Annotated in this window: 52 protein-coding genes and 1 other RNA gene (2 of these 53 cut by a window edge); 13 read left to right on the forward strand and 40 right to left on the reverse strand. The window is 61.2% G+C overall.

The window, feature by feature from the left end; all coding sequences use genetic code 11:
- Window positions 1-307: the final stretch of a LysR family transcriptional regulator gene (locus tag J3P92_RS20415; protein ID WP_420765406.1), read on the forward strand. 662 nt of this gene lie to the left of the window's left edge; the window shows 307 of its 969 coding nt (coding positions 663-969); the start codon falls outside the window, past its left edge; its stop codon occupies window positions 305-307.
- Between the two features lie 27 nt (window positions 308-334).
- On the opposite strand, the gene J3P92_RS20420 is transcribed toward J3P92_RS20415, so the two are convergent.
- The gene (locus J3P92_RS20420; RefSeq protein ID WP_420765407.1) at window positions 335-589 is read right to left on the reverse strand and encodes a hypothetical protein; all 255 of its coding nucleotides are present in this window, start codon (window positions 587-589) and stop codon (window positions 335-337) included.
- Between the two features lie 230 nt (window positions 590-819).
- On the opposite strand from J3P92_RS20420, the gene J3P92_RS20425 reads away from it, so the two are divergent.
- The 5 genes from J3P92_RS20425 (at window position 820) to J3P92_RS20445 (ending at window position 8756) form a co-directional block, all read left to right on the forward strand.
- Window positions 820-1977 (forward strand): efflux RND transporter periplasmic adaptor subunit, encoded by a 1158-nt coding sequence (locus tag J3P92_RS20425; protein ID WP_434648862.1) that lies wholly within the window; start codon window positions 820-822, stop codon window positions 1975-1977.
- The gene (locus J3P92_RS20430) at window positions 1974-5087 is read left to right on the forward strand and encodes a multidrug efflux RND transporter permease subunit (RefSeq protein ID WP_434648864.1); all 3114 of its coding nucleotides are present in this window, start codon (window positions 1974-1976) and stop codon (window positions 5085-5087) included. The genes J3P92_RS20425 and J3P92_RS20430 overlap by 4 nt, the downstream gene beginning before the upstream one ends.
- A gap of 9 nt (window positions 5088-5096) precedes the next feature.
- Entirely contained in the window at window positions 5097-5771 is a 675-nt protein-coding gene (locus J3P92_RS20435) for a heavy metal response regulator transcription factor (protein ID WP_420765410.1), read from the forward strand.
- The gene (locus tag J3P92_RS20440; protein WP_434648866.1) at window positions 5746-7125 is read left to right on the forward strand and encodes a heavy metal sensor histidine kinase; all 1380 of its coding nucleotides are present in this window, start codon (window positions 5746-5748) and stop codon (window positions 7123-7125) included. The genes J3P92_RS20435 and J3P92_RS20440 overlap by 26 nt, the downstream gene beginning before the upstream one ends.
- Window positions 7126-7271: 146 nt before the next feature.
- Window positions 7272-8756 (forward strand): GGDEF domain-containing protein, encoded by a 1485-nt coding sequence (locus J3P92_RS20445; RefSeq protein WP_434651164.1) that lies wholly within the window; start codon window positions 7272-7274, stop codon window positions 8754-8756.
- A gap of 2 nt (window positions 8757-8758) precedes the next feature.
- On the opposite strand, the gene J3P92_RS20450 is transcribed toward J3P92_RS20445, so the two are convergent.
- From J3P92_RS20450 to rsmI, 27 genes are all read right to left on the reverse strand, one after another.
- On the reverse strand, window positions 8759-12121 hold the full coding sequence (locus J3P92_RS20450; RefSeq protein WP_434648868.1) for an ImcF-related family protein: 3363 nt from the start codon (window positions 12119-12121) through the stop codon (window positions 8759-8761).
- Window positions 12108-13097, reverse strand: coding sequence for a hypothetical protein (locus J3P92_RS20455; protein ID WP_434651166.1), 990 nt, complete (start codon window positions 13095-13097; stop codon window positions 12108-12110). The genes J3P92_RS20450 and J3P92_RS20455 overlap by 14 nt, the downstream gene beginning before the upstream one ends.
- A 140-nt stretch (window positions 13098-13237) precedes the next feature.
- Window positions 13238-13501: a PAAR domain-containing protein gene (locus J3P92_RS20460; RefSeq protein WP_434560515.1), complete on the reverse strand. Its 264-nt coding sequence runs from the start codon at window positions 13499-13501 to the stop codon at window positions 13238-13240.
- Window positions 13498-15879: a T6SS phospholipase effector Tle1-like catalytic domain-containing protein gene (locus J3P92_RS20465; RefSeq protein WP_434648870.1), complete on the reverse strand. Its 2382-nt coding sequence runs from the start codon at window positions 15877-15879 to the stop codon at window positions 13498-13500. The genes J3P92_RS20460 and J3P92_RS20465 overlap by 4 nt, the downstream gene beginning before the upstream one ends.
- Window positions 15870-16373, reverse strand: coding sequence for a DUF3304 domain-containing protein (locus J3P92_RS20470; RefSeq protein ID WP_434651168.1), 504 nt, complete (start codon window positions 16371-16373; stop codon window positions 15870-15872). The genes J3P92_RS20465 and J3P92_RS20470 overlap by 10 nt, the downstream gene beginning before the upstream one ends.
- 38 nt (window positions 16374-16411) lie before the next feature.
- Window positions 16412-16870, reverse strand: a complete 459-nt coding sequence (locus J3P92_RS20475) for a DUF3304 domain-containing protein (RefSeq protein WP_434651170.1) — start codon at window positions 16868-16870, stop codon at window positions 16412-16414.
- 86 nt (window positions 16871-16956) lie between these two features.
- Window positions 16957-17463 (reverse strand): DUF3304 domain-containing protein, encoded by a 507-nt coding sequence (locus tag J3P92_RS20480; protein WP_434611657.1) that lies wholly within the window; start codon window positions 17461-17463, stop codon window positions 16957-16959.
- A gap of 134 nt (window positions 17464-17597) precedes the next feature.
- Window positions 17598-18347, reverse strand: coding sequence for a DUF4123 domain-containing protein (locus J3P92_RS20485; protein WP_434648872.1), 750 nt, complete (start codon window positions 18345-18347; stop codon window positions 17598-17600).
- Window positions 18348-18363: 16 nt separating this feature from the next.
- Entirely contained in the window at window positions 18364-20754 is a 2391-nt protein-coding gene (locus J3P92_RS20490) for a type VI secretion system Vgr family protein (protein ID WP_434648874.1), read from the reverse strand.
- Window positions 20755-21106: 352 nt separating this feature from the next.
- Window positions 21107-22018: a UDP-3-O-acyl-N-acetylglucosamine deacetylase gene (gene lpxC, locus J3P92_RS20495; RefSeq protein ID WP_095106092.1), complete on the reverse strand. Its 912-nt coding sequence runs from the start codon at window positions 22016-22018 to the stop codon at window positions 21107-21109.
- Window positions 22019-22130: 112 nt separating this feature from the next.
- Complete coding sequence (gene ftsZ, locus J3P92_RS20500; RefSeq protein WP_420765420.1) at window positions 22131-23324, reverse strand: cell division protein FtsZ; 1194 nt, start codon at window positions 23322-23324, stop codon at window positions 22131-22133.
- Window positions 23325-23421: 97 nt separating this feature from the next.
- On the reverse strand, window positions 23422-24681 hold the full coding sequence (gene ftsA / locus J3P92_RS20505) for a cell division protein FtsA (RefSeq protein WP_003205342.1): 1260 nt from the start codon (window positions 24679-24681) through the stop codon (window positions 23422-23424).
- 15 nt (window positions 24682-24696) lie between these two features.
- On the reverse strand, window positions 24697-25563 hold the full coding sequence (locus J3P92_RS20510; protein WP_042729561.1) for a cell division protein FtsQ/DivIB: 867 nt from the start codon (window positions 25561-25563) through the stop codon (window positions 24697-24699).
- Between the two features lie 3 nt (window positions 25564-25566).
- The gene (locus J3P92_RS20515) at window positions 25567-26532 is read right to left on the reverse strand and encodes a D-alanine--D-alanine ligase (RefSeq protein ID WP_420765421.1); all 966 of its coding nucleotides are present in this window, start codon (window positions 26530-26532) and stop codon (window positions 25567-25569) included.
- A complete protein-coding gene (gene murC / locus J3P92_RS20520) occupies window positions 26529-27989 on the reverse strand; it encodes a UDP-N-acetylmuramate--L-alanine ligase (protein WP_420765422.1) in 1461 nt (486 codons plus the stop codon). Before murC ends, J3P92_RS20515 begins: the two co-directional genes overlap by 4 nt.
- Window positions 27982-29052 (reverse strand): undecaprenyldiphospho-muramoylpentapeptide beta-N-acetylglucosaminyltransferase, encoded by a 1071-nt coding sequence (gene murG / locus J3P92_RS20525; RefSeq protein ID WP_420765423.1) that lies wholly within the window; start codon window positions 29050-29052, stop codon window positions 27982-27984. The genes murC and murG overlap by 8 nt, the downstream gene beginning before the upstream one ends.
- On the reverse strand, window positions 29042-30259 hold the full coding sequence (gene ftsW, locus J3P92_RS20530; protein ID WP_420765424.1) for a putative lipid II flippase FtsW: 1218 nt from the start codon (window positions 30257-30259) through the stop codon (window positions 29042-29044). The genes murG and ftsW overlap by 11 nt, the downstream gene beginning before the upstream one ends.
- On the reverse strand, window positions 30256-31602 hold the full coding sequence (murD, locus tag J3P92_RS20535; RefSeq protein WP_434648876.1) for a UDP-N-acetylmuramoyl-L-alanine--D-glutamate ligase: 1347 nt from the start codon (window positions 31600-31602) through the stop codon (window positions 30256-30258). The genes ftsW and murD overlap by 4 nt, the downstream gene beginning before the upstream one ends.
- 5 nt (window positions 31603-31607) lie before the next feature.
- Window positions 31608-32690 (reverse strand): phospho-N-acetylmuramoyl-pentapeptide-transferase, encoded by a 1083-nt coding sequence (gene mraY, locus J3P92_RS20540; RefSeq protein ID WP_053124966.1) that lies wholly within the window; start codon window positions 32688-32690, stop codon window positions 31608-31610.
- The gene (locus J3P92_RS20545; protein WP_434648877.1) at window positions 32690-34057 is read right to left on the reverse strand and encodes a UDP-N-acetylmuramoyl-tripeptide--D-alanyl-D-alanine ligase; all 1368 of its coding nucleotides are present in this window, start codon (window positions 34055-34057) and stop codon (window positions 32690-32692) included. Before J3P92_RS20545 ends, mraY begins: the two co-directional genes overlap by 1 nt.
- Entirely contained in the window at window positions 34050-35513 is a 1464-nt protein-coding gene (locus J3P92_RS20550) for a UDP-N-acetylmuramoyl-L-alanyl-D-glutamate--2,6-diaminopimelate ligase (protein WP_434648879.1), read from the reverse strand. Before J3P92_RS20550 ends, J3P92_RS20545 begins: the two co-directional genes overlap by 8 nt.
- On the reverse strand, window positions 35513-37252 hold the full coding sequence (locus J3P92_RS20555) for a peptidoglycan D,D-transpeptidase FtsI family protein (RefSeq protein ID WP_420765650.1): 1740 nt from the start codon (window positions 37250-37252) through the stop codon (window positions 35513-35515). The genes J3P92_RS20550 and J3P92_RS20555 overlap by 1 nt, the downstream gene beginning before the upstream one ends.
- Entirely contained in the window at window positions 37252-37545 is a 294-nt protein-coding gene (ftsL, locus tag J3P92_RS20560) for a cell division protein FtsL (RefSeq protein WP_003178214.1), read from the reverse strand. Before ftsL ends, J3P92_RS20555 begins: the two co-directional genes overlap by 1 nt.
- Complete coding sequence (gene rsmH / locus J3P92_RS20565) at window positions 37542-38489, reverse strand: 16S rRNA (cytosine(1402)-N(4))-methyltransferase RsmH (RefSeq protein WP_420765428.1); 948 nt, start codon at window positions 38487-38489, stop codon at window positions 37542-37544. The genes ftsL and rsmH overlap by 4 nt, the downstream gene beginning before the upstream one ends.
- The gene (gene mraZ, locus J3P92_RS20570; RefSeq protein ID WP_003205355.1) at window positions 38486-38941 is read right to left on the reverse strand and encodes a division/cell wall cluster transcriptional repressor MraZ; all 456 of its coding nucleotides are present in this window, start codon (window positions 38939-38941) and stop codon (window positions 38486-38488) included. The genes rsmH and mraZ overlap by 4 nt, the downstream gene beginning before the upstream one ends.
- A 309-nt stretch (window positions 38942-39250) precedes the next feature.
- Window positions 39251-39604: RNase P RNA component class A (gene rnpB, locus J3P92_RS20575), an RNA gene on the reverse strand.
- 74 nt (window positions 39605-39678) lie between these two features.
- The gene (rsmI, locus tag J3P92_RS20580; protein ID WP_420765429.1) at window positions 39679-40551 is read right to left on the reverse strand and encodes a 16S rRNA (cytidine(1402)-2'-O)-methyltransferase; all 873 of its coding nucleotides are present in this window, start codon (window positions 40549-40551) and stop codon (window positions 39679-39681) included.
- 345 nt (window positions 40552-40896) lie between these two features.
- Between rsmI and J3P92_RS20585 the strand changes: the two genes are divergently transcribed.
- From J3P92_RS20585 to J3P92_RS20600, 4 genes are all read left to right on the forward strand, one after another.
- Window positions 40897-42708, forward strand: coding sequence for a penicillin-binding protein activator (locus J3P92_RS20585; protein WP_434560529.1), 1812 nt, complete (start codon window positions 40897-40899; stop codon window positions 42706-42708).
- Complete coding sequence (locus J3P92_RS20590) at window positions 42708-43070, forward strand: YraN family protein (protein WP_434648881.1); 363 nt, start codon at window positions 42708-42710, stop codon at window positions 43068-43070. Before J3P92_RS20585 ends, J3P92_RS20590 begins: the two co-directional genes overlap by 1 nt.
- 101 nt (window positions 43071-43171) lie before the next feature.
- Window positions 43172-43765 carry a phosphoheptose isomerase gene (locus tag J3P92_RS20595; RefSeq protein ID WP_007928463.1) on the forward strand — a complete coding sequence of 198 codons (594 nt, stop codon included), beginning with the start codon at window positions 43172-43174 and terminating at the stop codon, window positions 43763-43765.
- The gene (locus J3P92_RS20600) at window positions 43762-44340 is read left to right on the forward strand and encodes a BON domain-containing protein (protein ID WP_030139689.1); all 579 of its coding nucleotides are present in this window, start codon (window positions 43762-43764) and stop codon (window positions 44338-44340) included. Before J3P92_RS20595 ends, J3P92_RS20600 begins: the two co-directional genes overlap by 4 nt.
- Window positions 44341-44527: 187 nt before the next feature.
- Here the strand turns inward: J3P92_RS20600 and J3P92_RS20605 are convergent, their stop codons facing one another.
- The 7 genes from J3P92_RS20605 to rplM form a co-directional block, all read right to left on the reverse strand.
- On the reverse strand, window positions 44528-44941 hold the full coding sequence (locus J3P92_RS20605; protein ID WP_434560531.1) for a ClpXP protease specificity-enhancing factor: 414 nt from the start codon (window positions 44939-44941) through the stop codon (window positions 44528-44530).
- A 16-nt stretch (window positions 44942-44957) separates the two neighbouring features.
- Complete coding sequence (locus J3P92_RS20610) at window positions 44958-45575, reverse strand: glutathione S-transferase N-terminal domain-containing protein (RefSeq protein WP_420765432.1); 618 nt, start codon at window positions 45573-45575, stop codon at window positions 44958-44960.
- 152 nt (window positions 45576-45727) lie between these two features.
- A complete protein-coding gene (locus tag J3P92_RS20615; RefSeq protein ID WP_420765433.1) occupies window positions 45728-46510 on the reverse strand; it encodes a cytochrome c1 in 783 nt (260 codons plus the stop codon).
- Window positions 46510-47721 (reverse strand): cytochrome b, encoded by a 1212-nt coding sequence (locus tag J3P92_RS20620; RefSeq protein WP_305496655.1) that lies wholly within the window; start codon window positions 47719-47721, stop codon window positions 46510-46512. Before J3P92_RS20620 ends, J3P92_RS20615 begins: the two co-directional genes overlap by 1 nt.
- Window positions 47721-48314, reverse strand: coding sequence for a ubiquinol-cytochrome c reductase iron-sulfur subunit (gene petA, locus J3P92_RS20625; RefSeq protein WP_305496657.1), 594 nt, complete (start codon window positions 48312-48314; stop codon window positions 47721-47723). The genes J3P92_RS20620 and petA overlap by 1 nt, the downstream gene beginning before the upstream one ends.
- A 256-nt stretch (window positions 48315-48570) precedes the next feature.
- Complete coding sequence (gene rpsI, locus J3P92_RS20630; RefSeq protein ID WP_003228056.1) at window positions 48571-48963, reverse strand: 30S ribosomal protein S9; 393 nt, start codon at window positions 48961-48963, stop codon at window positions 48571-48573.
- Between the two features lie 14 nt (window positions 48964-48977).
- Window positions 48978-49406 (reverse strand): 50S ribosomal protein L13, encoded by a 429-nt coding sequence (rplM, locus tag J3P92_RS20635; protein WP_003205365.1) that lies wholly within the window; start codon window positions 49404-49406, stop codon window positions 48978-48980.
- Between the two features lie 245 nt (window positions 49407-49651).
- On the opposite strand from rplM, the gene J3P92_RS20640 reads away from it, so the two are divergent.
- Window positions 49652-50692, forward strand: a complete 1041-nt coding sequence (locus J3P92_RS20640) for an NADP(H)-dependent aldo-keto reductase (RefSeq protein ID WP_420765434.1) — start codon at window positions 49652-49654, stop codon at window positions 50690-50692.
- 132 nt (window positions 50693-50824) lie between these two features.
- Here the strand turns inward: J3P92_RS20640 and J3P92_RS20645 are convergent, their stop codons facing one another.
- Window positions 50825-51961, reverse strand: coding sequence for an acyl-CoA dehydrogenase family protein (locus tag J3P92_RS20645; RefSeq protein ID WP_434648883.1), 1137 nt, complete (start codon window positions 51959-51961; stop codon window positions 50825-50827).
- Window positions 51962-52204: 243 nt separating this feature from the next.
- On the opposite strand from J3P92_RS20645, the gene J3P92_RS20650 reads away from it, so the two are divergent.
- Entirely contained in the window at window positions 52205-53101 is an 897-nt protein-coding gene (locus J3P92_RS20650; RefSeq protein ID WP_434651172.1) for a GlxA family transcriptional regulator, read from the forward strand.
- Window positions 53102-53280: 179 nt separating this feature from the next.
- On the opposite strand, the gene zapE is transcribed toward J3P92_RS20650, so the two are convergent.
- The 3 genes from zapE to J3P92_RS20665 all read right to left on the reverse strand — a co-directional run bounded on the left by zapE (window position 53281) and on the right by J3P92_RS20665 (window position 56486).
- Window positions 53281-54375: a cell division protein ZapE gene (zapE, locus tag J3P92_RS20655; RefSeq protein WP_420765436.1), complete on the reverse strand. Its 1095-nt coding sequence runs from the start codon at window positions 54373-54375 to the stop codon at window positions 53281-53283.
- Window positions 54376-54476: 101 nt separating this feature from the next.
- A complete protein-coding gene (locus tag J3P92_RS20660) occupies window positions 54477-55832 on the reverse strand; it encodes a tryptophan--tRNA ligase (protein WP_434648884.1) in 1356 nt (451 codons plus the stop codon).
- Window positions 55833-55856: 24 nt separating this feature from the next.
- On the reverse strand, window positions 55857-56486 hold the full coding sequence (locus J3P92_RS20665) for an alpha/beta hydrolase (protein ID WP_420765438.1): 630 nt from the start codon (window positions 56484-56486) through the stop codon (window positions 55857-55859).
- 147 nt (window positions 56487-56633) lie between these two features.
- On the opposite strand from J3P92_RS20665, the gene J3P92_RS20670 reads away from it, so the two are divergent.
- On the forward strand, window positions 56634-57071 hold the full coding sequence (locus J3P92_RS20670) for a YhcB family protein (RefSeq protein WP_420765439.1): 438 nt from the start codon (window positions 56634-56636) through the stop codon (window positions 57069-57071).
- Window positions 57072-57314: 243 nt separating this feature from the next.
- Here the strand turns inward: J3P92_RS20670 and J3P92_RS20675 are convergent, their stop codons facing one another.
- Window positions 57315-57671: the 3' portion of an aspartate aminotransferase family protein gene (locus tag J3P92_RS20675; protein WP_434560537.1), read on the reverse strand. Its footprint extends 1029 nt past the window's final position; 357 of the gene's 1386 nt are visible here — the last part of the coding sequence; the start codon falls outside the window, past its right edge; it ends in the stop codon at window positions 57315-57317.

The following is a 57671-nucleotide window of genomic DNA, read 5'->3' on the forward strand; positions in this document are numbered from 1 at the left end:
CCTGGTGAATTCCGCCGATGCCATGAAAACCGCCATCACCAGCGGCATGGGCGTGGGTGTACTGCCGGTGTACGCCGCCATCGAGGGTCTGCGCAACGGCACGCTGGTGCGGGTCATGCCCAACTACCGTTCCCAGGAACTGAACCTCTACGCCATCTACCCATCGCGCCAGTACCTGGATGCGAAGATCAAGACGTGGGTCGAGTACCTGAGGGGATCGTTGCCGGAGATTCTGGCGGCGCACCAGGCCGAATTGACGGCTTATGAATTGAGTGGAAGCCTGACGGGGCCACGGGTCGCGAACTGAATCCGCGACCGGCGCCGGGGGACAATATCAGCGTTTGCCCATCGAGCGACGCGTACCGGGAGGCGCGGCGCCGGGGGTCTTGGTATGGCCGTTCTTTGCGCCATTCTTGTACCAAGGCTGTTGCCCGGCCCCCTTGGCGGCCGCCAGTTCGCCGGGCTTGAAGGGAAACTTGAACGCCGGGATCGCCGGTTTTTCTTCAGCGCTGGAAACATCGCTGTCCGTCTGGGCAGACGGTTCGCCTTGCAAGCGTTCGTCCGCGGACGATGGTGTCGGGGAAGTCATGTAAGGCTCCGGGCGGGTATGCCGGGCTCGCTAGGTGAGCCGCGAAACGCAGCAGTATACCCGCCCGGAATCGCGGTGCCACGAAGCAGATTCCATGGCGGCGTTCCGTCCGACGGAAAACCGGGACGAAACTGACAGCCCTGACAGCTAGCCGTCACCTTCCTGACCGCCTCGCAACGCTATATAAGACAGATAGAAATCCCACCGTCCCGAACCGGCTCTTCGCATCCATGCACATTCAGAAAAAAACCGTCCTGCTCGTCGCGCTGTTGGTCGCCTTGGGCGCACTGGTCCTGTGGTTCTCGATGAAACCCGCCGCCACCAAACCTAGTGCTGCCAGCGCCGTACCGGTAAAGGTCGTGAGCGTGGTGGAAAAGGACGTGCCGCGCTTTGCCAGTGGGATCGGCACGGTGTTGTCGCTGCACAGCGTGGTGATCCGTCCGCAGGTCGACGGCATCCTTACCAAGCTGCTGGTCAAGGAAGGACAATTGGTCAAGAAAGGCGATCTGCTGGCAACCATCGACGACCGTTCCATCCGCGCCAGCCTCGACCAGGCCCGCGCCCAACTCGGTGAAAGCCAGGCACAACTGGCGGTGGCCCAGGTCAACCTCAAGCGCTACAAAGTGCTGAGTGTCGATGATGGCGTATCCAGGCAGACCTACGACCAGCAACAGGCGCTGGTCAACCAACTCAAGGCCACCGCCCAGGGTAACCAGGCGGCCATCGACTCGGCGCAGGTGCAACTGTCCTACACCCAAATCCGCTCGCCGGTGACTGGCCGTGTCGGCATTCGCAATGTGGATGAAGGCAATTTCCTGCGCACCAGCGACACCGAAGGGTTGTTCACCGTGACCCAGATCGACCCGATCGCCGTGGAGTTTTCCCTCCCGCAACAGATGCTCCCGACGCTGCAGCGACTGATCGCTGCCCCGGACCAGGCACTGGTCAAGGCCTACATCGGCGCCGACGGGGCCACCGGGCAATTGCTCGGCGAAGGACGACTCAGCCTCATCGACAACCAGGTCAATACCAGCACCGGAACCCTGCGGGCCAAGGCCGAATTCAATAACGCCGCACAACGGTTGTGGCCGGGGCAGTTGGTCACGCTGAAAATCCAGACCGCCGTCGACAAGGGTGCGCTGGTGGTGCCGCCGACCGTCGTCCAGCGTGGGCTGGAGCAACCTTTCGTCTACCGGGTCAACGGCGACAAGGTGGAGAGCGTGCCGGTTGAAATGGTTTACCAGGACAGCGACATGCACATCATCAACGGCGTGAACGCGGGTGACCAACTGGTGAGCGACGGCCAGTCACGGCTCAAGCCAGGCGCCAGCGTCCAGGTGATCGGGGACCCGCCCTCCGTGGCGAAGACCGGGCAGGCGCAACCATGAAGGGGCGTGGTTCGGTATCGGCGTGGTGCATCGACCATCCCATCGCCACGGTGCTGTTGACGTTCGCCCTGGTGCTGCTGGGGCTCATCGCCTTTCCTCGCTTGCCTGTCGCGCCCTTGCCCGAAGCGGAATTCCCGACCATCCAGGTCAATGCGCAACTGCCCGGTGCCAGCCCCGAGACCATGGCTTCGTCGGTGGCGACCCCGCTGGAGGTGCAATTCAGCGCCATCCCCGGCATTACCCAAATGACCTCCAGCAGCGCGTTGGGCTCGACCAACCTGACCCTGCAATTCAGTCTCGACAAGAGCATCGACACCGCCGCCCAGGAAGTCCAGGCCGCCATCAACACCGCCGCTGGCAAGCTGCCCAACGACATGCCGAACCTGCCGACCTGGCGCAAGGTCAACCCGGCGGACAGCCCGGTGCTGATTTACAGCATCAGCTCCAACCTGATGCCCGGCACCGAACTGAGTGACTACGTCGAGACCCTGCTCGCCCGCCAGATCAGCCAGATCGATGGCGTCGGGCAAATCTACATCACCGGCCAGCAGCGCCCGGCGATCCGGGTCCAGGCCTCGGCCGACCGACTCGCGGCCATCGGCCTGACCTTGGCCGACGTTCGCCTATCCCTCCAGCAGGCCAGCCTCAACCTGGCCAAGGGTGCGCTGTACGGCGAGTCGAGCATCTCTACGCTGTCCACGAACGATCAGTTGTTCAAGCCCGAGGAATACGGTGAGCTGATCGTGGCCTACCGGGACGGGGCGCCGGTTCATCTCAACGACATCGCCAAAGTCGTCAACGGTTCGGAAAATGCCTACGTCCAGGCCTGGTCCGAGGATCAGCCCGGGGTCAACCTGGTCATCTTCCGCCAACCGGGGGCGAACATCGTCGAGACCGTCGACCGCATCCAGGCGGCGCTACCCACCCTGGAGGCCATGCTCCCCGCCGCAGTGCAGGTCAAGGTCATGATCGATCGCACCCAGACCATCCGCGCCTCGTTGCATGAAGTGGAAATCACCCTGCTGATCGCGGTGCTGCTGGTGGTGGCGGTGATGGCGCTGTTCCTGCGCCAGCTCTCGGCGACCCTGATCGTCTCGGCGGTGCTCGGGGTGTCGTTGATCGCCAGTTTCGCCCTGATGTACGTGATGGGCTTCAGCCTGAACAACCTGACCCTGGTGGCGATTGTCATCTCGGTGGGATTCGTGGTGGACGATGCCATCGTGGTGGTGGAGAACATCCACCGGCACCTGGAAGCCGGCGAGGGCATGCGCGAGGCGGCCATCAAGGGCGCCGGGGAAATCGGCTTCACCGTGGTGTCCATCAGCTTCTCGCTGGTGGCGGCATTCATTCCGCTCTTGTTCATGGGCGGCGTGGTCGGGCGCCTGTTCAAAGAGTTTGCCTTGACGGCTACCTCGACCATCCTGATTTCGGTGGTGGTGTCCTTGACCCTGGCGCCGACCCTGGCCGCCTTGTTCATGCGCGCGCCAAAGCACCCCGCTCACGCCCAACCGGGCTTCGGCGAACGCCTGCTGGGCTGGTATGAACGAGGCCTGCGCCGGGCCCTGGCTCACCAGAAGCTGATGATCGGTGTGTTCGGCCTGACCCTGGCGCTGGCGGTGGTGGGCTACGTGTTCATCCCCAAGGGCTTCTTTCCGGTACAGGACACGGGCCTGGTGCTCGGCACCAGCGAAGCCGCCGCCGACATCTCATTCCCGGACATGGTGGCCAAGCACAAGGCCCTGGCCGAGATCGTTGCCGCCGACCCGGCGGTGCAGACCTTCTCTCACTCCGTCGGTGTCTCGGGCAACAACCAGACCATCGCCAACGGCCGTTTCTGGATCGCCCTGAAGCCTCGGGGCCAGCGCGATGTATCAGCCAGCGGCTTCATCGATCGGATCCGACCCAAGTTGCTGAAGATTCCCGGCGTGGTGCTGTACCTGCGGGCCGGGCAGGACATCAACCTCAGCTCCGGCCCCAGTCGCGCCCAGTATCAGTACGTGCTCAAGAGCAACGACGGGCCGACCCTCAACGCCTGGACGCAGAAACTCACCGACAAGCTACGCAGCATTCCGGCGTTCCGCGACATTTCCAATGACCTGCAGCTGGGCGGCAGCATCACCCACATCAACATCGACCGCAGTGCAGCGGCGCGCTTCGGCCTCACCGCCACGGATGTCGACCAGGCGCTGTATGACGCGTTCGGCCAGCGGCAGATCAACGAGTTCCAGACCGAGACCAACCAGTACAACGTGATTCTCGAACTCGACACACAACAGCGTGGCAAGGCCGAAAGCCTGGCGTATTTCTACCTGCGCTCGCCCCTGACCGGGGAGATGGTGCCGCTCTCCGCCCTCGCCCGCTTCGACGCTCCCACCAACGGCCCGTTGTCGATTGCCCACGATGGCATGTTCCCGGCCGCCAACCTGTCGTTCAACCTGGCACCAGGCGTGGCATTGGGTGATGCGGTGCGGCTGCTCGACCAGGCCAAGAACGAAATCGGCATGCCTGCGGCCATCACCGGCAATTTCCAGGGTGCGGCCCAAGCCTTCCAGAGTTCGCTGAAAAGCCAGCCATGGCTGATCCTCGCCGCCCTGGTGGCCGTCTATATCATCCTCGGCGTGCTCTACGAGAGTTTCGTGCATCCGTTGACCATTATCTCCACGCTGCCCTCGGCCGGCCTTGGCGCGCTGATCATGCTTTGGCTGCTGGGTCAGGATTTCTCGATCATGGCGTTGATTGGGCTGGTGCTGCTGATCGGGATCGTCAAGAAGAACGGGATCCTGATGATCGACTTCGCCATCGACGCCCAGCGAAACGGCGGGATGACGCCCCAGGATGCGATCTTCCAGGCCTGTATCACACGGTTCCGCCCCATCATCATGACCACCCTCGCCGCGCTGCTCGGTGCGCTGCCGCTGATGCTCGGCTATGGCGCCGGCGCAGAGCTGCGCCAGCCGTTGGGCATTGCCGTGGTCGGTGGCTTGCTGGTGAGCCAGGCGCTGACGTTGTTCACCACACCGGTCATATACTTGTGGCTTGAACGACTGTTACATCGACCCGCCCCTCGAAACGGCCCTGCGCCGACGGCGGCGCTGGCGAATACAGACTGAGGCCGGGCCATGCGCGTTCTGATCATCGAAGACGAAGAAAAAACCGCCGACTACCTGCACCGCGGCCTGACCGAACAAGGCTACATCGTGGACGTGGCGCGCGATGGCGTCGAAGGGCTGCACCTGGCCCTGGAAAGCGATTACGCAGTGATCGTGCTCGACGTCATGCTGCCAGGCCTGGACGGTTTTGGCGTGCTGCGTGCGCTGCGCGCCCGCAAGCAGACACCGGTCATCATGCTCACCGCCCGCGAACGGGTCGAGGACCGTATCAAGGGCCTGCGCGACGGGGCCGACGATTACTTGGGCAAACCGTTTTCCTTCCTCGAACTGGTGGCGCGCCTGCAAGCGCTGACCCGCCGCAGCAGCGCCCACGAGCCGGTGCAGGTGAGCATCGCCGATTTGTGGATCGACCTGATCAGCCGCAAGGCTACCCGGGCCGGGCAGCGCCTGGACCTCACCGCCAAGGAGTTTTCGCTGCTCAGCGTCCTCGCCCGTCGCCAGGGCGAAATCCTTTCGAAGACCGCCATTGCCGAGATGGTCTGGGACATCAACTTCGACAGCGACGCCAACGTCGTGGAAGTTGCGATCAAGCGCCTGCGGGCCAAGCTGGACGGTCCTTTCGAGCACAAGCTTCTGCACACCATCCGTGGGATGGGGTATGTGCTGGAGAATCGAGGTGAGTAACAGCATCGCGCTGCGCCTGAGCGGGCTCTTCACGCTGGTGGCGGCGCTGGTGTTCCTGTTGATTGGCGGTGCCCTGTACCAGCAGGTCGACAAAGGCCTGGGCCTGCTGCCGGAAGCGGAGCTCGACGCCCGCTACAGCGTGCTTGAATCCACCGTGGGTCGTTATGGCACACCCGAGCATTGGGTGAAGATCAACAACAAGCTGCGGTTACTGGGGGAGGAAGACAAGCGCATCCATTTCTGGATCGTCAGCGGCGACCCGCGCTTTGAATATGGCAACCCCGATCCTCGGATTCGCGCCGTCGCCCAGGGCCCCTTGGGCAAGCATGACCTGATGTTGCCCGACCGGCACTATCCAATGAAAGTCCTGGTGAGTCAGTTCCCCGCCAAGGACCAGCGCCCTCCCCTGCGATTCATGATCGGCATCGATACCGAGACGTTCTACCAGACCCAACACCACCTGCTGGTGGCCCTGGTGAGCCTGGCCTGTATCGGTGTGCTGCTGGCCTCGTTGCTGGGTTATTGGGTGGCGCGCATCGGGCTCAAGCCGCTCATCAAGTTATCGGACGAAGCCCAACGCCTGGCGCCACCGCGCCTTTGCGGGCGGCTGCGATTGTCTCCATTGCCACCGGAGCTCGGCCAGTTCGTCAGCTCGTTCAACGCCACTCTCGACCGGGTCGAGCAGGCTTACTCCCGGCTGGAATCATTCAACGCCGACGTTGCCCATGAACTGCGTTCGCCGTTGACCAACCTGATCGGCCAGACGCAAGTGGCGCTGACCCGGGGGCGCTCGGCGGAGCATTACTTCGAAGTGCTGCAATCGAACCTCGAAGAGCTGGAACGCTTGCGCTCCATCATCAACGACATGCTGTTCCTGGCCAGTGCTGACCAGGGCAGCAAGGCCACCAAGCTGATCACGACCTCCCTGGCCGACGAAGTGGCAACCACCCTCGACTACCTGGACTTCATCCTGGAAGACGCCCAGGTCGAGGTTCACGTCAGTGGCGACGCCCAGGCCACCATCGAAATCGCCCACCTGCGAAGGGCCTTGATCAACCTGCTCAGCAACGCCGTCCAGCACACCGCGCCCGGCCAGGTGATCGCCGTGCGCATCGAAGCCATCGGCGATCAGATCACCCTCGCCGTCACCAACCCCGGCGCGCCCATCGATGGAGAGCACTTGCCGCGCCTGTTCGAGCGCTTCTATCGCGTCGACGCCTCCCGCAGCAACAGCGGCGCCAACCATGGTTTGGGCCTGGCCATCGTCAAGGCCATTGCGCTGATGCATGGCGGCGACGTTTTCGTACACAGCGAGCGGGGCGCAAACACCTTCGGGATCCGTTTGCCGGCTTGAAATAAGCCACGATGTGGATTGCTCAATTCCGGTGTCACAAGCACAATCTTGCAAAAGGCCAGCATTGTTTGATGCCAGTCATCCGCAGCTGTGGATGAGCAGCCTATGGGAAGGATCCCAGCCATATGACAATGCAGATCGGAATCATGAGCGCGAGCACTGCAACACCCGCCAATATCCCACTTCCAATACGTTCGGAACGGGTACTCGTCTTGGCCAGCTCGCTGGCTGTGATTGCCATCCTGAGTATCGTGACGTTCCTGCTGATCCGTGAACACGCCAGCGCCCAGCAGGCCGCGATCCGTGCGGCGAGCAACATCGTGCAACTGATCGACGCCGACGTGCTGCGCAATGTCGAACTCTATGACTTGTCATTGCAAGGTCTTGTCGCTGCCGCAAAGCGCGACGACCTGAATGAAGTATCACCCACGATTCGTCATCTCGCCCTCTTCGACCGCGCCACCGCCGCGCCTTATAAAGGCGACATATTGCTGCTCGACAAGCGTGGTGATGTGATCGCCGATTCCGCCTCGATCCAGCCACGCAAAGGTAATTACGCCGACCGGGAGTATTTCCAGTCTCATCTCCAGGATCCACGCCCGGGCATGATGATCAGCCGGCCCTTCCGCGCCCGTAGCGAACCCCACGACTGGCGCATCAGCTTCAGTTATCGCTTGAACGACGAACGTGGCGAGTTCATGGGCGTGGCCGAAGCCGCGATGCGCTTGAATTACTTCAACCAACTGTTCAAGAGCCTGAACATCGGTCACGGCGGGACGGTCAACCTGGTCAGCCGCGACGGTATCCTGCTGGCACAAGAACCGCAGTTGGCCGAAGACGTCATCGGCAAGGATTTCAGCAAACGGCCAAACTTCGTACGCATCCTGCGCGAAGGCGACGGCAGCTTCACAGGCCTATCCAGCGTTGACCAGACCCAGCGTCTGTATACCTTTTCCCAGGTGGGTGACTTGCCGCTGATCGTGGTGGTCGCGCTCTCTTCCCAAGAAGTCTTCGCCTCGTGGCAACGCACGGCGCTTCTGGTCAGTGGCGCCACTGGCGCGCTGTGCATCAGCCTGCTCTGGCTCACCTGGCTGCTGCGCCGGGAATTGAAACGCCGCCGCAACGCCGAATGGGAGTTGGCCCAGTTGGCGTCTGTCGATCCGCTGACCGGCCTGGCCAATCGTCGAACCCTGGACCACATGCTCCAACTGGAATGGCTGCGCGCCCAACGCTCCGGCCAGCCGTTGTCAGTCCTGATGATCGACGCGGATCACTTCAAGACATTCAACGATCGCCTCGGCCATCAACGCGGTGACGAGGCGTTGCGAAGCCTGGCTCAGTTGATTGGCGAGCATGTCCGTCGCCCCGCCGACCTGGCGGCGCGTTACGGTGGCGAGGAATTCTCGGTGGTACTGCCGGAAACCACGACGGCCGGGGCATTCACGACGGCGCAGAACATTCGCGAGGCCGTGGAACAGATGCCTGGCGAGATGCCCATGACTGTCAGTATCGGCATCGCCACCTGGGTCCTGGGGCCTTACAGCGAGTTGGAAGAATTGCTGTTCGCCGCCGACAAGGCGCTTTACCAGGCCAAGGCCAGCGGACGCAATCGGGTCGTCTGCGCGATGTAGATCTATCCTTCCGCTGGCCCGCCCTCAGCCAAAAATATCCGCCCCGGCAACGTAAACCCTCGCAACTTCAGAAGCGCCATCGGTCCGGCATCCAGTTCGGTGCGCAGGTGCCACGTCAGGCCCAGGCCATCGGGCGCCTTGAGCACCATGCGGTAGCGGCTGTCGCCATCGTCCAGCGCGGTGAACGTGGCCTGTTCCAGCAAGCGGATCAGCCCCCAGGCGCCGGCGTAGTCGGCGAACAACCGTTCGCCGGTGTGGACGCTGGTCCACGTCAGGCTGACGCCGGGGTAGTCGCTGCGTCCCGGCCAGCCGAAGCGCTGCCACCGCTCCTTCTGGTTGAAGTAGTGGTGTTTCTCTCCGTTGAGGATGAAGGTGGTTTGCACCACATCGCGCACGCCTTTGCCGCTCAGTTCAAAACTCAAGCCCAGGCCGCCGTCGGTGTAGAGCACGTCGGCCAGATCGCTCAGTTGATTGACCGCCTCCAGGAATTGGGGATTGACGCGCAAACCGCGACCGTGGCGGGGATCGGCCACCCAGCGGTTGCCTTCCTTGCGCAACACGCCGCTCAACTGGCTGTGGAGAAAACGTTCGATGCGCCCCGTGTCGGCGCGGATCATTTGCCCCAGCATCGGCAACGAAGCGTCGCTGGCCGTCGCGGCGAAGGGATAACGCCCGGTAAAGGCCGCGTTCCAATGCTCGACGATCGAACGCCGCCATTGGCTGTTGAGGCCCGCCGCCGACGGTTGCAGCACTCGCTGCCAGGCCTGTTCCAGCGGTTGCACGAACAGCGTTTCGCCCACGCCGGCCCATTGCGCACCGAGGCTGGCGGCCATCAGACGGCCATAGGACTGGGTATCGGTGAGGTCGATGCCCCGGCCCTGGAACACCGTCTGCGCCAGGGCCTGGGTCATTTCCATGGGGTCGCTGGCCGTGTTGATCTGTTGCAGTTTCAGGCGCACGCGGGTCACTTGGGTGAGGTAGGCCTGGAGGCTCAAATGGTCAGCGCCACCCTTGCCCAGCAAGGCCAACAACGGGCCGAACGTCGGAACCAGCGGGCCGCTCGGCAGGTCGGCCAGCGGGTCTATGGGCGGGGCCTTGTCCGGGCCGATGAGCTTGTGCGCGGACCTCATCAGCGAGTCCCCCAGGGCCGGGACGCGGTTGCCCGCTTGCCCTTGATAGGCCAGGGTATTGATCAACGCGAGCAACGGCGATTGGCGCACGTCGCTCATCAGCGTCAACTGGTCGATGACCTGTTCCAGGCTTTTGGGTTGATTGCCCCGCAGGCTGTTGAGAAACACCAGCCAGGCGCCCGCGTAGTCCTTGAAATAGCGTTCGGTCAGGCGCGCCTTGAGCTCGCCGGGCGTCAAGCGCACATCGATGTCACCGGGGCGATCACTGAGCACCCAATCGATTTCTTCGCGGCGCGCCTGGGTGATGTCATCGATGGCCTGGCGCACCTGGCCCTCCCAGGCCTGGCGCGTGAACACTCCCGGCACGCTGGCCTTGCTGGAAAACAACCCGGCGGCTTCGGTGTCGCCCACCATCTGTTGCAGGCCCAGGGCTGGATAGTGCGGGGTGGCGTCGTCCAGCACCCGTTGATACAGGCTGGCCTCGGCGTTGCGTTGGCCCAATTGGTCGAGCAGCACCTGGCGCACCTGCGCCACCAACCGCGGGTCGGCCTCGATGCGCCAATCCGGGTGCGCGGCCAGTTGCTCGGCGTAGAACTGCCACAGGTTCGGTGCGAGGGTCTGCCAGAGCCCTGGCGAAATTCCGTCACGCGTGGGTTCGGCGTGGCCCAGGGTCTTGACCAACAGGGGCGCCTCGGCTTTGTCCGGGCGCGCCATCATCAGGTAAGCCTTGAGCTGATCGTAGGCCATACGCGTACGCTCAACGCGCTCTGCGCTGCCCGGCGCCAGCTTGACCAGCGCCTCCAGTTGCCCGCGCAACCTCGCCGCCGCCGGGTCGCGCACCAGGCGGTTATTGGCCTCGACATACCGGGGCCACAACAGTTCGAGCAAGGTTTCATTGCGGTTGAAGCCAAAGCGCTGGTACCACGGCGCACCGGACACGACACGGTGATCCAGGCGAGCCAGCACGTGGACGAGCGCTTCGAGCGCCAACAGTTGCTCCTCTTGGGTGGATGACTGTTGCAACGCCGTCGACAAGGCCTGCGCCTCGACGATCTGCGCCCGATTGCTCACAAAGGACAGCGCCATCCCCGCGCCCCACACCAGCGCCAGGCCCATGAACAGCCCATAGACGACTCGCGGCGCGCCCCACCCCAACCGCGCGCCGACGGCCTTGTCGCGCTGCACGCCGTGCCACGCCGGGTCCGGCCACCAGAAGTGCTCGCCGTCAGCGCTTTGCGTCACGCGCAGTGGCAGGCTGAACCACAACCCTCGCAGCATCACCCCCGGGTTGAACCCACTCAACGACGGCGCCAGCGCCTGCCGCCAACGGGCAATGCCCTCGGCCTGCAAATCCCGGGACAGGCGCAGCAGGAAATCGTGGTGCATCCGCTTCTTGATCTTCATCTGGGCAAAGCCCTGGCAACGCAACGGCTCGACCAGATCCTCCAGGCACGCCTCCAACAGAGACGGCGTCACCTTGGCCGGCAACAGACAACCCACCGGCTGGCTCTCGCGCCCGTCCTGGGACCAGCCGCTCTCGCACACCTGCCACAAGTGCAACGGCAACCGTCGGCCTAGCCGCCGAGCCAGCCCCTGCAACTGCCGCATGCCCTTGGCCAGCGCCACCGCATCGGTGCTTTGCGGTTTGTCCAGCGCCCAGACCACCCCGTCCAGCGCCCGCCAACGGCGTAGGGTGAGCCATGGGTTCAACAGCGGGGTTTGCAATTCTTCCTGGACGCTGCCGCCCCATAGCAGCACGGTGCGTTCGCCTTCGAGCCATTTCTTTTTCGCCAGCTCCGGGGCGATGGCGGCGATCTGGGTGGGCTCGCCGACGATGAGCAGCAGACGGACCTTGTGGCGCCAGAGGGGGCCGTATTGGAAGTGGAGGTTTTCGCGTAGCCTGGCCAGCTTCTCTTCGTCGTCTTTCAAATCCGGCTGTGGATTCAATCGGGACGCAGCGACGCTGCCAATGCCTCCCGGCGTGGTCCGCTGCGCCTGGCGTACCGTCAAACGATCCCAGGCCAATAAAATCATCGGGCAGAACCAAAAGAGCGCAACCCATGTCCCCAGCCCCCACAACATCAATTGCTGGAACCTGACTGGCGGCAATTCCAGGTGATGGCCCGCCAAGCGATACAGGAGGCAACCGAGCAGCACCATGAATGTCATGACCAGCAGGTAGCCTGACCCCAACCCTATCAATGAGCCCTTGGGCTCGCCGTTATCCCTTGCCATGAGGTTTTGCCACTCCAATTGCCAATCGTTTGTCCGCATCCTGGCTCAGCCAGCCACAGGGCTGTCCGGCCTCCTTTGCATGCAACAACGCCAACGACATGCCGATAAACGGCGCCAGATGCGCCAATTCACCCCAGTGCGCTTCCAATTGATGCTCGATCGCCGACCAGCCGCCGGCCATGAAGGCTTGCTGGCTGGCCTGGTCCATGGCCAGACAGGTCGGAGGGGCTTGCAGCCCGGCATAACGCTGCATCTGTGCGCTGAGCTCAGCGGGGGGGTCGTCAGTCTCGCCCGACAGGTATTCACCACGATGCAACAGCTGCCGCCCTTGACGACTCACCACCCACAAAAAACCACCTTCGCCAGGTGGCGTTGCCGCTTCGGCGCCCTGCACCGAAACCACCCCGGCGCACAGCAGCCAGTCCTCGGCGTGACGGCATTCTTGATTGAATATGTCGATCAGTTCGTCCAGGTCCGCCAGGTCTTGCAACGGCAAGCACACCTTTGGCAGCTCGGTGCCGTGGCTGCCCAGCACCTTCTCGAAGGCAGCCAGTTCGATTTCGTCGCCCGCCCAGACAATCGCCCGCAACCTCGGCCACCGCTCCAATATTCCGGTTTGCTCAAAAACCAACCGAGCCAGGTGTTGCGCCAGCGCCGGAGCACGCTCGGCGGACTGGCTGAGTATCACCGGGCAATTCAATGACGGCACCGCAGCCTTGGATCGCGCCATGGGCGTCGGCAGCGGCGTGTCGTTCATCAGGCCCCGATAGTGGATTTGATCATCACCGGCCGGCCCCAACACCAGCACCTCTTCCACCGGCAACCCCAGGCTTCGCCAGCGCCACCAGCGCTGTGTGTCGTCGTCCTGGGTGCGGCGAAATACGTCGCGCCTGAACAAGCCGATCTGCCATGGCAACATCCGCAACGACAACGCCAGCGCCCAGCTCAAGGGCAACACAGCGCTCCACAACCACAATGCCAGGCGTGGCTGATCTTCGGGCCAGAACGGCACCAGGATTGCCAGCTGGACAACCCACAGTAGCGGCAACGCCAGCCACCAGCGGCCCCAGCGCGGTTCCCTTGGCTGGGCGAACGGCGGGTAACGCGGCGGGCGATTCATGGCTTCACCGATATAAACGACAGCGCCAAGGAGCTGACCAACGTACAACCGCAATCGCAGCGGTACCCGTCCAAGGCCAACAACTGCCCGTTGAAGCTGAACCCTCCCGCGCCTTGGGCGATGCGATTCTCGCCGTGCTTTTCGCAGCGGACCTTGTCCCCCATGCAGGACAGCGGCCGGCCGATCGCCAGGAAACGACCTTCGAGCACTTTGCCGCCGAAGGGGTGTAGAGAGTCGCCTATGCGGATCACGGGCATCATGGCGCCACCTCCCCATCAAACTCCACCAGCACGCCGGCGAGCCGCAGCATCTCGTCGGTCCTATCGAGGCGCTGCAGATAGTCGTCCTGGGCGATCTGTTTCTTCTGCTCGATAACCACTTCGCCGATATGGCGCGTCGGCTGCAAGATCTTTTCCGCCCCCGGCAGAAACGGCACTACCGCCCCGCTGACCTGGTCGATCACCTGATAACCAATGGTCGCCGCGCCCATACCGGCCGCCACGCCACCCACCCCGCCCAGCGTGCCGCTGCGCTTGATGCCATACACCGTGGCGCCCGCCAGCACCGCCACCCCCAGCATCCGCCCGGCCACCACCACCGGAGACAGGTCACGACTGTTCTCATTGCCGAAATAGGTCATGCGATAAAAGAAGTAGCCGGCCCATAGCTCACGGGATGCCAACTTGTCGTGCATGAACCAGGCCCGTGAATCGTGGATGTGGTCATCGAACAACGCCACCAGCAGCGCCAGGCCAGGGTCCCGGCTGGGCCTGCCGAACCTGTCATCGAACAGTTGCTCGTAACGCAGCTCGCCCGCCGCCTTGATGCTGGCGTGGTCGCGCACCTCATCGTTCTCGTTGAGCAGATAGATCGTGTCGCGCATGACCACGTCCAGGACCGTACCGTACTTGCTGGTTTGTTTGCGTTCGATATCCAGATAGTCGTGCTTGAACTCAGTGGCGGCCTGGCTCAGTTGGGTCTGGTCGATCTGCGGTTCGTAGATCGGCGGGCCGGGATGATTCATCGCCGCCACGGGTTCTTTCTGGCGGTTCTTCAGCACGGTCCGTTTCTTGTCTTCATACTCGCTACGCTGTTGGTCCGTATCGTAGGCCGTGGCTTCCTGGGCCTCGATGAAGAAAGGTTGATGCTTGTAGCTGTCGTCGTATCGATAGTGATCTTCAACCTGCTCGCGGTCATTGGCATAGCGGCCGATGCGCCAGCCGGTGATCCAGCCCAGTTGCTCGGCCAGGGTGTCTTCGACGGTGGTCGTGAGCAACAAGGGGTGATAGCCGTCAGTGGAAATGCTGCCCTGGTCCTCGGGCGGGGTCGTTTGCAGGGTCTGGTGGTGCCAGGCGTTGAAGCGTTCGATGACTTGAGGGCTTATATCGAATTCCTCTGCCACATCCAGCCCCAGCGCTCGCCAATGTTTCTGACTCCTCAGGCTGTCCGGCAGCACTGTTCCCGGTACCTGCAATGGCGCCCCGGCGGCGAAGGCCGCGGCATACAAATCGTGCAGGACGATCTGCGACACCAACTCATCCGTACCACCACGCGCCTTGCCCTGGTCGTTTTTCGGGTACCCACCGCCCACATCGGAGTGCACGCCGGGGTACACCACTTCATAGGTATTGGATGGGTAATTGCCATCCTCGTTACGAACCGAGTCCAGTGGGAAACAGGCACGTTGTTCGAAGGCCGCCACAAAGTGCCGGCAGCATTTGACGAAATCGGGAAATGTCTTCGCTTCCGGCAGGAGCTGGGTGTCATCGGCCCAGTCCATGTGCCCGGCAAAAAACGGCGTGACATGGGCGATACCCACCGACGCCACGGTATCCAGCAGGCCGAGGAACTCGATGCTCACCGGCAGGCCCAGTAAACTCTGTTCCGGTTTCTCGGCCTCATCCGGCGTGTCGAACAGCTGGCTCAGCCAGCTCACGAAAGTGCGCGCTTGCGCCGCGCCGCGGGAAAAACCATAGACGAAGAGCTTGACGCCCAGGACTTCAGGCCTGGCTTGACGGACATGGGTTTTCAGGGGTTCCAGCAGGCCCTGCATGACTTGGCGCCGCCGACCAGCGCCGAAGATGCTCATCATCGGGGCTTTGAAAGTGCTCATGGACTTGACCTTGGCCTTGGCGACGCTACGGTCGATCTCCTTCTTATTATCCAGCGCGAAAGACAATGCACTTGCGACTTGCACCAGGGCCCAGTTGATTCTGTCTTCGCCACCCGTGGCGTATCTCAGTCCATCCTCGCTGTAATCCAGTTCGCCAATCTCCGGAAAAGGGGTGCCTACGCCGGGCATGTAATAGGAGAAATAGCCACGTTCTTTCGCCGGAGTGCCTCTGAGTGACGCATGAAACAGCTTGGCAATATTACTGGGATGTCCTTCCTTGGTATCGTTGTCCTCGTTGTTGTTGGTCCCGTCAAAAAACAAGCTGATGTGCAAACTGTAGCAGCAGGCGGAGTGCCGCTTTTGCCCTCGGGCATTGCTCGTCCGACGAAAAGCATTTTTCTCTGCAGTCTGCTTATTGTAATTCTCGACCACGTTTCGCATCTCTACGGGTAGCCGCCCACCGACTGGAAAGATGGGGGGCGCCCAGGCCTTGGCTTGTGAATTATTATTTTTTTCTAGGGACATATAGCAGGCTCCTTCATTTGCTTTGGCTCTTTGATTGGGTTGTTCGGTGAACCGTACCCCCAGCAGGAAGTAGTGACCTTGATTTGATTACAAACTAGAAAATGAACCTTTAAGCCGCAGGAGTCCGTTCCCGACCATTCAGGGATCTCTACCGCAGCGCTATGCCGCTGATAATTAACTTTATGTTTCACCATAAAAGCTCGGAACTCATCGGTTCCTAAAGACGGCGCATTCGCAAAAGGATCCGGATCCACTTCCCACTCGATATAAGCCTTCAACCCTGGACGCCATTTGGTCGGCATAACGATGCAGCACGAGCTACCCCCACCGCCGTGAGCTCTATAACCATTAACTGAAAACCAATTAATTGCGCCCAAGGTGTGGTTGACGGCAGCCAAGTTCCCTCCCGCCATCTCGTTATCCGCAGAAGAACACCCCAGCAGCATCAACCCCAGCAAGGCATAGAGCCCCTGCAACGCCCACCTCTTGGGCATCGACAACGGCAGCACTTTGTAAGCCCTCGAATTAGTTTTTATTTCGGGCATACGGCAGGCTCCTTCATCCCAAGCGGTTCTTTAATAGGATTTTGGGGTGAACCGTACCCCCAGGAGGAAGTAGTGACCTTGATTTGATTGCAAACAAGAAAATGGACCTTCAAGCCGCAGGAGTCCGTTCCTGACCACTCCGGGATTTCTACCGTAGCGCTATGCCGCCGGTAGTTAGCCGAATGCTTGGCATATGCTTCGCGAAACTCAATTGAGGTGACCGAAGGTAATTTTGCGTGTCGATTAGGATCCACCTCCCATTCAATATAAGCCTTCAACCCTGGACGCCATTTGGTCGGCATAATGATGCAACATGAACTGCCTCCTCCCCCGTCCGCCCTATATCCGTTAACCGACAACCAATTGATCGCATTCAACGTATGGTTAACGGCTTCTATATTCCCTCCCGCCATCTCGTTGGCCGGTGAAGAACACCCATGTAGCATCAATCCCAGCGAGGCATAGAGCCCCTGCGACGCCCACCTTCTGAGCACCGACAACGGCAGCACTTTGTAAGCCCTCGAATTAGTTTTTATTTCGGGCATACGGCAGGCTCCTTCATTTCAAGCGGTTCTTTAATCGGATTTTTGGGTGAGCCGTAGCCCCAACAGGAAGTAGTGACCTTAATTTGATTGCAAACTAAAAAATGGACCTTTAAGCCACAGGATTCCGTTCCCGGCCATTCCGGAATTTCTACCGTTGCGCTATGCCGTTGATAATTAATCTTGTGCTTTACCATAAAAACTCGAAATTCATCGGTTCCTAAAGGCGGTGCATCCGCAAAAGGATCAGGATCCACCTCCCATTCAATATAAGCCTTCAACCCGGGACGCCATTTGGTCGGCATAATGATGCAACACGAACTGCCTCCTCCCCCGTCCGCCCTATATCCGTTAACCGACAACCAATTGATCGCATTCAGCGTATGGTTAACGGCTTCTATATTCCCTCCCGCCATCTCATTATCCGCAGAAGAGCACCCATGCAACATCAACCCCAGCAAGGCACAAGAACCTCGCACTATCGATTTGCGGAACATCAACTGCCTCATGGAAAATTCCTTTTTATCAACTTCCTAAATCACGCAAAAAACCGCTTCGTCCGGAATCTTTTTTTTGCATGCGATCCGTTATGCAGCAATAGCCACCGCGACCATTGCCGGTCCCCCTGGAACTAAAAAGCGCAGTTGCGCACATACTCGCTGAGATCGTTGAAGTAATTCTCTTTGCCTGCCTTTACGACCAGCCGATATAACAACGCGAAACGCTGCTCCTGACTTTCCTCAAGCTGATCAAATTGGCCGCTATCAAAAAGCTGCTGCGCATCGGAGATGCATCCGATCAGGTCGCATTGCTCATCACTCAGTTCGACGGTGGGCGGTATGTCGATGCGCCCCCGTGTCTGGCTGGCGCCCCGTCGCCATTGCGGCTGGCCGTCCCGATCCAGCCAGCTCCAGTAACTGACAGGGAGCAGGAACTGGAGGCGCTGTTGGTCGCTCAAGATGGAGGAGATCAACAGAGGGAAGATTCGCGGGTCGTAGTACCGCAACAAGCCTGGCTGCCCACCCCAGTTCATTTGGGACAAGGTTTGCAGGGCCAGGCTGAGCGCGTCGAAGGGCAACGGGGAGATCGCGACCAACAGCCGGGCATCGGCTGCAGAGTGAGTCATGAGTTCTTCCAGCCAGGCTCGATGTTGCCAATGCGCCAGATCCAGCCGCATCAACAGCGGCGCTTGCTCCAGCAGGTTTTCCTCCGGCGTACCGGTAAACAACGAATGCCATGCTATCTCTGGCGTTATTTGTTTCAGGGCCGGGATAGCGCAGCTGTCCCAGTCGGACTGGTCCAGCAAAAGGTCCACTCGCTGTATGTCCGCAGTCACGCAGACGTGTTCTATCTGCTGTTGCCATTCGCTTGGCGCTGCCATGTATGTATTCCTTATTTCAGCTTTCACGCGGAAGAATTCCCACGGCGTTTTCGCGGGCCATCTCCAGGCATTCCTTGCACACCGATTGCGGCAAATCCGCCAGTGCAAAAGATTGCCCGGCAGGCAGTTCCCAGACGTGCTGCCCCTTGAGGTTCAGCTTGCCGGGGCTATGGATATCGATTGCGCCGGTCGGGGTAATCCGAATGAACCCACCCCCACACGCCAGGGTGAGGCCATTCTTCGCCGTCACCTGCACATGCCCCTGCACCGACTGCACGGTGATGTCCTGCTGGGCTTTCATGCCCAGCCCATCGCCGTGGGATTCGATGTCCAGGGGACCTTTGCCGGAGACCAGGCGCAGGCCTTCCTGTTGGGCCAGCAGCGAGATGCCCTGGTTGGCGTGGGCCGACAGCCGCTTGGCGGCGGCGAGGTTGATTTCGTTGTGGCTTTGCAGGTACAGCGCGTCGCCGCTCTTGAGCAGCAGGCTGGCCGGGGTGACGGCGCCGATGCCCTGGGGGGCGCTGAGCAGGATGGCGGCGGCCGAAAGGTCTTTTGCGTCGGCCTGGAGTTGTTCCAAGCCGCGCAGGTCGGGTTTGCGGCTGTGGTGGGCCTGGGCGATGTCCTGCCATTCGGCCATCTGCTGTCTGGCACCTTCGACCTGGGCGGTGGCCGGGTCCATGGTGAGGACGTCGCCCTTGGCCTGGGTTTGCTCATCAGCACTGATAAACACCCCCTTGCCCGCACGAAGGGCGCCATGTCCATCGGTGCGCAACTCAAACCCTTCCCCCCGCTTCGTCTGCTCGGCATCCACCAGATGCCCCAGGTTCAACTGGCTCTTGCCGCTGTGCTCGGTGCTGAGCTTGATGTGCTCCTGCCCGCGGGTGTCGTCCATGCGTAGTTTGTTGTTGGTCGGAGTGCGCAGCACGTTGCGGCGCTCGTTGCGGGCGGTGACGGGGTCCGGGTGCCGGTCGTCGTGCAGGGCGTGGGCGATGTAGGGGCGGTCGGGGTCGCCGTGCTCGAAAGCCACCGCCACTTCGGTGCCGGCCTGCAGCGGGAAATGCAGGCCGTGGGTGTCGCCGCCGTAGGGTCGGGCCAGGCGCAGCCAGGCGCTTTCGCGGCCGGCTTGCCAGGTGTCGCGGTCGAACAGGAAGCGCACCTTGTAGCGGCCCTCGAAGTCGAGGTCAGCGTACGGCGGGTTGACTTCCGGGTGACTGACGCGGGCGGGAATGGTGCCGCTGATGCGCGGCTTGGGCGGCAGCGGTGGGCGAAAGCACACGGTTTCCGAGTAAGGAATCGCTTGGAAGGTGGCGATGAAGCTGCGGTCCCGGGCCGCTTCGGTGCGCAGGCTGACGATCACCGCGCCGAACTCGAAGGCCTGGGGCGCGCCGCCGGTGATTTCGAGCATCTGGGCCGGGGCCAGGGTGGCGCTGCTGGTGGTGCCGCTGAGGCGGGTCTGGTCGTTGAGGTAGAGTTCATGGCGCAGGCGCGCGTAGAAAAAACCACTTTCGCTTTGCAGGTCCTCGTCCAGGGCGTAGCGCTCGCCCAGCACCGTGTAGGGTTCGCCGTAGTGATAGGCCTCGCCATAGGTGCCCTTGGCGCGGCGGGTATGGTCGACCTCGCCGTCGAGGAATGCGTAGGCCTCGCGATGGTGGTAGGCGCGAAAGTTGATGTTTTTTTCCACCACCTGGTGGGCGGTTTGCAGGTGCCAGACCGCGTCCTGCTCGTTGGCGCACAAGCCGGACGGCGGGCGACACGGCAACTTGACGCCGCGCTGGTAGTGCCGCTGGTCGTCGTGAAACTCCACCACGTCGATGCTCAGGCGGTCATCGCTGACGACGCGGTACCAGATGCCGACATCGGCCAACAGGCGCTCGATGAAGGCCAGATCGCTTTCGTCGTATTGCAGGACCTGTTCACGCCGGGGGTAGTCGCGCACCACATTGAAATAGAAATGCTGGCCCCGGAAATCGTGGCGCGTGCGCAGGATGTGTTCGACGATCTGCGGCACCGACTGGTGCTGGTAGATCCGAAACTGCTTGCCCCGCGCCAGCAGCGCGAAACGCGGTTGCAACGTGATTTCGTAGCGGGCTTCGTCGTTGGAGCCGGACAGGCGCTTGAACGCCGTGATCGCGCCATTGAACGTGCGCAGCGGCTTGATCTCCGGCGGCGCGAAGCCCTTGGGCGTCGGCGGTGGCGGCAGCGGGTAAAGACTGAAGTAGGCATCCCGGTTGAGCAGGTCGGTGACCACCAGGTCGCGCTCGGTGCAGGTGAATTCGATGCGGTAGTGGTAGGGCCGGCTCAGGTGCTCCTCGCCGGTGAAGGCCAGGACGTCGAGATGGGCTGTGAGGTCGCAGACGCTCAGGGTGTGGCGGCTGTGGTCGAAGAAGGTGGGCCGTTGATCAAGCATGTTGCCGATACCCCCAGGCGTTTGCAGCCGCTTGTTCCAAGAGGGAACGTGACGGGGCAAAAACCGTGTCGGCGTTGCTTTGATTGAAATCGAGTTGGTGCTGTTCAGATCGGTCTGCTGGCATGACTTCCCTTGGTGCCCGCGTCTTACGCGGGATTGGTTTTCAAGGGCATTCAGCGTGACTTACTTCAGAGGGTTGTTCCATCGAGTAACAACGGGTTCGGCGACGTTTGGGAAGCGTCCTATAGGGGAATATCGCAATCCCTTAGGAAATGACCCACACGGGGTTCATTGCCGCCATAAAAAAGGGCCACCCGAAGGCAGCCCTTAAAAAACTAGAGAGGTTTTTTGCTTACACGGCCGCGACAGGACGCATGTAAGAGATGGGTGCGGTGCTGGCGTCTTCGAACGTCACGACTTCCCAAGCATCTTTCTGCTCAATCAACTTGCGCAGCAGCTGGTTGTTCAGTGCGTGGCCGGACTTGAAGCCCTTGAACTCACCAATCAGGCTATTGCCCAGCAGGTAGAGGTCGCCGATTGCATCGAGGATCTTGTGCTTGACGAATTCGTCTTCATAACGAAGGCCGTCTTCGTTCAACACGCCATCGGAGTCGACCACGATCGCATTTTCAACGCTGCCGCCGAGTGCGAGGTTGTGCTTGCGCAGGTACTCGATGTCACTCATGAAACCGAAGGTACGGGCGCGGCTGACTTCTTTTACGAACGAAGTGCTGGAAAAGTCCACGCTTGCACTCTGGGTGCGGTCACGGAAAACCGGGTGATCGAAATCGATCTCGAAGCTCACCTTGAACCCTTCGAAAGGGACGAAAGTGGCGCGCTTGTCGCCGTCTTCCACTGTCACTTCCCGCAGGATGCGGATGAATTTCTTGGCCGCGTCCTGCTCTTCCAGGCCAGCCGATTGAATCAGGAATACGAAGGGTCCGGCACTGCCATCCATGATCGGGACTTCGGACGCGGAGAGCTCGACGTAGGCGTTATCGATGCCCAGGCCAGCCATGGCCGAGAGCAAATGCTCCACCGTGTCCACTTTGACGTCACCGTTGACCAGTGTGGTCGACATAGTGGTTTCACCGACGTTTTCCGCGCGAGCAGGAATCTGCACCACAGGGTCGAGGTCGGCACGACAAAACACGATGCCGGTGTCGACAGGCGCGGGCTTGAGGGTCAGGTAGACCTTCTCGCCGGAGTGCAGGCCGACACCTGTGGCACGGATAATATTCTTCAGGGTGCGTTGTTTAATCATGGCATGGGCCGCTTCAGCGCAAATTGCGAACTGGTATCAACAAAGGCTGGCGATGATAGCAGACCAGACCTTTGCTGAACACCAATCACCCTTATACCCCTGATACATTCCATCAATCGGCCTGACGACGCAGGAAAGCCGGGATGTCCAGGTAATCCAGATCATCTTGAGGATTCATCTTCGCGGCAGTCGCAGCACCGGCCTGGGCCTGGTTGCGCATGACGGTCGGACGGTCCAGGTCACGGTAGTTCACCGCAGGCGTTTCCTGACGAGCGGCAGCTGGCTGCTGTGGCTGCGAAGCCATGGCAGTCTGCACGGTGTTGTCGATCACCTTCATCGGCTTCTCGATTTTCGCGCCCAGGCCAGTGGCAACCACGGTCACGTGCAGCTCGTCACGCATGTCCGGATCGATCACGGTGCCGACCTTGACCATCGCGTGGTCGGAAGCGAATGCCTCGATGATGCTACCCACGTCGGAGTACTCGCCCAAAGACAAGTCCGGACCGGCGGTGATGTTCACCAGGATGCCGCGGGCACCCTGCAGGTTTACATCTTCCAGCAGCGGGTTGCGGATGGCCGCTTCGGTGGCCTCGCGAGCACGGTTCGGACCGCTGGCGCAGCCAGTGCCCATCATTGCCATGCCCATTTCGGACATCACGGTGCGCACGTCGGCAAAGTCGACGTTGATCATGCCTGGACGCTTGATGATGTCGGAGATACCGCGAACGGCACCGGCCAGTACATCGTCAGCCTTGGCGAAAGCCGACAGCAGGCTTGCGTCTTTACCCAGGATGGTCAGCAGCTTCTCGTTGGGGATGGTGATCAACGAGTCGACGCTTTCGCTCAGCGCGCGGATGCCTTCATCGGCGATCTGCATGCGCTTGCGGCCTTCGAACGGGAACGGACGGGTCACCACCGCAACGGTGAGGATGCCCATTTCCTTGGCCACTTCGGCAATGATCGGCGCTGCACCGGTACCGGTACCACCGCCCATGCCCGTGGTGATGAACACCATGTTGGTGCCGGCCAGGACCTCAGCGATGCGCTCGCGGTCTTCCAGGGCAGCCTGACGGCCAACCTCGGGATTCGCGCCGGCACCCAGGCCCTTGGTCACGCCGGTGCCCAGTTGAAGGATGGTCCGCGCGCCGATGTTTTTCAGCGCTTGAGCATCGGTGTTGGCGCAGATGAATTCGACGCCTTCGATGTTGCTCTTGACCATGTGGTTGACAGCGTTGCCGCCGCCACCGCCGACACCGATTACTTTGATAACCGGGCTAGCGGGGATGTTGTCTACGAGTTCGAACATGTTCCCTCTCCTTTCATTCTCTAGTTTTTTCGCCTACTGCGTTTTATTGCCGTCTTGCAACGCCGAGCCTGAAACCCGGCGCCTGAAGCTTGAATCTTTAGAAATTGCCTTTCACCCAGGCCTGGAGCCGCTCGAACAGCGGAGCCTTGGGCTCGTCGCTGCTGTAGCTATCGCGGCTGCCAATCCCCGAGAACGAGATCCCGTCGGATTGCTTCTGCAGGCCGTACATCAACAGGCCCACGCCGGTGGAATAGATCGGGTTGCGGACCACGTCGTCCAGCCCCTTGACGCCATGCGGCACGCCCAGGCGCACCGGCATGTGGAAAATCTCTTCGGCCAGCTCGACCGCGCCTTCCATCTTCGACGTACCGCCGGTCAGCACGATGCCGGCCGGGATCAGGTCTTCGTAGCCACTGCGACGCAGTTCGGCCTGGATCAGCGTGAACAACTCGTCGTAACGCGGCTCGACCACTTCGGCCAGGGCCTGGCGCGACAGTTCGCGCGGCGGACGGTCGCCGACGCTCGGCACCTTGATGGTTTCACCGGCACCGGCCAGTTTCGCCAGGGCGCAGGCGTAGCGGATCTTGATTTCCTCGGCGTACTGGGTCGGGGTGCGCAGCGCCATCGCGATGTCGTTGGTCACCTGATCGCCTGCAATCGGGATCACGGCCGTGTGGCGAATCGCGCCTTCGGTGAAGATCGCGATGTCGGTGGTGCCGCCGCCGATGTCCACCAGGCATACGCCCAGCTCTTTCTCGTCGTCGGTCAGCACCGAGTACGCCGAGGCCAGCTGCTCGAGGATGATGTCGTCGATTTCCAGACCGCAGCGGCGCACACATTTCTCGATGTTCTGCGCGGCGTTCACCGCACAGGTCACCACGTGGACCTTGGCTTCCAGGCGCACGCCCGACATGCCCAGGGGCTCGCGCACGCCTTCCTGGTTATCGATCACGTAGTCCTGCGGCAGGGTGTGCAGCACGCGCTGGTCGGCCGGAATCGCTACGGCCTGGGCCGCGTCGAGTACGCGCTCGAGGTCGGCGGAGCTGACTTCGCGATCACGAATCGCCACGATGCCGTGGGAGTTCAGGCTGCGGATGTGATTGCCCGCCACGCCGACGAACGCCGAGTGGATCCGGCAACCGGCCATCAGCTGCGCTTCTTCGATGGCGCGCTGGATCGATTGCACGGTGGACTCGATGTTCACCACCACGCCTTTTTTCAAGCCGCGGGACGGGTGTGTACCGATTCCGACGATGACCAGCGTGCCGTCGTCCGCGACCTCGCCTACCAGCGCAACCACCTTGGAAGTGCCGATATCCAGACCGACGATCATTTTCCCGCTTTGCACGTTTGCCATGGGTCCTGCCTCTTCTTAATTCTTCGCGACGGCGGGTTCGGCCGTCGTCGGCGCTACAGGTTCCCGCCAGCCAACAGCGAGGCCGTTGGCGTAGCGCAGATCGATGCGCGCAATGTTCGTAATCTGTTCTTTGAGCGTCTTGTCATAGATGGCGATGAAGCGGCGCATCTTTTCCACCAGGTTGCCGCGCCCGAGCAGCAGCTCGATGCCCGGTCCCGAGCTGCCCGCGCCAGTGGTCAGGAACCAGCTGCCGCGTTCACGCAATTCCAGGCGCGCGATGGAGAAGCCCAATGGCCGCAACATCTGGCTCAACACCTGGTATTGCTGCATCACTTGTTGCTGGGCCCGCTGTGGACCGAACAGTTGGGGCAAATGTTCATAATTGGCCAGTTCCCGTGGCGTAAACGCCTGGCCCTGGTTGTTCAACAGCGACTCGTCGCCCCAACGGGCCACGGGCAATTGCTCTTCCAGGCGGATCGACACCTGGTCCGGCCATACTCGCCGGACTTCGGCGTGGGCGATCCAGGGCATCTGCTCCAGTTCCGTGCGCATGCCCGCCAGGTCGATGGTGAAGAAGCTCGACGCGACGAACGGGGCAATCCGCTGCTGCACCGCCTGCTGGCTGATGTAGCTCAGGTCGCCCTGGACATTGATCCGGGCAATCGGCCGGTCGGCATAAGGCAGCAACCGTTGCGCGCCTTCATACGTGCCGAACCCCAACGCCACCAGCAGCACCGGCCAGAACAGGCTCTTGAGAAAACCAAAATTGGCTTTCGGCAAGCGCGCCGACATCGGCTCTTTGGCCACCATTCGGCTGGCACCCCGCGGCACCGGCTTGCGACCGGGTGCGGATGGCTGATGACGAAGCGATGCGCCTTGCATGGCTTAACCTCTTGGCTCTTGATGGCCGACACTGGCAGCCAGGATCGCCAGCACCAGTTGCTGGAAATCCAGGCCGGCGGCACGCGCCGCCATCGGCACCAGGCTGTGATCGGTCATGCCGGGGGCGGTGTTGACTTCCAGGAACCAGAACTGCCCATCGGCGTCCTGCATCACGTCCGCCCGGCCCCAACCGGCGATGCCCAGCGCCTCACAGGCCTTGGCCGTGAGGTCCATCAGTTCTTTTTCCTTGGCGGCATCCAGCCCGCAGGGAATGCGGTACTGGGTGTCATTGGCGATGTATTTGGCGTCGTAGTCGTAGAACGTGTGGGGCGTGCCCAGGGCAATCGGGGGCAACACCTGATCACGCAGGGTGGCGATGGTGAACTCCGGACCGGTGATCCATTGCTCGACCAACACTTGCGAATCGTAGGAACTGGCGTCCTTCCAGGCTGCGGTCAACTCAGGCAGCGAATTCACTTTCGCCATGCCAATACTGGAACCTTCATGGGCCGGTTTGACGATCAAAGGAAAGCCCAGTTCCGTGGCCGCCGAAATACAATCGGCCTCGCTGGCGAGCACGGCGTGACGCGGCGTCGGAATGCCGAGGCTGTGCCAGACCTGCTTGGTGCGCAGCTTGTCCATCGCCAGGGCCGACGCGAGGATGCCGCTGCCGGTGTAGGGAATGCCCAGGCATTCGAGCAGCCCTTGCATGCTGCCGTCTTCGCCGCCGCGACCGTGGAGAATGATGAACGCACGGTCGATTTTTTCGCTCAGCAGGCGCTGCAGGAAATCGTCGCCCACGTCGATGCCGAAGGCGTCGACGCCAGCGCTCTGCAAGGCTTGCAACACGGCGTTACCGGACTTGAGGGACACCTCGCGCTCGGCACTCTTGCCGCCGAACAGCACGGCGACGCGGCCGAAGGCTTTCGGGTCAAGGGTCGAGGCCAGGTTGGCGTATGCAGCAGTCATTTCAGTTTCCCCTCGCTGGAGGCCACGATGGCTCCGGCGAATAACGGACTATTCAACAATTTCGGGGCCAGGCCACCGATGTCACCCGCGCCCTGGCACAGCAGGATGTCCCCAGCGCGCAGCAATGGCTTGACCAGCGGCGCGAGGTCCACGCCACGGTCGATGTAGATCGGGTCCAACTGGCCACGCTGGCGGATGCTGTGGCACAGTTGGCGGCTGTCGGCGCCGGGGATCGGCTCTTCGCCCGCCGGATAGACTTCCATCAACAGCAGCACGTTGGCATCGGCCAGGACCTGGACAAAATCGTCGTACAGGTCGCGGGTGCGGCTGTACCGGTGCGGTTGATAGACCATCACCAGACGCCGCTCCGGCCAGCCACCGCGCACGGCCTTGATCACCGCCGCGACTTCGGTCGGGTGGTGGCCGTAATCGTCCACCAGCATCACGTTACCGCCGTCCACCGGCAGCTCGCCGTAGACCTGAAAACGTCGGCCCACGCCCTGGAAGCCCGACAAGCCCTGGACGATGGCTTCGTCGCTGACGCCTTCGTCGGTGGCTATGCAGATGGTGGCCAAGGCATTGAGCACGTTGTGGTTGCCGGGCATGTTCACCGAGACGTCCAACGGCTCGCGGTCAGGACGCAACACGGTGAAGAAGGTCTGCATGCCCTTCTGGCGCACATTGATGGCGCGCACATCGGCTTCTTCCCCAAAGCCGTAGGTCACGGTTGGGCGCTTGATCAGTGGCAGGATTTCACGAACCACCGGGTCGTCCAGGCACACCACGGCCAAACCATAGAACGGCAGGTTGTGGAGGAACTCGACGAAGGTTTTCTTCAGCTTGTTGAAGTCGCCGTCGTAGGTCGCCATGTGGTCGGCGTCGATGTTGGTCACCACGGCCACCAGCGGTTGCAGGTGCAGGAAACTCGCATCGCTCTCGTCGGCTTCGGCGATCAGGTAGCGGCTGGTGCCCAGCTGGGCATTGGTGCCCGCGGCATTCAGGCGACCACCGATCACAAAGGTCGGGTCCAGGCCACCGGCGGCGAACACCGAGGCGATCAGGCTGGTGGTGGTGGTCTTGCCGTGGGTGCCGGCGACGGCGATGCCGTGGCGATAACGCATCAGCTCGGCCAGCATCTCGGCCCGTGGCACCACGGGAATACGACGTTCCAGGGCGGTGGCAACCTCCGGGTTGGAGGTGTTCACGGCGCTGGACACCACCAGCACGTCGGCATTGGCGGCGTTCTCGGCACGGTGGCCGATAAAGATCTGCGCACCGAACGATTCCAGGCGTTCGGTGACCGGGGAAGCCTTCAGGTCGGAACCCGAGACCTGGTAACCCAGGTTCAGCAACACCTCGGCGATCCCGCACATGCCCACGCCGCCGATACCGACGAAGTGGATGCGACGGATGCGGCGCATTTCCGGTTGTGGCATGGCTTTGCGATTCTCAACCATGGGCCACCTCCAGGCAGGTGTCGACCACTTGGGCCGTGGCATCGGGTTTGGCCAGGCGGCGCGCGGCGCGAGCCATGTCTTCGAGTGTTTGCGGCTGCATCAAGACCTCTGTCAGGCGCGCGGCAAGATCCGCGGCGCCAGTCGTTCTTTGCGGCATCAGGAAGGCAGCGCCTTCACGGGCCAAATAATCGGCGTTGCGAGTCTGGTGATCGTCGATGGCATGGGGCAAAGGCACCAGCATCGAGGGCAGACCGGCGGCAGCCAGTTCACTGATGGTCAGCGCGCCTGCGCGACAGACCACCAGGTCGGCCCAGCCATAGGCCTGGGCCATGTCTTTGATGAAGGGCTGCACTTGCGCCTCGACGCCAGCGGCGCGATAGCGTTCGGCAGTCACTTCATCGTGGTTTTTGCCGGCCTGGTGAAACACTTCCGGCCGCAGTTCGGGGGCAACCTGCGACAGGGCTTCGGGCAGCAGCTTGTTCAACGGTTCGGCCCCCAGGCTTCCGCCCAGGACCAGCAAACGCGCCTTGCGTCCGGCCAGGGCCGGGCGCGGTGCAGCGAGGAACAGCTCCGTACGCACGGGATTACCCGTGGTGCGACGGCTGCCCGACAGGGTAAAGGTGTCCGGGAAGGCTTCACACACCCGGGCGGCCAACGGCACCAATAATCGATTGGCGGTACCGGCCACGGCGTTCTGCTCGTGGACGATCACCGGCACACCGGCCAGTTTTGCCGCAACACCGCCGGGGCCGGTCACATAGCCACCAAAACCGACCACGCACACCGGCCGCAGCCGACGAATGATCGCCCGCGCCTGCCAGACCGACTTGAGCAGCATCAGCGGCGCCTTGAGCAGCGACAGCTTGCCTTTGCCCCGCAGGCCGCTGGCATTGATCCGGTGCAGCTCCAGGCCGGCGGCGGGCACCAACTCATTCTCGATGCCCCGTGGCGTACCCAGCCAATGCACGGTGTAGCCGCGCGCCTGGAACTCCCGGGCACAGGCCAGCGCCGGGAACACATGCCCGCCGGTACCGCCCGCCATGATCAGCACGTTAGCGCCCATGAGTCGGCTCCTCGGCGAAGTCGCTCTCCTGGAATTCCATCTCTTCGCTGCCCAAGTGGGTTCGGCTCTCCCATTCGATGCGCAGCAACAGGCCAAGACAGGCACAGCAGATCACCAGGGAGCTGCCGCCATAACTGAGGAACGGCAGCGTCAGGCCCTTGGTCGGCAACAGGCCGACGTTCACGCCGATGTTGATCAGGAACTGGCCGATCCACAGGAACGACAGGCCATACGCCACATACGCGGCGAAGAACTGCTTGGCCTTCTCGGCCCACAAGCCGATGTACATGCCGCGCACGCAGACAAACACGAACAGTGCAACGGTGCACAAGGAGCCCACGACGCCGAGTTCTTCGGCCAGTACCGAAAACACGAAGTCGGTATGCGCTTCCGGCAGATAGAACTGCTTCTGCACACTGTTGCCCAAGCCCACGCCAAGCCACTCGCCACGGCCGAAGGCGATCAAGGCCTGGGTCAATTGATAGCCGGAACCGAACTGGTCGGCCCACGGATCGGTAAACGTGATCAGGCGCGCCATTCGATACGGTTGTGCCTGCACCAGCACGGTCACCGCCGCCACGGCCAGCGCCACCATCAGGATGAAGCGGAACAGCCCGACCCCACCGAGAAACAGCATCGCCGCAGCCGCGCCCATCATCACTACCGTGGCGCCGAAGTCCGGCTCCATCAGCAACAGGCCCGCCATGGGCAGCAACACGATGAATGGCTTGAAGAAGCCCATCCAGCTTTCGCGCACTTCCTTCTGGCGACGCACCAGGTAACCGGCAAGGAAAATCACCACGAAGACCTTGGCGATTTCCGAAGGCTGGACGTTGAAAAAACTGAAGCCGATCCAGCGCATCGAGCCGTTGACCTCGCGGCCGATGCCCGGCACCAACACCATGACCAGCAGGCCGAAGGCCCCCAACAGCATCATCCAGCCCAGGCGTTGCCAAGTGGCGATCGGCACCATCATGGTCACGATACAGGCACCCAGGCCGATCACCAGGTAAATCAGATGGCGGATCATGTGGTAAAGCGTGTTGCCCGACTGAACGGCAGCCACTTCCGACGACGCAGAGGTGATCATCACCAGGCCCAGGCCGAGCAATGCCAGGCAACCGGCGAGCATCGGGAAATCGAGGTCGATGCCACGGCCGGTGATCAGCGGCGACGGGTACGGCTTGATGATGTTCAGCAAGCTCATGCCAAGTCCTCCACGGCCTGGGCGAACAGGCGCCCGCGCTCTTCGTAGTTCTTGAACATGTCGAAACTGGCGCAGGCCGGCGACAACAGGACGGCATCGCCCGATTGCGCGAGGGCGCGGCATTGCTGCACCGCCTCATCCAGCGAAGCGACACGAACCAGCGGCACCGCATCGCCCAACGCCTGGGCGATCAGTTCGCGGTCGCGGCCCATCAGCACCACGGCACGGCAATTGGCGGCCACGGGGCCGCGCAGGTCCTTGAAGTCGGCGCCCTTGCCGTCACCGCCGGCGATCAGCACGAGCTTGCCGTCGATGTCCGCGCCCAGGCCTTCGATGGCCGCCAGCGCGGCACCGACATTGGTGGCCTTGGAATCGTTGTACCAGGCCACGCCATCCAGATCGCGCACCCATTGGCAGCGGTGTTCCAGCCCTGCGAACTGGCGCAAGGCCGAGAGCATGGCGTCGAACGGCAGACCGACCGCGTGGCCCAGGGCCAACGCCGCAAGGGCATTGGCCTGGTTGTGGGCGCCGCGGATTTTCAACTCACGCACTGGCATCAGGTTCTGGAATTGGAAAGCGAGGTATTTTTCGCCGTTCTCTTCACGCAAGCCGAAGCCTTTGAAATCCGGAACCCCCAAGCCGAAGGTCCAGCAAGGCAGCCCTTCACCCATCAGCGGACGGGTCAACGCGTCCTGGCGGTTGAACACGACCTGGCGGGCGCCACGGAAAACCCGGTGCTTGGCCAGGTGATACGCCGGCAGGCCGCTGTAGCGGTCCATGTGGTCTTCGCTGATGTTGAGCACCGTCGCCACTTCGGCGCCGAGATGGTCGGTGGTCTCAAGCTGGAAGCTCGACAGTTCCATGACATACAGCTCGATGTCATCGCCGACCAGGTCCAGGGCCGGGGTCCCCAGGTTGCCGCCCACGGCGACGCGCTTGCCGGCCGCCGCGGCCATTTCACCGACCAGAGTGGTCACGGTGCTTTTCGCGTTGGAGCCGGTGATGGCGACAATCGGCGCCTTCGCGTTGCGGGCGAACAGCTCGATGTCGCCGGACAGTTTCACGCCTCGGGCAGCCGCAGCCTGCAGCGCCGGAGTCGCCAGGGCCAGGCCGGGGCTCACGTAGAGCTCATCGGCGCGGCACAGGAACTCGACGTCCAGCTCGCCACAACGCACGTCCACCTGCGGATAGTCACGGCGCAGCGTGGCCAGCTCAGGCGGATTTTCCCGCGTATCGGCCACGGCAAACGACACGCCCCGGTTCGCCAGGAAGCGAACCAGGGACATGCCGCTCTTGCCGAGGCCGACAACGATGCGGAAGTGGTCAGAAGCGATCAGGGACACTCGTTCTACCTCAGCTTCAGGGTGGCAAGGCCGATCAGCACCAGAATCACGGTGATGATCCAGAAACGGACGATCACGCGCGGCTCGGGCCAGCCCTTGAGTTCAAAGTGGTGGTGGATCGGCGCCATGCGGAATACCCGGCGGCCGGTCAATTTAAAGGAAGCAACCTGAATGACGACTGACAGGGTCTCCATCACGAACACACCGCCCATGATGAACAGGACGATTTCCTGGCGAACGATGACGGCAATGGTGCCCAGGGCCGCGCCCAGCGCCAACGCGCCGACGTCACCCATGAAGACTTGCGCCGGGTAGGTGTTGAACCAAAGGAAACCGAGGCCGGCACCGATCAGCGCGCCGCAGAACACAATCAGCTCGCCCGCGCCCGGTACATAAGGGATCAGCAGGTATTCGGCGAATTTCACGTTGCCCGACAGGTAGCAGAAGATCCCCAGCGCGCCGCCAACCATGACCGTCGGCATGATCGCCAGGCCGTCGAGGCCATCGGTGAGGTTGACCGCGTTGCTCGATCCAACGATGACCAGGTAGGTCAGCACGATGAAGCCAGCGCCCAGCGGGATGCTGTAGTCCTTGAGCATTGGCAGGATCAGGGTGGTTTCCACCGGCGAAGCGGCAGTCATATAAAGGAAGATCGCCGCGCCGAGGCCGAACACCGACTGCCAGAAATATTTCCAGCGACTTGGCAGCCCACGGGAATTCTTCTCGATGACCTTGCGGTAGTCGTCTACCCAGCCGATGGCGCCGAAGAACAGGGTCACCAGCAACACGACCCAGACATAGCGGTTCGCCAGGTCGGCCCAGAGCAAGGTGCTGATGCCGATGGACGAGAGAATCAACGCGCCGCCCATGGTCGGGGTACCGGACTTGGACAGGTGCGATTGCGGACCGTCGTTGCGGACCGACTGGCCGATCTGCAGGTTCTGCAAGGTGCGGATCATCCACGGGCCCAGGAACAGCGACAACGACAGCGCGGTCAGCACACCCAGGATCCCGCGCAGGGTCAGGTACTGGAAGACCGCGAAGCCTTTGTGGAACTGTTGCAGGTACTCCGCTAGCAGCAGCAGCATTAATGTTTCTCCATACGGGTGCCGCACAAAGCCGCAACGATGTTTTCCATCGCCGCACTGCGTGAGCCCTTGATCAATAAGGTGGTGTTCGGGTCTTGCTCGGCACCCAGGGCCTGGATCAACTCGGCCTGGGTGGTGAAATGCTGTGCATGCTCGCCAAACGCCGATACCGCATGGGCCATCATCGGGCCAACGGCGTACAACGCATCGACCTTGCCGCGGGCATACGCGCCGACATCATGGTGGCCTTGCTGCGCCCACTCACCCAATTCGCCGATATCGCCGAGCACCAGCACGGTGCGGCCGGAGAAACCGGCAAGGATGTCCACGGCCGCGCACATCGACGTCGGGTTAGCGTTGTAGGTGTCATCGATGACGCGCATGCCGTTGCTCGCCAGTTGGGCGACGGTGCGTCCCTTGACCGGTTGCACCGCGTTCAATCCCGCGGCGATGCCTGGCAACGAAACACCCAGGGCATGGGCGGCGGCGGCGGCGGCCAGGGCGTTGGCAACGTTATGGGTGCCGAGCAGGTTCAACTGCACGCGCTCGGCCCCGTCGGGGCTGTGGAGGTTGAAGGCCGGGCATCCGCGAGCATCGCGGTCCAGGTCGCTGGCGTAGAAGTTCGCGGCAAGGTTGCTCAAGGCAAAGGTCAGCACCTTGCGCTCGCCCGCCCGGGTTTTCCAGATTTCGAAGGCCTTGTCGTCGAGATTCAGCACGGCGACGCCATCGGCAGCCAACCCCTCGATGATCTCGCCCTTGGCCTCGACGATCTTTTCCGGGCCGCCGAACTCACCCACGTGGGCGGTCCCGGCGTTGTTGAGCACCGCCACGTGGGGCTTGGTCATGCCGACGGTGTAGGCAATCTCGCCGAGCCGCGAAGCACCGAGTTCAATGACGGCGGCGCTGTGCTCCGGCGCCAGCTCAAGCAGCGTCAGCGGTACACCGAGGTCGTTGTTCAGGTTGCCACGGGTCGCCAATACCGGGCCGCGCATGCGCAGGATGCTGGCGAGCATTTCCTTGACCGTGGTCTTGCCGCTGGAGCCGGTGATGGCTGCGACCGGGTTGGTGAACGCCGCGCGATTCAACGCGCCGAGCTGGCCCAGGGCCTGGCGGGTGTCGCTGACCAGCAGTTGCGGCAGTGTGCTGTTGGTGACTTCGCGCTCGACCAACGCCGCGACCGCGCCTTTGCCAGCCACTTCGTTCAGATAATCGTGGCCGTCGAAACGCGGCCCGGCCAGGGCGACAAACAATTGGCCCGGCGCAATCGCCCGGCTGTCGATGCTGACGCCGTTGAACGTGGCGTCCGCCGCGATCAGGCGCGCATTCAGGACGTTGGTCAGCTCGCTGAGTTTCAGGGCCTTAAGCATGGGCCACCTCCCATGCGGTCAGGGCGTGATCGGCTTCCACCAGGTCGGAGAACGCATGGCGTTCGCCGTTGATTTCCTGATAGTCCTCGTGGCCCTTGCCGGCCAGGACGATGACGTCATCCGCCGAAGCACTGGCAATCAATTGCGCAATGGCCTGGCCGCGTCCGGCCACGAAAGCGACGTTATCCTGCCCCGAGAAACCGGCGCGAATATCGTCGAAGATCCGCGAGGGGTCTTCGCTGCGCGGGTTATCGTCAGTGACGAGTACTCCATCGGCCAGCCGCTCCACGACTTGCGCCATCAGCGGACGTTTGCCACGGTCACGGTCGCCGCCACAGCCGAACAGGCACAGCAGCCGACCCTTGGCGTGAGGACGCAGCGCCGTGAGGACTTTCTCCAGCGCGTCTGGCGTATGGGCGTAATCGACCACCACCAGTGGCTGGGTGCCTCCGCCCAAGCGCTGCATGCGCCCGGCCGGGCCCTCGAGTTTTGGCAATACCTTGAGAATTTCATCCAGCGCGTAGTCCAGCCCGAGCAAGGCCCCGATGGCGGCCAATACATTGCTCAGGTTGAAGCGGCCCAGCAACGTGCTGCGCAGATGGTGTTCGCCCTGGGGCGTGACCAACGTGGCACGAACGCCTTCGTCGTCGAACTGTGCCTGGCGTACATAAAGGTAGGCGCCTGCATCTTCGAGGCTGTAGGTGATCAACCGCGACTCGCGACTCTCGGCGGCCAGCTGGCGGCCGAATTCGTCATCGACATTGATAACCCGGCATTTCAGGTTGTTCCAGGCAAACAGCTTGGCCTTGGCCTCGCCGTAGGCCTGCATCGTGCCGTGGTAGTCCAGGTGATCGCGGGACAGGTTGGTGAGCACGGCAACGTCGAAGGCCAACGCGGTGACGCGACCTTGATCGAGGCCATGGGAGGAAACCTCCATCGCGACGGCCTTGGCGCCAGCCTTCTTCAGGTCGGCCAGGGTCGCCTGCACGGCGATCGGGTTTGGCGTGGTGTGCAGCCCGCTTTTCAGCGCCCCGTGGAAACCATTGCCCAGCGTCCCCACGATGCCACAATGCTGCCCGAGCAAGTCGAGCGCCTGTGCCACCAGTTGCGTCACGCTGGTCTTGCCGTTGGTACCGGTCACGCCGATCAGGTTCAGGTGACGGCTCGGCTCGCCATAAAAACGCCCGGCGATATCCGACAACTGCGCCACCAGGCCCTTGACCGGAATCAGCGGGACATCGGTGATCGGCAGCACGGTCGCGCCGTTCACTTCATAGGCCACGGCAGCCGCACCGCGTTTCAAGGCATCAGCGATATGGTCGCGGCCATCAACACGGGCGCCCGGCACCGCCAGGAACAGGTCCCCGGCGCGCACGTCGCGACTGTCCAGCGCCAGCTCACGAATCAGCAGGTCATGACCGGCATGGGCAAAAATCTTGTTCAGGCTCAGGGACATCAGCCACGCCCTCCGTCGGCTTTCAAGGGAACGACCGGGGCGGTACTCGCCTGCTGGGTCGGCGGCAGATTATCCGGGGTAATGTTCATCAGGCGCAGGGTGCCGGACATCACTTTGCTGAACACCGGCGCAGAGACCAGGCCACCGAAGTAGCCTGCCTTGCTCGGTTCGTCGATAACCACCACGATGGCGTAGCGCGGGTCGCTCATCGGACCGAAGCCGGCGAACAGCGAACGGTAGGAATTCTCGGCATAGCCCTTGGTACCCACGGACGTCTTGCGCGCCGTACCCGACTTGCCGGCAACATGGTAGGCGGGCACTTGGGCACGATAGACACCACGCGGCGCCTCGATCACCTGTTGCAGCATGCCTTGCATCGTCTTGGCGACGTCTTCCGGAATCACTTGGGTGGTTTGCGGCGCCTTGTCGGTCTTGACCAGGGTCAGCGGTGCGATCCGCCCATTGTTGGCCAGCGCCGAGAAGGCGTGGACAAGCTGGATCGCCGTCACCGAAACACCATAGCCATAGGACAACGTGGCGGTTTCGGCCTTGCGCCATTCACGGTAGTTGGGCAGGTTGCCGACGCGCTCGCCCGGGAAGCCCAGGCCGGTGTCCTGGCCGAGGCCGATTTTCTGGGCCAGGCGATAGATCGCCTCGCCACCGATATCGAAGGCGATCTTGCTCATGCCCACGTTACTGGAATTGATCAGGATGCCGGTCAGGTCGAGCACAGGGCCTTCAGTCTTGGACACGTCGCGAATGGTGTATTTGCCGATCTGCAACGTCCCCGGATACACCTCGACGGTGTCACCCGGTTTCCAGCGCCCGGTTTCCAGGGCGGCGGCCATGGACACGGCCTTCATGGTCGAACCCGGCTCGAAGACGTCGATCATTGCGCGGTTGCGCATCATCGCCGGTTGCAGGTTACGGCGGTTGTTCGGGTTGTAGGTCGGCTGGTTGACCATGGCGAGGATCTCGCCGGTCTTGACGTCCATGATCACCAGGCTGCCGGCCTTGGCGCCGTTCTCGACGATGGCATTGCGCAGCTCGCGGTTGGCCAGGTATTGCAGGCGCAGGTCAATGGACAACGCCAAGGGCTTACCGGCCTTGGCGTTTTTAGTGACTTGGACATCCTTGATCAGCCTGCCGCGCCGATCCTTGATGACCTGGCGCTTGCCGGCAACCCCGGCCAGCCATTCGTCATAGGCCAGTTCGACACCTTCTCGGCCCCGGTCATCGATGTCGGTAAACCCGACCATGTGGGCGGTGACTTCTCCGGCCGGGTAGAAACGCCGGAACTCTTCGATGCCATAGACACCAGGTACTTTCAAATCGAGCACACTCTGGCCTTGCTCGGGCGTCAACCCGCGCACCAGGTAGATGAATTCTTTATTAGCCTGGGCTTCAAGGCGCTCGGCCAAAGCCTTGGGATCCTGGCCGAGGGCGGCGGCCAACGCCGGCCACTTTTCCTTGGCCTGCTGCATTTCCTTGGCGTTGGCCCACAGGGTGGTCACCGGGGTGCTCACGGCCAGGGGTTCACCGTTGCGGTCAGTGATCAGGCCACGGTGGGCCGGGATCGGAATATGACGCACGCTGCGGGCATCGCCCTGCTCCTTGAGGAAGTCGCGGTCGACGACTTGCAGGTCGATGATGCGCCACGCGATCGCTGCGACCATGATCCCGAGCAAGCCCAGGACCAGACGGAACCGCCACGGGAACAGTGCCCCTTCGAGCTTCATCATGGCGCCACCATCTGCACTTCGGCGGCGCCGGGGATGCGCATCTTCAATTGTTCGGTGGCCAATACCTCGATACGGCTATGGGCGGTCCAGGTGCTCTGCTCCAGGATCAGCCGGCCCCACTCAGCCTGCGCCTTGTCGCGCACGCTCAGTTCGTTATAAAGGGTGTTGAGCAACTGGCGGTTCCAGTGCGCGCTGTAAGACACGGCGATGGCCGAGACGAGCACGCCGATGAACAGCAGCAGCATGAAAAAGCTGCCGCCCGGCAGGGGCTTGGCGAAGAGCTTGCTCACCGCAGCTTCTCCGCGACACGCATGACAGCACTACGGGCACGCGGGTTGGCCTTGAGTTCGGCCTCGGAGGCGAACTGCGCTTTGCCATGGATCTTGATTTTCGGTACGAAAGCCTCGAAACGCACCGGCAGGTTGCGCGGCAGGTTGTCGGCTTCGCCTTTGGTGAGTTTGCGCATGAACAGCTTGACGATGCGGTCTTCCAGGGAGTGGAAGCTGATCACCACCAACCGGCCACCGATCTCCAGCGCCTCAAGGGCGGCCTCGAGGCCAGCCTCAAGATCACCCAACTCATTATTGACATGGATACGCAGGCCCTGGAAGGCGCGAGTCGCTGGATTCTTGCCCTTCTCCCACGCAGGGTTGGCAACCTTCAGCACTTCGGCCAGGTCACCGGTGCGCTCGAATGGCTTGGTCTCGCGGCGCTCGACCACGGCTCGCGCCATGCGGCCGGAAAAGCGTTCCTCGCCATATTCCTTGAAGACACGGGCGATTTCTTCGACGGGCGCGGTGTTGACGAACTCAGCGGCACTGATGCCGCGGGACGGATCCATGCGCATGTCCAGCGGGCCGTCATTGAGGAAACTGAAGCCACGTTCCGGGTCGTCCAGTTGCGGCGAGGACACGCCGAGGTCCAGCAGCACGCCGCTGATCTTGCCAGCCAAACCACGCTGGGCAACTTCCGAACCCAACTCGGCAAAGCTGCGCTGCACAACGACAAAGCGGCCGTCTTCGGCCGCCAGCGCTTGCCCGGTGGCAATCGCTTGAGGATCCTTGTCGAACCCCAGCAACCGGCCATCAGGCCCCAACTGGCTGAGGATCAATCGGCTGTGCCCGCCACGCCCGAACGTGCCATCCAGATAGCACCCATCAGGACGTACGGCGAGAGCCTCGACGGCTTCGTCAAGCAGTACGGTGATGTGGTTAAAGCCGCTATCAATAGTCACAGGATCAAATCACGCAGTTCATCAGGCATGGCGCCCGGTTGTTGAATAGCAGCAAGGTCGGCGGCAGAAACCGCATTCCAGGCATCTTCGTCCCACAGTTGGAACTTGTTCAGCTGGCCCACCAGCATCGCGCGCTTGTCCAGCTTGGCGTATTCGCGCAGGCGCGGCGGGACCAGGAAACGACCACTGCCGTCGAGCTCAAGATCAACGGCATTACCGATCAACAAGCGCTGCAAACGACGGTTTTCTTCACGTAGCGAAGGCAGTGCGCGCAGTTTGGTTTCGATGATTTCCCACTCATCCAGCGGGTAGACGCACAAACATGGGTCAACGGCGTCGATCGTGACGATCAACTGCCCCGAACTTCGCGAAACGAGCTCGTCACGATACCGGCTGGGCATGGCGAGCCGGCCTTTTGCATCGAGACTGATTGCGTTAGCTCCGCGAAACACGTCAGCGTTTCTCCACTTTTTGGCGTTTTACCTTCAAAAAAACCCACTTCATGCCACTTTCCGCCACTTGCGCACACTATAGGAATGCGCCCACCGCACCGTCAAGGCGCGGAATGAAGGAAAAGCCTTATAGATCGGAGATTTAGGAGCGTTTCAGGAGGGGCAACAAGAATCTGACGTAGGAAATTTCGCTCCAACCTGAGGCAGTACAGGGGACTGCGCGCACAAGTTAAAGTGATTTGTTAAGAGTAAGATTTTTTTGGTATTAGGAACTGCGTCTGCCAGCGATTCCGGCAGGGAGGGAAAAAGGTGGAGAGTCGATCTGTAAGCCGGGTTCTGTCTTGAACAGTCATTCGTCTACGATGGCCATCACTGGACATCTTTAGCAACCTACCCGGTCCCAGCGCGGGCCACGCCTTGGGACCCTATTTGGTCTTGCTCCAAGTGGGGTTTACCTAGCCACGAACTGTTGCCAGCCGTGCGGTGCGCTCTTACCGCACCTTTTCACCCTTACCGGCGCCGAAACGCTTAGGCGGTTATTTTCTGTGGCACTTTCCGTAGGCTCACGCCTCCCAGGCATTACCTGGCACTTCGCCCTATGGAGCCCGGACTTTCCTCCCCCCCCTAATTTTCATAGAGGGCAGCGACTGTCCGATCGACTCTCCGCCGCGAAGGTTAACGGTACAGCGCCTCAAGAACAAGCGCTAAAAGCCCGCAGCCAGCCGGGCATGGCGGTTTCATTGGTCCTTCTGCTTTTGCAGCGCGACCTGATACAGCACATTCTTGCGTTCGCCAGTGATCTGCGCGGCGAGGGCCGCCGCACGTTTCAATGGCATTTCCTCCAACAACAGATCCAGGACGCGCATCGCTTCGCCACTCACGGCGTCTTCGCTTTCCGGCGGCGTCCACCCGGCCACCAGTACAACGCATTCACCGCGCTGTTGGTTGCTGTCGCTTTCGACGAAACCTCGCAATTGCGCCAAGGGCAGCCCCTTGAGCGTCTCGAAGGTTTTCGTCAGTTCCCGCGCCAGCAACGCCTGGCGCTCGGGACCAAACACCAGCTCCATATCCTGGAGGCATTCAAGGATACGGTGCGGCGCTTCATAAAAGATCAATGTGCGCGGCTCTTCCTTTATAGCTTCCAGGCGCGCTCGTCGTCCCACCGCCTTGGCTGGCAGAAAGCCCTCGAAGATAAATCGATCCGACGGCAAGCCGGCCGCCGACAGCGCCGCGATCAACGCACACGCCCCGGGTACTGGCACTACATTGATACCAGCAGCACGAGCCTGGCGCACCAGGTGATAACCCGGATCGGAAATCAGCGGCGTGCCGGCATCGGAAATCAGCGCCACGTTATCGCCCGCCAGCAGCCGGGTGATAAAACGACTGCCCTCGTCCCGCTCGTTATGTTCATGACACGCCGCCAGCGGCGTGGAAATGCCGAAATGCTGCAGCAAGCGCTGGGAGTGACGGGTATCTTCAGCGGCGATAAGGGCGACGTCCTTCAGGATCTTCAGCGCACGGGCGCTGATATCGTCCAGGTTGCCAATAGGCGTCGCCACCACGAAAAGCGAGCCAGCAGCGGAATTCGAAGCACCTGGAGCAGTCAAAACGCACACCTCATGAGGGTAAAAACCGCCATTGTAGCGTGTGCCGCCATTCTCGGCCGGTCACATTAGCACTTGTGGCGAGGGAGCTTGCTCCCGCTCGGCTGCGCAGCAGCCGTAAAAATCTGACAGCCACATTCTGATGTACCGTGTTGAATGGTTTTGGGGCCGCTGCGCGGCCCAGCGGGAGCAAGCTCCCTCGCCACGGGGAATCGACACCCTCGGATTTATGCTGCGCCGCACTCTTTGAAATACCTAAATTGATCGATTCACACCACTAACATCGCGCCCCAGCCGCTGCTTGGGTACAATTCGACGCTAATTTGATCTCGTATCAGGAACACTTACATGATCGCTTGCCTGCGGCTGCTCTCCGCCCTCTGCCTCGCTGCCCTCCTGGCGGCTTGCGCCAGTTCGCCTTCGTCCAGCCTTGGCGAACTCCCACGGACCCCGGATGCCAGTATCGAGCAATTGCTCGAACAGGCCACCCAAAGCAAAAACCCGGAAAAAGCCGCCCTGCTGCGCCTGAGCGCCGCGGACCTGGCCTACCGCCAGGGCAATGCCGGCCAGTCCGCACAGATCCTGCAACAAGTGCCGCTGGAGCAACTCAAGCCCGGCCAGCAGATTTTCGCCAGCACGCTGTCAGCCGAACTGGCGATGACCCGCAACCAGCCCAAGGCAGCGCTGACGTCCCTGGGCCATCCAAGCCTGCAGCACCTGGGCGAAATGCCGGTGGAACAGCAAGTGCGCACCGGCACCGTGCGTGCTCGCGCCCTAGAAGCCGATGGCCAGACCCTGGCGGCCGCCAAGGAGCGGATCTTTATCGCGCCGTTGCTGGAAGGCGAAGCCGCGGCGAAAAACCACGAGGCGATCTGGTCGCTGATCGCTTCGCTGCCTACCGATCAACTGCAACCGACCACCACCGACGACCTCGGTGGCTGGTTGAGCCTGGCCAAGGCGGTGAAAACCGCCGGCACCCTGGAGCAACAACAGGCCGCCATCGACAGCTGGCGCGAACAAAACCCGAAACACCCAGCCGCGCTTCAACTGCCGACGCCACTGGTCAAGCTCAAGGAGCTGGCAAGCCAGCCGCTGAGCAAGATCGCCTTGCTGCTGCCGCAGAACGGCCCGCTGGCCTCGGTTGCCAAAGCCCTGCGCGAAGGGTTCATGGCTGCGCACTACCAGGCCCAACAGGCTGGACAGAAGCCGCCAAGCATTCAGGTCTATGACAGCGCCAGCCTGACTTCCATGGACGAGTTCTACCGCAAGGCCCAGGCCGACGGGGTACAACTGGTGGTCGGCCCGCTGGAAAAACCACTGGTCAAGCAGATCAGCCTTCGCCCGCAATTGCCGATTACCACCCTGGCATTGAACTACAGCGAGGGCGAACAGGGCCCACCCCAACTCTTCCAGTTCGGCTTGGCCCCGGAAGATGAAGCCCGCGAAGTATCCCGTCGTGCTCGCGCCGACGGCCTGCATCGCGCCGCCGCCATGGTACCGAAAGGCGAATGGGGCGATCGTGTATTGAAAGCCTTCAGCCAGGACTGGCAGGCCAATGGCGGCACCATCGTTGCGATCGAGCGTGTCGACCAGCCTGTGCAACTGGCCCAGCAGATCGCCGACATGTTCCAGTTGCGCCAGAGCGAAGGTCGCGCCAAGAGCCTGCAAAGCACGGTGGGCACCGCAGTAGCGGCCCAGCCTTCGCGTCGCCAGGACATCGAGTTCATTTTCCTGGCATCGACTCCGCAGCAGGCCCAGCAGATCAAGCCGACCCTGAACTTCCAGTACGCCGGCGACGTGCCGGTCTATGCGACGTCTTCGGTGTTCAGCGTCAGCGGCGACCAGAACCAGTACAACGACATGAATGGCGTGCGTTTCTGTGAAACGCCATGGCTGCTCGACGCTAACGACCCACTGCGTCAACAGGTCACTGCACAATGGCCACAGGCCGGTGGCAGCCTGGGCCGACTGTATGCGATGGGTGCCGACGCCTATCGCCTCGCTCCACGCCTGGGCCAGCTCAAGGCACTTCCGGACAGCCGCATCGAAGGCCTGTCAGGCAGCCTGGCGATCTCGCCAACCCAACGCGTGCAACGTCAATTGCCGTGGGCCCAGTTCATCAATGGCCAGGTGCAGCGCCTGCCGGACACCCAGCGCTGATGCTTGACCGATCACACTTGCAAAGCGGAAAGGATGCCGAGGGCCAAGCCCTCGCGCATCTGCAACAACAAGGTCTGCGCCTGCTGGCACAGAACTGGTTGTGTAAACGCGGCGAGCTGGATCTGGTCATGCTTGACGGCGATACAGTAGTATTCGTCGAAGCCCGCTACAGAAAAAATACCCAATGGGGCGGCGCGATCGAGAGCATCGACGAGCGCAAGCGCCAGAAACTGATTTTCGCCGCGCAGTACTTTCTGCAACGCGAGTCTCGCTGGGCCGATTACCCCTGCCGCTTCGACGTGGTCGCCATCGACAGCAACGCCGACCAGTTGAACTGGCTGCAGAACGCCTTCGACAGTTGAACGCCCAGCCTGGCCGGACACCTTCATTCAACTTTTTTGCTCTTTGCTTTGCGCGCCGCACATGCTTGTGCCGATAAGTCGCGCTACTTAAGGTCACACAGATGGACATGCAATCGCGAATCCGCCAGCTTTTTCAGGCCAGTATCGACACCAAGCAACAGGCGATGGACGTACTTGCACCGCACATCGAGCAAGCCAGCCAAGTGATGGTCAACGCCTTGCTCAACGAAGGCAAGATGCTCTCGTGTGGCAACGGCGGTTCGGCCGGCGATGCCCAGCACTTCTCATCGGAGCTGCTCAACCGCTTCGAACGCGAACGCCCGAGCCTGCCGGCCATCGCATTAACGACCGACAGCTCGACGATCACCTCGATCGCCAACGATTACAGCTACAACGAAGTGTTCTCCAAGCAGATCCGCGCCCTCGGCCAACCCGGCGATGTGCTTCTGGCGATCTCCACCAGCGGCAACTCGGCCAATATTATTCAAGCGATCCAGGCCGCACATGATCGCGAAATGATTGTCGTAGCATTGACCGGTCGCGACGGCGGCGGCATGGCATCCTTGCTCTTGCCCGAAGACGTCGAGATTCGCGTACCGGCCAATGTCACCGCACGTATTCAGGAAGTCCACCTGCTGGCGATCCATTGCCTTTGCGACTTGATCGACAGCCAACTGTTCGGGAGTGAAGAATGACCCCTAATCGCCTAGGCCTTCTGGCCCTGACCCTGTGCCTCGGCATCAGCGGCTGCACATCGGTGGTTAACGCCAGCCGGGAAAAGCCGATCGAAGATGACCGCGGCACCCGCACCTTCGGCAGCAAGATCGATGACTCCCTGATCGAAACCAAAGTCGGCGTGAACATCGCCAAGGCCGACCCGGACCTGGACAACAATTCGCACATCGTCGTCACCAGCTTCAACGGCGTCGTGCTGCTGGCCGGCCAGACGCCACGGGCCGACCTCAAGGCCAAGGCCGAGCAGGAGGCCAGCGCCGTGCAGCGGGTCAAGACCGTGCATAACGAATTGCAGGTCTTGCAGCCCTCTTCCCTGCTGGCGCGCCAGAACGATGCCTGGCTGACGACCAAGATCAAGACGCAGATGCTGACCGACGCCAGCATTCCAGGGTCGCGCATCAAGGTCGTGACCGAGAACGGGATTGTCTATCTGCTGGGGCTGCTGACCAAGCAGGAGGCTGCGCAGGCGACCAACCTTGTACAGGGTGTGTCTGGGGTGCAGAAGATCGTTAAGTTGTTCGAGTACATCGACTGAACAAGTAAGTTACAAGAGCGGCGCTTTTCCTTGGAGGGAAAGCGCCGTTTTTTTGTGCATCGTTCGAGGACAATCTTCAGCGTGGATGACCTCAACGCAAAAACGGATAGGCACCAAAACCAAAAAAAATGCCCGTATCCAGCGATACAGGCATTCGTTCAAACAGCCGGCAGACAGCTTCCGCCAGTTATTTCACCACCTTCAAGCTCGGCCGCCCGCTAGGCCGCGGCGGTTCGTCATCCGGTGGCGGCATATCATCGTCCGCCTCGAATTCTTCTTCGCCCTCCAGCGGCACTTCCAGCTCGAATACCATGCCCTGGCCATTTTCCCGGGCATAAATCCCCAGGATCGAAGCAATCGGCACGTACAGCGTGTGCGGCACGCCGCCAAAACGCCCTTCGAAGCTGACCGCATCATTATCCATGTGCAGATGACGCACAGCGGCCGGCGATACGTTCAATACAATCTGCCCGTCGTTGGCAAAACCCTGCGGCACCTGGACCGAGGGATACTCGGCATTGACCAGCATGTGCGGGGTGCAATCGTTGTCCACAATCCACTCATAGAGCGCGCGGACCAAATAAGGTCGACTGGAGTTCATAGCGGCTCCCTAAGCCTTAGCGCATGTCACGTTCGGCAGCAGACAGACTCGCCTGGAAAGCCTCACGCGCAAATTGGCGCTCCATATAATCAAGCAGCGGCTTGGCGGGCCGCGGCAGTTCGATACCCAGGATCGGCAAACGCCAGAGTATGGGCAATAGGCAGCAATCCACCAGACTTTGTTCCTCGCTGAGGAAAAACGGCTTGTCGACAAACAGCGGCGACACGCCCGTCAGGCTTTCGCGCAGTTCTTTACGCGCCACGACCCGCGCCGGTTCCTTGGTTCGCTGATCCAGGATCAGATCCACCAACCCGCACCAGTCACGCTGGATGCGATGGATGAGCAAGCGACTGTTGGCACGCGCGACGGGGTATACCGGCAGCAGAGGCGGATGCGGATAACGCTCATCCAGGTATTCCATCACCACGGTCGACTCCCACAAGGCCAGGTCACGATCGACCAGCGTTGGCAGGCTGCCGTAAGGGTTTACCTCGATCAGCTTCGGCGGCTGACGGCCCGCTTCAACGTAAATGATCTCGGCGCTGACACCCTTCTCGGCCAGTACGATGCGTACCCGGTGGGAATAGTGGTCGGCGGGGTCGGAGTAACAGGCCAACCGATTGGTCACGCCCATGGCGATCCTCCTCGCTTGTTGAAATTATCGAAAAACGGAAAAACGAGCGCGCCCAGAGGACGTCTCCCGTAACCACCTGGCCGACCAGGCTCGTTACACCTTCAGAGACGCCCTTGGGCGCGCACGATTAACAGCAACGGCTTACAGCTTTATCAATGCACGTCTTTCCAGTATTCACGCTTGAGCAGATAAGCGAATACGAAGAAGAACGCCAGGTACAGCAATACATACGTACCGATGCGCTGATGCTCCAGCTTCACCGGGTTGGCCGAGTAGGCCAGGAAGGTCACCAGGTTCTTGACCTTCTCATCAAACTGCTCAGGCGTCAGAGTGCCAGAGTTTGGCACGATGGTCAGCTGATCGCAGGCCTCATGAGTCAAAGCCGTGCCGGTCAGCGGATCATATTGCTTCTTGCCGTCCTCGACGATCTGGACCTGCTTGCAGCCTACCACTTGGCGACCTTGCAAGCCGACCAGTACGTTCGGCATCCCGACGTTCGGGAAGACCTTGTTGTTCCAACCCAATGGGCGCGCAGGATCTTCGTAGAACGAGCGCAGGTAGCCGTAGAGCCAATCGGTACCCCGCACGCGGGCCACCAGGGTCAAGTCCGGCGGCGCGGCGCCAAACCATGACTTGGCGTCCGCAGGCTGCATGCCGATATTCATGTGATCGCCCAGCTTGGCGCCAGTGAACACAAGCTTTTCGAGCATCAGCTCGTGGGGGATGCCCAAGTCATCGGCCACGCGCTCGTAACGCTGGAATTTGGCGCTGTGGCAGCCCATGCAATAGTTGGCGAACGTACGAGCGCCGTCCTGCATGGCCGCCTTGTCGGAAACGTCGATGTCGACTTTTTCCAGTTCCGGACCACCGTGTTCAGCCGCAAAGGACAGTGCTGGCATGGCAGCAAGAATCAGTACAGCAAATAGTTTTTTCATCAGCCAGTCACCCTTTCCGGAACCGGTTTGGTCTTCTCGAGCCTGGTGTAGAAAGGCATCAGAATGAAGTAGGCGAAGTACAGGAATGTGCAGACCTGCGACAACAGCGTCCGGCCCGGTGTCGGCGCCAGTACGCCCAGCACGCCCAGGATCACGAACGAAATGCAGAACACCCAGAGCCAGATCTTGCTCAGCCAGCCTTTGTAACGCATCGACTTGACGGGGCTGCGGTCCAGCCACGGCAGGACGAACAGCACGGCAATGGCGGCGCCCATGGCGATGACGCCCAGCAGCTTGTCAGGAACAGCCCGCAAAATTGCGTAGAACGGCGTGAAGTACCAGACCGGAGCAATGTGCTCGGGGGTCTTGAAGGCGTTGGCCTGTTCGAAGTTCGGCTTCTCGAGGAAGTAACCGCCCATTTCCGGGAAGAAGAACACGATGGAGCAGAAGATGAACAGGAAGACCACCACGCCGACGATGTCTTTCACGGTGTAGTACGGGTGGAAGGCGATGCCATCCAGCGGTACGCCGTTTTCGTCCTTGTGCTTCTTGATGTCCACGCCGTCCGGGTTGTTCGAGCCCACTTCGTGCAGCGCCAGGATGTGCAGCACTACCAGGCCGAGGATCACGATCGGCAGGGCAACCACATGCAAAGCGAAGAAGCGGTTCAAGGTGATGCCCGAGATCAGGTAGTCACCGCGGATCCACTGGGTCAGGTCATCGCCGATGACCGGGATCGCACCGAACAGCGAGATGATCACCTGGGCACCCCAGTAGGACATCTGGCCCCACGGCAGCAGGTAGCCCATGAAGGCTTCAGCCATCAGCGCCAGGTAGATCAGCATGCCGAAGACCCACACCAGTTCGCGCGGCTTCTGGTATGAACCGTAAAGCAGGCCACGGAACATATGCAGGTAGACCACGATAAAGAACGCCGAAGCGCCGGTGGAGTGCAGCAGGCGCAGGATCGAGCCGTACTCGACGTCGCGCATGATGTATTCAACGGAGGCGAACGCCTCTTCTGCCGAGGGGGTGTAGCTCATCGTCAGCCAGACGCCGGTGACGATCTGGTTGACCAGGACGAGCAACGCCAAGGAGCCAAAGAAGTAGAAGAAGTTGAAGTTCTTCGGAGCGTAATACTTGCTGAGATGGTCTTCCCACATTTTGGTCGCGGGAAAGCGCGCATCAAACCAGTCCATTAATTTGCTCATCACGCTTTCTCCGTATCGACGCCAACGACAATGATGTCGTCCGACTCATAGGAATGCGGGGGAACTGGCAGGTTCAGGGGTGCGGGCTGCGATTTGTAGACGCGACCGGCCAGGTCATAGTGGGAGCCGTGGCATGGGCAGAAATAACCACCGACCCAGTCTTTACCCAGGTCGGCAGGGGCCACTTCGGGACGGAACGTTGGCGAGCAACCCAGGTGCGTGCAGATCCCGATCAGCAGCAGGACTTCCGGCTTGATCGAGCGCGTTTCAGGGTTGACGTATTCCGGTTGGACCGAGTTCTTGGAGGAGGGATCGGAGAGCTGGCCCTCGATCTTTTTCAGATTCCCCAGGATTTCCTCTGTACGGCGGACGATGAACACCGGCTGACCGCGCCATTCAGCAATCATCTGCTGGCCTGGCTCGATCTTGCTGACATTCACTTTCACCGGTGCACCTGCGGCTTTCGCCTTGGCGCTGGGAAACCATGACCCCACGAACGGGACCGCAGCCCCCACCGCTCCTGCAGCACCCACCACGGATGTGGCTGCTACCAGGAAGCGACGCCGGCCTGCATTCACGCCGTCATTGCTCATTCAGTCCTCTCCCATCAGCTTTGTGGCCTGTTAAATCAGGCGTCTACTAAGTAAAAATCTGAACTTATAAAAATTTTGCCGAATGGTAATGAAAACCCCCAATTCTGACAAGGTAATTACCAAGCGGCTAAACCGCCAAGCCTTGTAGTATAGGGGCTCTACGAATGTGGCAAGTTGTCACAGAGCATTTATTTCGCACATAAAAAAACGCCCAGCTCCGTGAGGAACTGGGCGCCTTTTGAACGCGGAAGCGAAATTAACGCTTCGAGTACTGCGGACGCTTACGCGCTTTACGCAGACCGACTTTCTTACGTTCAACTTCGCGAGCATCGCGAGTTACGAAGCCAGCTTTACGCAGGGCGCTGCGCAGAGTTTCGTCGTAATCCATCAGGGCGCGAGTGATGCCGTGGCGGATTGCGCCAGCCTGGCCACTTACACCACCACCGATAACGGTGACGTAGATGTCGAATTTTTCGACGGTCTCGGTCAGTTCCAGCGGCTGACGAACTACCATGCGGGCAGTTTCGCGGCCGAAGAAGTTATCCAGGGAGCGGTTGTTGATGGAGATGTTACCAGTGCCCGGACGCAGGAAAACGCGTGCGGTTGCAGTCTTGCGACGGCCAGTGCCGTAATTTTGAGTCGCCGACATAATGAACTATTCCGTTAAAACTTCAGTTCTTGGGGCTGCTGAGCAGTATGAGGGTGAGCAGCGCCCGCATAAACCTTCAGCTTACGATACATGTCGCGACCCAGCGGGTTCTTAGGCAGCATGCCTTTAACCGCGGTCTCGATCACGCGCTCAGGGGCTTTGGCGATCAGCTTTTCAAAGTTGATCGACTTGATGCCGCCAGGAAAACCGGAGTGGGAGTAGTACATTTTGTCAGTGGTTTTAGCGCCAGTAACACGTACTTGCTCGGCGTTGATTACGACGATGTAGTCGCCGGTGTCAACGTGAGGGGTGTACTCAGGCTTGTGCTTGCCACGCAGACGGCTCGCGATTTCGGTGGCCAGACGACCCAGGGTCTGACCAGCAGCGTCGACGACAAACCAGTCGCGCTTTACTGTTTCCGGTTTAGCAGTAAAAGTTTTCATTCTTTATAGCCTCAGGGGCCGCCCTGTAAATTAGACGGCGGATCTTACTGAATAGTGCGTACTTTGACAAGTCAAAGGCAGCCGGATACAGACGCTTTCGGGGGCTCGGGTCGGCGCGTCCGTTCAACGGCAAGATTCTTCGGCGGCGGCGCATCACTTCCACTGCAGAAAGAGGTGCGCAATTATGCAGATTGCGAAAAATATTTCAACCTGCTTTTATGATTGTTTTGCCCAAGGAGTCCCCGATGGACTATCGCAAGCTAGGCCGTACCGATCTGAATGTCAGCGCCCTGTGCCTCGGCACCATGACCTGGGGTGAGCAGAACAGCGAGGCCGAGGCATTCGCCCAAATCGAACGCGCCAAGGGTGCCGGCATCAACTTCATCGACACTGCCGAAATGTACCCCGTGCCGCCCAAGGCCGACACCTACGCGACTACCGAGCGCTACATCGGCAACTACTTCAAGAGCCGTGGCGACCGCGCCGACTGGATCCTGGCGAGCAAGATCGCCGGCCCAGGCAACACCATCGACTACATTCGCGACAAGAACCTCAAGCACAACCGCCGCCACATCGTCGAAGCACTGGACGCCAGCCTCAAGCGCCTGCAGACCGACTGGATCGACCTTTACCAACTCCACTGGCCGGAACGCAGCACCAATTTCTTTGGCCAACTGGGCTACACCCACAAGGCCGACGAAGACTTCACGCCCCTGGAGGAAACCCTCGAAGCCCTCGACGAGCAGGTCCGGGCCGGCAAGATCCGCCACATCGGCCTGTCCAACGAGACGCCGTGGGGCACCATGAAATTCCTCGCTTTGGCCGAGGCCCGTGGCTGGCCGCGCGCCGTGTCGATCCAGAACCCGTACAACCTGCTCAACCGCAGCTTTGAAATCGGCCTGGCCGAGGTTGCCATCCGCGAACAGTGCGGCTTGCTTGCTTATTCACCGCTGGCGTTCGGCTTCCTGTCGGGGAAATATGAAAACGGCGCGCGCCCCGCCAAAGGCCGCCTGACGCTGTACAGCCGCTTCATGCGCTACTTCAATCCGCAGTCGGAAGCCGCGTGCAGCCGCTATGTGGCCCTGGCCCGTGAGCACGGCCTGGACCCAGCGCAGATGGCGCTGGCGTTCGTCACCCAACAGCCATTCGTCACCAGCAACATCATCGGCGCCACCACGCTGGAGCAACTGGACAGCAACATCGCCAGCTTCGACTTGAAGCTGTCGGATGAAGTGCTGGCGGGGATCGAGGCGATTCACAAGGATCAGCCGAACCCGGCGCCTTGATTGACTCATAGGCCCAATCGCGAGCAGGCTCGCTCCCACACTGGCTTTATGTTCGACCGCTAGATCGCGAGCGACACAAACACCTGTGGGAGCGAGCCTGCTCGCGATAGCGGACTTAAAGCCACCCTCTTATCAAAGCGACCGCGCAATGATCTCCTTCATGATTTCATTGGTCCCGGCATAGATCCGCTGCACTCGCGCATCCGCCCATGCCCGGGCAACCGGGTATTCCCACATGAAACCGTAACCGCCATGCAGCTGTACGCATTCGTCCAGCACTTTGCATTGCAGATCGGTGCCCCAGTACTTGGCCATCGCCGCCGTCGGCACGTCGAGCTTGCCTTGCAGGTGAAGCTCCAGGCAACGGTCGACAAAGACCCGGCCAATCTGGATTTCGGTGGCCATTTCGGCGAGTTTGAAGCGGGTGTTCTGAAACTCGGCAATGGACTTGCCGAATGCCTTGCGGTCGCGGGTGTAGTCCAGTGTCCATTGCAGCGCCGCTTCGGCCGAGGCGAGGCCACCAATGGCGACGGTCAGGCGCTCCTGCGGCAGTTCCTGCATCAGGTAGGCGAACCCCATACCCGCCTGCCCCAACAGGTTCTCCTTCGGCACCCGCACGTCCTGGAAGAATAATTCGGACGTGTCCTGGGCTTTCATTCCGACTTTTTCCAGGCGCTTGCCTTTCTCGAAGCCGGGCGTCCCCGCTTCCACCAGGAACAGGCTGGTGCCCTTGGCGCCAGCCTTCGGGTCGGTCTTGGCGACTACGATGACCAGGTCCGCAAGGAAGCCGTTGGTGATGAATGTCTTGGAGCCGTTGATGACGTATTCATCGCCGTCCAACACCGCGGTGGTCTTCACCCCTTGCAAGTCGGAGCCCGCGCCCGGCTCGGTCATGGCAATGGCGGTCACCATTTCGCCGGATACCAGTTTCGGCAGATATTTATGTTTCAACGCCTCGCTGCCGTAATGAAGGATGTACGGCGCAACGATATCGGAGTGCAACGAGAAACCGATCCCGGTCAGCCCCAGGCGACCGATTTCCTCGATCACCACCGCGCTGTAGAGAAAATCCGCTTCCAGCCCACCGTAGGCCTCCGGAAGGTGCGAGCACAACATCCCCGCCTCCCCTGCCTTGTTCCAGAGTTCACGATCGATATGCCCCTGTTTTTCCCACTGGCTGTGGTACGGCACGGCTTCTTTTTCTAGGAAAGTTCGTACGCTGTCGCGAAACAATTCGTGCTCGGGACTGAACAGGGTTCTGGGGATCATGGCGCACCTTTGGTTATTGTTGGATGGCTTATCCGACAGAGCCTAAGCCTGCCGCGCACAACGGGACACTGGACACTTGCGCCAAAAAATAAGACGATCCAGCCGTTTGATGACCACTATCCCCTATAAAAATAAAGATGAATTATGTCCATGCACGTCTCCACGCCCTTGCGGCGCGTCAGCATCCTGGCCATCGACCGGGTTTTCGCTTCCACCCTCATGCAAGCCAAGGATTTTTTCCACCTGGCCAGCCTGCGCTATGGCAAACAATTGGGCCACGGCCTGACGCCGGCGTTTGAAACCCGCCTGGTCAGCCCCGATGGCCAACCGGCGAACAGCTTCAGCGATGTGATCATGCCGGTGGACGGCGGCCTGGAAAACACCGACGTCATCATCCTGCCGGCCTTCTGGGATGATTTCGCAACCCTCAGCCAACGTTACCCACAAGTCCTGCCATGGCTGCGCGAACAACACGCGCGCGGCGCGGTGCTCTGCGGCGAAGCCACCGGGGTCTTCTGGCTGGCCGAGGCTGGGCTTCTCGACGGTAAGGAGGCCACCACTTATTGGCGCTTTTTCAATGCTTTCAAGGAACGTTTCCCCCAGGTCCACTTGAACCAGGACAAGCATTTGACCGACGCGGACAACTTGTTCTGCGCAGGTGGCACCACGTCGGCATGTGATCTGTATATCTATTTGATTGAGCGCTTCTGCGGCGCCAACGTCGCCCAAGCCGTGGCGCGGGACATTCTCTATGAAGTGCAACGAAGCTATTCACCAGGACGGATCGGCTTCGGCGGGCAGAAGCTGCATCAGGATGTGATCATCCTGCAGATCCAGCAGTGGCTCGAAGAGCACTTCGCCGACAAGTTCCGCTTCGAGGACGTCGCCCGCGAGCACGGCATGAGCATCCGCAATTTCATGCGTCGCTTCCAGACCGCCACGGGCGACAAGCCCCTGCATTACCTGCAACGGTTGCGGATCGAAACCGCCAAGGGCCTGCTGTCCGGCAGTCGAAAGAGCATCAAGACCATCAGTTATGAAGTGGGTTACGACGACGCGAGCTTTTTTGCGCGACTGTTCCGGCAACATACCGACCTGTCGCCAAACCAGTATCGGCAACAGTTCCAGCAGGCGGCGTAGCCCAAGTACCGGGCAAAAATCCATTGTGGGAGCGAGCTTGCTCGCGATGGCGGTGGATCAGCAGCATGGATGTTGACTCACACATCGCCATCGCGAGCAAGCTCGCTCCCACAGGGGTTAAGTGGGGAATCAGCAAATAAAAAGGCCTGCAATCGCAGGCCTTTTTATTTTCCGATCTCTTAAGGCTTATGCGCCCGCGACAGGAATTCGTGGGACTGCATCTCCAGCAAGCGACTCAGGGTCCGCTGGAACTCGAACGTCAGGCGCCCGCCCGTGTACAGGTCCTTGAGTTCGACTTCGGCCGAGATGATCAGCTTCACGTTGCGGTCGTAGAACTCGTCAACCATGTTGATGAAACGCCGAGCGATGTCATCAGTGGTGACGCTCATCTGTTCGACGCCGCTGAGCAACACAGCGTGGAAGATCTTGCCCAGCTCGATGTAATCGTTCTGGCTGCGAGGGCCGTCGCACAATTCGCGGAAGTCGAACCAGGCCACGTCGTCACAGGTGCGGATGGCGCGGATTTCGCGATTCTCGATGATCAGCACATCGTTCTCGACCGCCTGGGTGCATTCCGGCGTGAGGGCGCGGAAGCTCTTGCGCAGGCTCTCTTCGGCGGCGGCATCCAGCGGGAAATGGAACAGCTCCGCTTGCTCGAGATGACGCAGGCGATAATCCACGCCGCTGTCGACGTTGACGACTTCGGTGTGTTCTTTGATCAGCTTGATGGCCGGCAGGAAACGCGCCCGTTGCAGGCCGTCCTTGTAGAGGCCATCGGGCACGATGTTCGAGGTGGCGACCAGGGTCACGCCGTTCTTGAACAGCTCTTCCATCAGCGTGCCCAGGATCATGGCATCGGTGATGTCGGAGACGAAGAATTCATCGAAGCAGATCACCCGGGTTTCGGCGGCGAAGCGCTTGGCGATGATGGTCAGCGGGTTCTTTTCGCCGCCCAGGGTTTTCATTTCTTCGTGCACGCGCTTCATGAAGCGGTGGAAGTGCGTCCGCGTCTTTTCCTTGAACGGCAGCGCTTCGAAGAAGGTGTCCACCAGGTAAGTCTTGCCACGGCCGACGCCGCCCCAGAAATACAGGCCCTTGACCGGCGCCTGGTCTTTCTTGCCGAACAGTTTGCCCAACAAGCCCGGCTTGTTGTTCGACGCGGCGATCAGATCGTCGTACAGGCGCTGCAAGTGCCGCACGGCCGTTTCCTGGGCTGCGTCGTGAAAGAATTCCGGGCGTTTCAGATCAGCTTGATATCGTTCTAGGGGCGTCATATTCGTTAGCAAGGCAACAAAAACGGGCCGTCACTGTAGCGATGGCCCAGAAGAATGGCAATCGGCCCTTATTCGGGCCGATGGTCGGGCGACGTCTTCGCTTAGTCCTGGGCAGGCTTCAGTGCCACGCGCAACGCGTCGATGGCCGCATCCCGAGCGGCGCTGTCGGCGAACGCCGGGCTCTGGGCCACGCATGCACCATCGAGCCAGACACCGAAACCCAAGTCGTCACTGCGTACGTCCAAGGATTGGCCGGACTGCAACTGCTTGGTCACCTGCCCCGCTGTCTTGCCGTCGGCAAAGTTGTTGGAGAGCAACAGTTGCTCGCCATCGGCCGAAAGCAGGCGGAAGCGGAAACTCCCGTCCTCGTCGCGGAAGCTGACGAAGCGCGCTGCCTTGGCTGCTTTCTTTTTGGTCTGGGTCGCCACTTGGACCTGGCTGACGAAGGAGCGCAGGCCGACGGCCTCCCGCAGCTCGTTGAGGAACGGTGTCGCCACGGCCCGGGCCTTGCTCGCGCCCAGTTGCAGGATGTCTTCGAGGTCCGATGGGCGCTCGATGAACTGGTGATAACGCTCGCGCGCTTCGCCCAGCTCGCTGTCGAGCAACTGGAACAGACGATTCTTGGCTTCGCCCCAACCCAGGCCCTGCAGCAGCTCGCTACGGAACTCGGCGGACTGTTCGGCAGTGGCGAACGCTTGGAACAAGGTGAACAAATGCGAGTTGTCCGGATCCTTGGCTTCGCCTGGCGCGCGGGAGTCAGTGACGATCCGCGAGATCGCATCCTTCATGTCCTTGGCGCTGCTGAACAACGGGATGGTGTTGTCATAGCTCTTGGACATCTTGCGGCCATCGAGCCCCGGCAACGTGGCGACGCTTTCCTCGATCAGTGCCTCGGGCATGGTGAAGAACTCCTTGCCCTTGCCGAACAGGTGGTTGAAGCGCTGGCCGATGTCGCGGGCCATTTCCACGTGCTGGATCTGGTCGCGACCGACCGGCACCTTGTGAGCGTTGAACATCAGGATGTCAGCCGCCATCAACACCGGGTAGCTGTACAGCCCCATGGTGATGCCGGCGTCCGGGTCTTCGCCGGCCTCGACGTTCTTGTCCACCGACGCCTTATAGGCGTGGGCACGGTTAAGCAGGCCCTTGGCGGCGACGCAGGTCAGCAGCCAGGTCAGCTCCGGAATTTCGGGAATGTCAGACTGGCGATAAAACGTCACGCGGTCCACATCCAGGCCACCGGCCAGCCAGGTGGCGGCGATTTCCAGGCGCGAGCGCTGGATGCGCATCGGGTCATCGCACTTGATCAGGGCGTGATAGTCAGCCAGGAAGTAGAACGAATCGGCATTGCTGTCGCGGCTGGCGAGGATCGCCGGACGGATGGCGCCGGCATAGTTGCCCAGGTGCGGGGTGCCAGTAGTGGTGATGCCAGTCAGGATACGGGTACGCGTCGTCATGGATTATCGCTTGTCAGACTGCTGTCAATTCGAGAGGCGCGGCAAGAGCAGATCCTTGAGATCGGTCAGCTTGCCATGGAAAAAGTGTCCGCATTCTGCCACTTTCAGCAGCTCATGGGGGCGTTCGAGCGCCTCGGACCAGGTGTAAACCAGTTGCGGATCCACCACTTCGTCGGTTTCCGGCTGGATCACGGTCAACTCTCCCCCCTTCGGCAAAGGCGATTGCTCGTCCAGGCGCATCACCGCCGGGGCAACCATGAACAGGTGCTTGAGGGATTGACCCTGGGCTTCCAGGCGCCCGCCGAGGGTCGCGGCAACGAAGCCGCCGAAAGAGAAACCGAACAGGGTCAGCGGCAGGCCGGGGTGTTTTTCCAGCAGCCAGGCGGCTGCGGCCTGGGCGTCATCCACTTCGCCGGTACCCATGTCATGACTGCCGGCACTGGCGCCGACGCCACGATAATTGAAACGCAACGTAACCAGGCCGGCATCCCGAGCGGTGCGTTGCAGGGTCGACACCACTTTGTTGAGCATGGTCCCACCCTGTACCGGGTTCGGGTGGCAGATCAGCGCCAGGCCGCGGGGAGCCTCGCTGTCCAGGTACAAGGCTTCCAGTTGGCCCACCGGGCCATCGATGACTACAGGGGTTTCGCGCATAAGCAAGGAAAGAACTCCGTGACCCCGAATAGGGTCGACTCGTCTAGCTAAAAGTCTGTGCCTGGCATGATTGCGATGTTCTTCGCGGTATACAGCGCAGGTCCGAGCCGTTAACGTAAAGCAAAGCCGTTTATAGAGGAAGGACTCGTGGAACACTCGCTCTTAGTTTGGCTGTTGCCGACTCTTGCCCTGGTTGCCGGTGTCGCCATTGGTTTCCTGATTGCCCGCCTGCTGCCCAACGCGGTGCCCAACAGCACCCAACGTCAGCTGGACGACATCCAGGAACGTTTCGACAGTTATCAGAATGAAGTGGTCACTCACTTCAACAGCACCGCCTCCCTGGTGAAAAAACTCACCCAGAGCTACCAGGAAGTCCAGGATCATCTGTCCGAGGGCGCCAACCGCCTGGCCCTTGACGAACAGACCCGCCAGCGCCTGCTCGCCGCCCTGCAAGCCGATGCGACGCAGAGCCCACGGGAACGCCTGACCCCACCGAAAGGGATCCAGGAACCGCCACGGGACTACGCCCCAAAGGCCCCGAATTCGCCCGGGATGCTCGATGAGCATTACGGTTTGAAGAAGTAAGCCCAAGCGACACCAAAAAGCCCGCCCGATCACAGATCGGGCGGGCTTTTTTTGGGTTCTATCTCCTCACTGCCATTTGATTCCCCTGTGGCGAGGGAGCTTGCTCCCGCTGGGTCGCGAAGCGGCCCCAAACCAGGCAACTCGGTGTGCCAGGAAAATCGAGTTCGCTGCTATAGGGCCGCTTCGCAGCCCAGCGGGAGCAAGCTCCCTCGCCACGGGGATTGGTGCCCTGAGGCATCTCAGTTAAGGCAACACTTCTTCCGCCACCTGGTCGATGGCCGCTTTGGTGATGTCGACGATCAGGTCCGCATCCTCGCGAGTCAGGATCAATGGCGGGGCGAAACCCAGGATGTCGCCGTGGGGCATGGCGCGGGCGATCATGCCGCGCTCCAGGCAGGCCGCCGAGACCTTCGGGCCAACCTTGAGGGCCGGGTCGAACGCCGTGCGCTGTTCACGGTCGGCCATGAACTCCACTGCGGCCAGCATGCCGTCGCCGCGAACCTCCCCCACCAGCGGATGACCTTCCAGCGTTTCACGCAACCGACGGTTCAAGTAGCCGCCAACATTCTCGGCGTTGGCCGTGAGGTTTTCCCGCTCGAG

This window comes from Pseudomonas sp. D3-27, from assembly GCF_051132165.1.
In the GTDB taxonomy this organism is placed as follows: Bacteria; Pseudomonadota; Gammaproteobacteria; order Pseudomonadales; family Pseudomonadaceae; genus Aquipseudomonas.

What these genes read in the sequence shown, in the direction of transcription:
- J3P92_RS20420 (WP_420765407.1), bottom strand. Translation starts at nt 589, where the DNA reads ATGACTTCCCCGACACCATCGTCCGCGGACGAACGCTTGCAAGGCGAA.
- J3P92_RS20425 (WP_434648862.1), top strand. Translation starts at nt 820, where the DNA reads ATGCACATTCAGAAAAAAACCGTCCTGCTCGTCGCGCTGTTGGTCGCC.
- J3P92_RS20430 (WP_434648864.1), top strand. Translation starts at nt 1,974, where the DNA reads ATGAAGGGGCGTGGTTCGGTATCGGCGTGGTGCATCGACCATCCCATC.
- J3P92_RS20435 (WP_420765410.1), top strand. Translation starts at nt 5,097, where the DNA reads ATGCGCGTTCTGATCATCGAAGACGAAGAAAAAACCGCCGACTACCTG.
- J3P92_RS20440 (WP_434648866.1), top strand. Translation starts at nt 5,746, where the DNA reads ATGTGCTGGAGAATCGAGGTGAGTAACAGCATCGCGCTGCGCCTGAGC.
- J3P92_RS20445 (WP_434651164.1), top strand. Translation starts at nt 7,272, where the DNA reads ATGAGCGCGAGCACTGCAACACCCGCCAATATCCCACTTCCAATACGT.
- J3P92_RS20450 (WP_434648868.1), bottom strand. Translation starts at nt 12,121, where the DNA reads ATGGCAAGGGATAACGGCGAGCCCAAGGGCTCATTGATAGGGTTGGGG.
- J3P92_RS20460 (WP_434560515.1), bottom strand. Translation starts at nt 13,501, where the DNA reads ATGATGCCCGTGATCCGCATAGGCGACTCTCTACACCCCTTCGGCGGC.
- J3P92_RS20465 (WP_434648870.1), bottom strand. Translation starts at nt 15,879, where the DNA reads ATGTCCCTAGAAAAAAATAATAATTCACAAGCCAAGGCCTGGGCGCCC.
- J3P92_RS20470 (WP_434651168.1), bottom strand. Translation starts at nt 16,373, where the DNA reads ATGCCCAAGAGGTGGGCGTTGCAGGGGCTCTATGCCTTGCTGGGGTTG.
- J3P92_RS20475 (WP_434651170.1), bottom strand. Translation starts at nt 16,870, where the DNA reads ATGCTACATGGGTGTTCTTCACCGGCCAACGAGATGGCGGGAGGGAAT.
- J3P92_RS20480 (WP_434611657.1), bottom strand. Translation starts at nt 17,463, where the DNA reads ATGTTCCGCAAATCGATAGTGCGAGGTTCTTGTGCCTTGCTGGGGTTG.
- J3P92_RS20485 (WP_434648872.1), bottom strand. Translation starts at nt 18,347, where the DNA reads ATGGCAGCGCCAAGCGAATGGCAACAGCAGATAGAACACGTCTGCGTG.
- J3P92_RS20490 (WP_434648874.1), bottom strand. Translation starts at nt 20,754, where the DNA reads ATGCTTGATCAACGGCCCACCTTCTTCGACCACAGCCGCCACACCCTG.
- lpxC (WP_095106092.1), bottom strand. Translation starts at nt 22,018, where the DNA reads ATGATTAAACAACGCACCCTGAAGAATATTATCCGTGCCACAGGTGTC.
- ftsZ (WP_420765420.1), bottom strand. Translation starts at nt 23,324, where the DNA reads ATGTTCGAACTCGTAGACAACATCCCCGCTAGCCCGGTTATCAAAGTA.
- ftsA (WP_003205342.1), bottom strand. Translation starts at nt 24,681, where the DNA reads ATGGCAAACGTGCAAAGCGGGAAAATGATCGTCGGTCTGGATATCGGC.
- J3P92_RS20510 (WP_042729561.1), bottom strand. Translation starts at nt 25,563, where the DNA reads ATGCAAGGCGCATCGCTTCGTCATCAGCCATCCGCACCCGGTCGCAAG.
- J3P92_RS20515 (WP_420765421.1), bottom strand. Translation starts at nt 26,532, where the DNA reads ATGACTGCTGCATACGCCAACCTGGCCTCGACCCTTGACCCGAAAGCC.
- murC (WP_420765422.1), bottom strand. Translation starts at nt 27,989, where the DNA reads ATGGTTGAGAATCGCAAAGCCATGCCACAACCGGAAATGCGCCGCATC.
- murG (WP_420765423.1), bottom strand. Translation starts at nt 29,052, where the DNA reads ATGGGCGCTAACGTGCTGATCATGGCGGGCGGTACCGGCGGGCATGTG.
- ftsW (WP_420765424.1), bottom strand. Translation starts at nt 30,259, where the DNA reads ATGAGCTTGCTGAACATCATCAAGCCGTACCCGTCGCCGCTGATCACC.
- mraY (WP_053124966.1), bottom strand. Translation starts at nt 32,690, where the DNA reads ATGCTGCTGCTGCTAGCGGAGTACCTGCAACAGTTCCACAAAGGCTTC.
- J3P92_RS20545 (WP_434648877.1), bottom strand. Translation starts at nt 34,057, where the DNA reads ATGCTTAAGGCCCTGAAACTCAGCGAGCTGACCAACGTCCTGAATGCG.
- J3P92_RS20550 (WP_434648879.1), bottom strand. Translation starts at nt 35,513, where the DNA reads ATGTCCCTGAGCCTGAACAAGATTTTTGCCCATGCCGGTCATGACCTG.
- J3P92_RS20555 (WP_420765650.1), bottom strand. Translation starts at nt 37,252, where the DNA reads ATGAAGCTCGAAGGGGCACTGTTCCCGTGGCGGTTCCGTCTGGTCCTG.
- J3P92_RS20585 (WP_434560529.1), top strand. Translation starts at nt 40,897, where the DNA reads ATGATCGCTTGCCTGCGGCTGCTCTCCGCCCTCTGCCTCGCTGCCCTC.
- J3P92_RS20590 (WP_434648881.1), top strand. Translation starts at nt 42,708, where the DNA reads ATGCTTGACCGATCACACTTGCAAAGCGGAAAGGATGCCGAGGGCCAA.
- J3P92_RS20595 (WP_007928463.1), top strand. Translation starts at nt 43,172, where the DNA reads ATGGACATGCAATCGCGAATCCGCCAGCTTTTTCAGGCCAGTATCGAC.
- J3P92_RS20600 (WP_030139689.1), top strand. Translation starts at nt 43,762, where the DNA reads ATGACCCCTAATCGCCTAGGCCTTCTGGCCCTGACCCTGTGCCTCGGC.
- J3P92_RS20605 (WP_434560531.1), bottom strand. Translation starts at nt 44,941, where the DNA reads ATGAACTCCAGTCGACCTTATTTGGTCCGCGCGCTCTATGAGTGGATT.
- J3P92_RS20610 (WP_420765432.1), bottom strand. Translation starts at nt 45,575, where the DNA reads ATGGGCGTGACCAATCGGTTGGCCTGTTACTCCGACCCCGCCGACCAC.
- J3P92_RS20615 (WP_420765433.1), bottom strand. Translation starts at nt 46,510, where the DNA reads ATGAAAAAACTATTTGCTGTACTGATTCTTGCTGCCATGCCAGCACTG.
- J3P92_RS20620 (WP_305496655.1), bottom strand. Translation starts at nt 47,721, where the DNA reads ATGAGCAAATTAATGGACTGGTTTGATGCGCGCTTTCCCGCGACCAAA.
- petA (WP_305496657.1), bottom strand. Translation starts at nt 48,314, where the DNA reads ATGAGCAATGACGGCGTGAATGCAGGCCGGCGTCGCTTCCTGGTAGCA.
- rpsI (WP_003228056.1), bottom strand. Translation starts at nt 48,963, where the DNA reads ATGTCGGCGACTCAAAATTACGGCACTGGCCGTCGCAAGACTGCAACC.
- rplM (WP_003205365.1), bottom strand. Translation starts at nt 49,406, where the DNA reads ATGAAAACTTTTACTGCTAAACCGGAAACAGTAAAGCGCGACTGGTTT.
- J3P92_RS20640 (WP_420765434.1), top strand. Translation starts at nt 49,652, where the DNA reads ATGGACTATCGCAAGCTAGGCCGTACCGATCTGAATGTCAGCGCCCTG.
- J3P92_RS20645 (WP_434648883.1), bottom strand. Translation starts at nt 51,961, where the DNA reads ATGATCCCCAGAACCCTGTTCAGTCCCGAGCACGAATTGTTTCGCGAC.
- zapE (WP_420765436.1), bottom strand. Translation starts at nt 54,375, where the DNA reads ATGACGCCCCTAGAACGATATCAAGCTGATCTGAAACGCCCGGAATTC.
- J3P92_RS20660 (WP_434648884.1), bottom strand. Translation starts at nt 55,832, where the DNA reads ATGACGACGCGTACCCGTATCCTGACTGGCATCACCACTACTGGCACC.
- J3P92_RS20665 (WP_420765438.1), bottom strand. Translation starts at nt 56,486, where the DNA reads ATGCGCGAAACCCCTGTAGTCATCGATGGCCCGGTGGGCCAACTGGAA.